This window comes from Marinobacterium sedimentorum, assembly GCF_024267675.1.
Lineage (GTDB): Bacteria > Pseudomonadota > Gammaproteobacteria > Pseudomonadales > Balneatricaceae > Marinobacterium_A > Marinobacterium_A sedimentorum.
This window is the reverse complement of sequence record NZ_JALDYX010000002.1, coordinates 403,701-445,740: the sequence shown is the minus strand read 5'-3', so window position 1 is coordinate 445,740 and position 42,040 is coordinate 403,701. Positions and strand designations below refer to the sequence as shown.

At 59.5% G+C, this 42,040-nt stretch carries 37 protein-coding genes (1 of these 37 running past the window's edge); 17 read left to right on the top strand and 20 right to left on the bottom strand.

Annotated features, from left to right (window positions below):
* Positions 1 to 1,679 (bottom strand): glutamine--tRNA ligase/YqeY domain fusion protein (locus MRS74_RS04305; protein WP_254579044.1); only part of this gene is annotated, 1,679 nt, incomplete at its 3' end.
* Positions 1,680 to 2,190: 511 nt separating this feature from the next.
* Here MRS74_RS04305 and MRS74_RS04300 point away from each other — a divergent pair.
* Together MRS74_RS04300 and MRS74_RS04295 are read left to right on the top strand one after the other, a co-directional pair.
* A complete protein-coding gene (locus MRS74_RS04300; protein WP_254579043.1) occupies positions 2,191 to 2,685 on the top strand; it encodes a peptidylprolyl isomerase in 495 nt (164 codons plus the stop codon).
* A 9-nt stretch (positions 2,686 to 2,694) separates the two neighbouring features.
* Positions 2,695 to 3,429 carry a UDP-2,3-diacylglucosamine diphosphatase gene (locus MRS74_RS04295; protein WP_254579042.1) on the top strand — a complete coding sequence of 245 codons (735 nt, stop codon included), beginning with the start codon at positions 2,695 to 2,697 and terminating at the stop codon, positions 3,427 to 3,429.
* A gap of 197 nt (positions 3,430 to 3,626) precedes the next feature.
* Here MRS74_RS04295 and MRS74_RS04290 read toward each other — a convergent pair whose 3' ends face one another.
* The 3 genes from MRS74_RS04290 to MRS74_RS04280 all read right to left on the bottom strand — a co-directional run bounded on the left by MRS74_RS04290 (position 3,627) and on the right by MRS74_RS04280 (position 5,673).
* The gene (locus tag MRS74_RS04290; RefSeq protein ID WP_254579041.1) at positions 3,627 to 4,256 is read right to left on the bottom strand and encodes a MiaE family protein; all 630 of its coding nucleotides are present in this window, start codon (positions 4,254 to 4,256) and stop codon (positions 3,627 to 3,629) included.
* Between the two features lie 193 nt (positions 4,257 to 4,449).
* Entirely contained in the window at positions 4,450 to 5,058 is a 609-nt protein-coding gene (locus MRS74_RS04285) for a hypothetical protein (RefSeq protein ID WP_254579040.1), read from the bottom strand.
* Positions 5,059 to 5,673 carry a DNA adenine methylase gene (locus MRS74_RS04280; RefSeq protein WP_256557771.1) on the bottom strand — a complete coding sequence of 205 codons (615 nt, stop codon included), beginning with the start codon at positions 5,671 to 5,673 and terminating at the stop codon, positions 5,059 to 5,061. It abuts the gene before it with no gap.
* A gap of 514 nt (positions 5,674 to 6,187) precedes the next feature.
* Between MRS74_RS04280 and MRS74_RS04275 the strand changes: the two genes are divergently transcribed.
* Positions 6,188 to 6,865 carry an SOS response-associated peptidase gene (locus MRS74_RS04275; RefSeq protein WP_254579038.1) on the top strand — a complete coding sequence of 226 codons (678 nt, stop codon included), beginning with the start codon at positions 6,188 to 6,190 and terminating at the stop codon, positions 6,863 to 6,865.
* 423 nt (positions 6,866 to 7,288) lie between these two features.
* Positions 7,289 to 8,125 (top strand): bifunctional allantoicase/(S)-ureidoglycine aminohydrolase, encoded by an 837-nt coding sequence (locus MRS74_RS04270; protein WP_254579037.1) that lies wholly within the window; start codon positions 7,289 to 7,291, stop codon positions 8,123 to 8,125.
* 587 nt (positions 8,126 to 8,712) lie between these two features.
* On the opposite strand, the gene MRS74_RS04265 is transcribed toward MRS74_RS04270, so the two are convergent.
* From MRS74_RS04265 to MRS74_RS04255, 3 genes are all read right to left on the bottom strand, one after another.
* Positions 8,713 to 10,197: an aldehyde dehydrogenase gene (locus MRS74_RS04265; protein WP_254579036.1), complete on the bottom strand. Its 1,485-nt coding sequence runs from the start codon at positions 10,195 to 10,197 to the stop codon at positions 8,713 to 8,715.
* 16 nt (positions 10,198 to 10,213) lie between these two features.
* A complete protein-coding gene (aspA, locus tag MRS74_RS04260; protein WP_254579035.1) occupies positions 10,214 to 11,785 on the bottom strand; it encodes an aspartate ammonia-lyase in 1,572 nt (523 codons plus the stop codon).
* A 185-nt stretch (positions 11,786 to 11,970) separates the two neighbouring features.
* Complete coding sequence (locus MRS74_RS04255) at positions 11,971 to 12,948, bottom strand: LysR family transcriptional regulator (RefSeq protein ID WP_254579034.1); 978 nt, start codon at positions 12,946 to 12,948, stop codon at positions 11,971 to 11,973.
* A gap of 138 nt (positions 12,949 to 13,086) precedes the next feature.
* Here MRS74_RS04255 and MRS74_RS04250 point away from each other — a divergent pair, with 138 nt between their 5' ends.
* The 5 genes from MRS74_RS04250 to MRS74_RS04230 all read left to right on the top strand — a co-directional run bounded on the left by MRS74_RS04250 (position 13,087) and on the right by MRS74_RS04230 (position 18,395).
* Positions 13,087 to 14,364, top strand: coding sequence for a flavin-containing monooxygenase (locus tag MRS74_RS04250; RefSeq protein WP_254579033.1), 1,278 nt, complete (start codon positions 13,087 to 13,089; stop codon positions 14,362 to 14,364).
* 63 nt (positions 14,365 to 14,427) lie between these two features.
* Positions 14,428 to 14,850 carry a RidA family protein gene (locus tag MRS74_RS04245; RefSeq protein WP_254579032.1) on the top strand — a complete coding sequence of 141 codons (423 nt, stop codon included), beginning with the start codon at positions 14,428 to 14,430 and terminating at the stop codon, positions 14,848 to 14,850.
* The gene (locus MRS74_RS04240) at positions 14,847 to 15,518 is read left to right on the top strand and encodes a DUF1028 domain-containing protein (protein WP_254579031.1); all 672 of its coding nucleotides are present in this window, start codon (positions 14,847 to 14,849) and stop codon (positions 15,516 to 15,518) included. Before MRS74_RS04245 ends, MRS74_RS04240 begins: the two co-directional genes overlap by 4 nt.
* 44 nt (positions 15,519 to 15,562) lie before the next feature.
* On the top strand, positions 15,563 to 16,762 hold the full coding sequence (argE, locus tag MRS74_RS04235) for an acetylornithine deacetylase (protein ID WP_254579030.1): 1,200 nt from the start codon (positions 15,563 to 15,565) through the stop codon (positions 16,760 to 16,762).
* 205 nt (positions 16,763 to 16,967) lie between these two features.
* The gene (locus MRS74_RS04230; protein ID WP_254579029.1) at positions 16,968 to 18,395 is read left to right on the top strand and encodes an APC family permease; all 1,428 of its coding nucleotides are present in this window, start codon (positions 16,968 to 16,970) and stop codon (positions 18,393 to 18,395) included.
* A gap of 259 nt (positions 18,396 to 18,654) precedes the next feature.
* Here the strand turns inward: MRS74_RS04230 and MRS74_RS04225 are convergent, their stop codons facing one another.
* Positions 18,655 to 19,854 carry an MFS transporter gene (locus MRS74_RS04225; RefSeq protein ID WP_254579028.1) on the bottom strand — a complete coding sequence of 400 codons (1,200 nt, stop codon included), beginning with the start codon at positions 19,852 to 19,854 and terminating at the stop codon, positions 18,655 to 18,657.
* A gap of 696 nt (positions 19,855 to 20,550) precedes the next feature.
* Between MRS74_RS04225 and MRS74_RS04220 the strand changes: the two genes are divergently transcribed.
* A complete protein-coding gene (locus MRS74_RS04220; protein WP_254579027.1) occupies positions 20,551 to 21,945 on the top strand; it encodes an aminotransferase in 1,395 nt (464 codons plus the stop codon).
* Positions 21,946 to 22,236: 291 nt separating this feature from the next.
* Here the strand turns inward: MRS74_RS04220 and MRS74_RS04215 are convergent, their stop codons facing one another.
* Positions 22,237 to 23,163, bottom strand: a complete 927-nt coding sequence (locus tag MRS74_RS04215; protein WP_254579026.1) for a phosphotransferase — start codon at positions 23,161 to 23,163, stop codon at positions 22,237 to 22,239.
* 108 nt (positions 23,164 to 23,271) lie between these two features.
* Between MRS74_RS04215 and thiB the strand changes: the two genes are divergently transcribed.
* The 3 genes from thiB to MRS74_RS04200 are packed head-to-tail and all read left to right on the top strand — an operon-like array spanning position 23,272 to position 26,421.
* Positions 23,272 to 24,255, top strand: coding sequence for a thiamine ABC transporter substrate binding subunit (gene thiB / locus MRS74_RS04210; protein ID WP_254579025.1), 984 nt, complete (start codon positions 23,272 to 23,274; stop codon positions 24,253 to 24,255).
* On the top strand, positions 24,231 to 25,820 hold the full coding sequence (locus MRS74_RS04205) for an ABC transporter permease subunit (RefSeq protein WP_254579024.1): 1,590 nt from the start codon (positions 24,231 to 24,233) through the stop codon (positions 25,818 to 25,820). Before thiB ends, MRS74_RS04205 begins: the two co-directional genes overlap by 25 nt.
* On the top strand, positions 25,813 to 26,421 hold the full coding sequence (locus MRS74_RS04200; RefSeq protein ID WP_254579023.1) for an ATP-binding cassette domain-containing protein: 609 nt from the start codon (positions 25,813 to 25,815) through the stop codon (positions 26,419 to 26,421). Before MRS74_RS04205 ends, MRS74_RS04200 begins: the two co-directional genes overlap by 8 nt.
* 491 nt (positions 26,422 to 26,912) lie before the next feature.
* On the opposite strand, the gene arfB is transcribed toward MRS74_RS04200, so the two are convergent.
* A complete protein-coding gene (arfB, locus tag MRS74_RS04195) occupies positions 26,913 to 27,326 on the bottom strand; it encodes an alternative ribosome rescue aminoacyl-tRNA hydrolase ArfB (protein WP_254579022.1) in 414 nt (137 codons plus the stop codon).
* 245 nt (positions 27,327 to 27,571) lie between these two features.
* Between arfB and MRS74_RS04190 the strand changes: the two genes are divergently transcribed.
* Positions 27,572 to 28,078, top strand: coding sequence for a CHRD domain-containing protein (locus MRS74_RS04190; protein WP_254579021.1), 507 nt, complete (start codon positions 27,572 to 27,574; stop codon positions 28,076 to 28,078).
* Positions 28,079 to 28,250: 172 nt separating this feature from the next.
* Here the strand turns inward: MRS74_RS04190 and MRS74_RS04185 are convergent, their stop codons facing one another.
* The 4 genes from MRS74_RS04185 to MRS74_RS04170 form a co-directional block, all read right to left on the bottom strand.
* Positions 28,251 to 30,887: a cation-translocating P-type ATPase gene (locus MRS74_RS04185; RefSeq protein WP_254579020.1), complete on the bottom strand. Its 2,637-nt coding sequence runs from the start codon at positions 30,885 to 30,887 to the stop codon at positions 28,251 to 28,253.
* A 1-nt stretch (position 30,888) separates the two neighbouring features.
* The gene (locus tag MRS74_RS04180; RefSeq protein WP_254579019.1) at positions 30,889 to 31,470 is read right to left on the bottom strand and encodes a VIT1/CCC1 transporter family protein; all 582 of its coding nucleotides are present in this window, start codon (positions 31,468 to 31,470) and stop codon (positions 30,889 to 30,891) included.
* 6 nt (positions 31,471 to 31,476) lie between these two features.
* Entirely contained in the window at positions 31,477 to 31,752 is a 276-nt protein-coding gene (locus tag MRS74_RS04175) for a DUF211 domain-containing protein (RefSeq protein WP_254579018.1), read from the bottom strand.
* Positions 31,753 to 31,954: 202 nt separating this feature from the next.
* Complete coding sequence (locus MRS74_RS04170; protein ID WP_254579017.1) at positions 31,955 to 33,040, bottom strand: hypothetical protein; 1,086 nt, start codon at positions 33,038 to 33,040, stop codon at positions 31,955 to 31,957.
* A 333-nt stretch (positions 33,041 to 33,373) separates the two neighbouring features.
* On the opposite strand from MRS74_RS04170, the gene MRS74_RS04165 reads away from it, so the two are divergent.
* Complete coding sequence (locus MRS74_RS04165) at positions 33,374 to 34,333, top strand: Gfo/Idh/MocA family protein (protein WP_254579016.1); 960 nt, start codon at positions 33,374 to 33,376, stop codon at positions 34,331 to 34,333.
* A 54-nt stretch (positions 34,334 to 34,387) separates the two neighbouring features.
* On the opposite strand, the gene MRS74_RS04160 is transcribed toward MRS74_RS04165, so the two are convergent.
* From MRS74_RS04160 to MRS74_RS04145, 4 genes are read right to left on the bottom strand one after another with little or no spacing between them, the layout of a single operon-like run.
* Positions 34,388 to 35,563 carry an aldose 1-epimerase family protein gene (locus tag MRS74_RS04160; protein WP_254579015.1) on the bottom strand — a complete coding sequence of 392 codons (1,176 nt, stop codon included), beginning with the start codon at positions 35,561 to 35,563 and terminating at the stop codon, positions 34,388 to 34,390.
* Positions 35,560 to 36,012, bottom strand: a complete 453-nt coding sequence (gene gloA2 / locus MRS74_RS04155; RefSeq protein ID WP_254579014.1) for an SMU1112c/YaeR family gloxylase I-like metalloprotein — start codon at positions 36,010 to 36,012, stop codon at positions 35,560 to 35,562. The genes MRS74_RS04160 and gloA2 overlap by 4 nt, the downstream gene beginning before the upstream one ends.
* A gap of 52 nt (positions 36,013 to 36,064) precedes the next feature.
* The gene (locus MRS74_RS04150) at positions 36,065 to 36,793 is read right to left on the bottom strand and encodes a metal-dependent hydrolase (RefSeq protein ID WP_254579013.1); all 729 of its coding nucleotides are present in this window, start codon (positions 36,791 to 36,793) and stop codon (positions 36,065 to 36,067) included.
* 57 nt (positions 36,794 to 36,850) lie between these two features.
* Positions 36,851 to 37,198 (bottom strand): DUF4144 family protein, encoded by a 348-nt coding sequence (locus tag MRS74_RS04145; protein WP_254579012.1) that lies wholly within the window; start codon positions 37,196 to 37,198, stop codon positions 36,851 to 36,853.
* Between the two features lie 213 nt (positions 37,199 to 37,411).
* Between MRS74_RS04145 and fucP the strand changes: the two genes are divergently transcribed.
* The gene (fucP, locus tag MRS74_RS04140) at positions 37,412 to 38,731 is read left to right on the top strand and encodes an L-fucose:H+ symporter permease (protein WP_254579011.1); all 1,320 of its coding nucleotides are present in this window, start codon (positions 37,412 to 37,414) and stop codon (positions 38,729 to 38,731) included.
* A gap of 234 nt (positions 38,732 to 38,965) precedes the next feature.
* Positions 38,966 to 39,754 (top strand): hypothetical protein, encoded by a 789-nt coding sequence (locus MRS74_RS04135; protein ID WP_254579010.1) that lies wholly within the window; start codon positions 38,966 to 38,968, stop codon positions 39,752 to 39,754.
* Positions 39,755 to 39,925: 171 nt separating this feature from the next.
* Here the strand turns inward: MRS74_RS04135 and mgrA are convergent, their stop codons facing one another.
* Entirely contained in the window at positions 39,926 to 40,954 is a 1,029-nt protein-coding gene (gene mgrA, locus MRS74_RS04130) for an L-glyceraldehyde 3-phosphate reductase (protein ID WP_254579009.1), read from the bottom strand.
* A 201-nt stretch (positions 40,955 to 41,155) separates the two neighbouring features.
* Positions 41,156 to 42,040: the 3' portion of an ABC transporter ATP-binding protein gene (locus MRS74_RS04125; protein WP_254579008.1), read on the bottom strand. Its footprint extends 234 nt past the window's final position; 885 of the gene's 1,119 nt are visible here — the last part of the coding sequence; the start codon falls outside the window, past its right edge — the gene reads right to left on this strand; it ends in the stop codon at positions 41,156 to 41,158.

The following is a 42,040-nucleotide window of genomic DNA, read 5'->3' as shown; positions in this document are numbered from 1 at the left end:
TTGGCCTGAATCTTCACCCAGGAATCGCGCAGCGTTACGGTGCGGTTAAACACCAGGCGGCTCTCGTCGGAATCCTTGTCCACCGAGAAATACCCCAGACGCTCAAACTGATAGTGGGCTTCGGCCACCGCATGCTTGAGGCCGATCTCAACGCGGCTGTCGGTCAGTATTTCCAGCGACCCAGGGTTAAGGTGGGTCTGGAAATCCACCGCCTTGTCAGCTTCCGGGTTGGCCTCGGTAAAGAGGCGATCATACAGGCGCACTTCGCAGGGCACGGAATTATCGGCATTGACCCAGTGAATCACGCCATTGGGCTTGTAGCCCGTGGGGTTTTCACCCTTGGTGGCTGGATCATAGCTGCAGATCAGCTCAACCACATTGCCGTCGGCGTCCTTGACCACCTCGTTGCAGGTGATGACGTAGGCGCCACGCAGCCGCACCGCATCGCCCGGTGCCAGGCGCTTCCACTTGCGTGGCTTCTCTTCTTCAAAGTCTTCCTGTTCGATCAGCAGGTTGCGACCAAAGGACACCTTGCGCAGCCCCATGGACTCATCCTTGGGATGCGCCGGCAGCTCGAACCACTCTTCCTCGCCTTCGGCGAAGTTGCTGATGGTGACCTTGAGCGGGCGCGTGACACACATGGCGCGCGGTGCATTGGCATCCAGATCATCACGTACGGCCGATTCCAGCATGCCCATGTCGACCACGCCGTTGGAGCGGGTCACACCGATCATGTCGCAAAAATTGCGAATGGACGCCGGTGTAAAGCCACGACGACGCAGGCCGGAAATGGTCGGCATGCGCGGGTCATCCCAGCCCACCACGTGCTTTTCATCCACCAGCAGCTTGAGCTTGCGCTTGCTGGTGATGGTGTAGTTCAGGTTCAGGCGGGCAAATTCGTACTGGCGCGGCTGGGCCGGCACCGGCAGATTGGCGATGAACCAGTCGTACAACGGGCGGTGATCTTCAAATTCCAGCGTGCAGATGGAATGGGTCACCCCTTCCAGCGCATCGGACTGGCCGTGGGCATAGTCGTAAGACGGGTAGATGCACCACTTGTCGCCGGTCTGGTGATGGTGCGCCTTGCGGATACGGTAAATCACCGGATCGCGCAGGTTCATGTTGGGCGCCGCCATATCAATCTTGACGCGCAGTGCACAGTCGCCCTCATCGAACTCGCCGTTGCGCATGCGCTCAAACAGTTCAAGGTTCTCTGCCACGCTGCGATCACGGTAGGGGCTGTTCTTGCCGGGTTCTGTGAGGTTGCCACGGAACTCGCGCATTTCGTGGGCGCTCAGGCTGTCGACATAGGCCTTGCCGTTGGCGATCAGGTACAGAGCCCACTGGTACAGCTGTTCGAAATAGTCGGAGGTGTAACGGATATCGCCGTCCCACTTGAAGCCCAGCCAGCGAACATCTTCGCCGATGGCGTCGATGTATTCCTGGCTCTCCTTTTCGGGGTTGGTATCGTCAAAACGCAGGTTGCACTGGCCCTGATACTTGGCAGCAGTGCCAAAGTTCAGACAGATCGACTTGGCATGACCGATATGCAGATAACCGTTGGGCTCTGGCGGGAAGCGTGTCACGACCTGACCACCGGCGACCTTTTCGTCCGCGATGTCGCTCTCGATGATCTGATGGATAAAGTTCGTCGGCTTGACGTTATCTTGCTTGCTCATAGTCGGCTTGGTGTCCAGTCTGTCCTGACGGCATGAAAAGTCGCAGCATTATAAACGTATCGGGCCGCTGATCACACTAACCCGCAGCGATACAGGCCCCTAGTGTACTGTTGCACGCTATATGAAGATTATAACGGCCCCTTTTCCCGCCATCCTGCGTTGTTCGTTGTCGCCGTAGCCCCACTATGACTCCGTCTCACGCCTTGGCTGGCGAAAAAATGAGCGCGTTCTAAAGCACCACCAAGCGTGCACCAGAACACTCGTGATGCGAATCCGGCGCACTTGTAGGCTGTCCGATAATGCAGGCCGTAGCGAGAGCTAACTGGTTTGAGCTGATTTTAGGGATGTTTTAAGGCGAATAGTGGTTCTATTTAACGAAAAACAGCATAAAAAAAGCCAAACTCAGGTAGTTCGCAGTAGGTTGAGTATTGTCGGAAAGCCTCCTTGGGTATAATGCCGGATTATTCGAGATCCCCGATCACGTAAAATCGAAACCCCAGGAATTAAAGCAATGATTATTCTCTCGACCAACCACGGCGACATCTCCATCGAACTCGATTACGACAAGGCGCCCAAAACCGCCGCCAACTTCGAGCAGTACGTGCGCGATGGCTTCTACGATGGCGTAATCTTCCACCGCGTGATCGACGGTTTCATGCTGCAGGGCGGCGGTTTCACCCCCGGCATGAAACAGAAGGAAACCCGCGCCAACATCGAGAACGAAGCCAACAACGGCCTGAAGAACCTCACCGGCACCCTGTCCATGGCCCGCACCATGGACCCGCACTCCGCCTCTGCCCAGTTCTTTATCAACGTCAAGGACAACGCCTTCCTGGATCACACCGCTGAAACCACCCAGGGCTGGGGCTACGCTGTCTTCGCCAAGGTTGTCGATGGCATGGACGTGGTCAACAAGATCAAGGGTGTTAAAACCACCTCCCGCGGCGGTCATCAGGACGTGCCGGCTGAAGACGTGATCATCGAATCTGCCCGCATCGCCGACTAAGAGCTGACCATGACGCTGCTGTTTGTCGCCGATCTGCACCTGCGCCCCGAACGCCCGGACCTGAGCCAGGCCTTTCTTGCGTTTCTGCAACAGGACGCACCGGGCGCGGACGCGCTCTACCTGCTGGGCGATATCTTTGAAGCCTGGATCGGGGACGATGCGCCCATGCCCGGGCTGGATGCAATCTACGACGAGCTGGCAGCCTTGTCGGCCCGCGGTACCGCGCTCTATTTTCAGCACGGTAACCGCGACTTTCTGGTGGGGCAGGCGTTTCTCGACACCTTGGGGGCCAGCGCCCTGCCCGATCAGCAGCTTATCGACGTGCCCGGCGGCCAGGCGCTGCTGATGCACGGCGATCAGCTCTGTACCGACGACACCGAATACCAGGCCTTTCGTACCCAGGTACGCAACCCCGCCTGGCAGCAACAGTTCCTGTCTCAAACCGTGGAGGAGCGTCTGGCCATTGCCCGACAGCTGCGTGCGGCCAGCAAGGCCCGTGGTGCCGAGAAATCCGCCGATATCATGGATGTAAATCCACAAGCGGTCTCAAGTGCGCTGACGGAGGCCGGCGTCAGCCTGCTGATCCACGGCCATACCCACCGCCCCGCCATCCACCAGCATCAGATCATTTCCAATGATGGCGAACACTCAGGAACCCGTATCGTGCTGGGTGACTGGGACAGCCACGGCTGGTATCTGCAGATCGATGACAACGGCTATCAGCTGATCGACTTTCCGATTTAAGAACCAGGCGCGAGGCAGTTTGTAGCCTGGAATGAGCCTGCGAATTCCGGGAAACAGGGTAAAACCTGCGGCGTTCGAGCAGGTGATCTAGGTGCCTGTCCATCTTTATGGAGTCACATCATAGCAGGACAGCCTGCACCGATTAACCTGAAGCTGCACACCAGTACCGGCCCTACGCTGTCGTATTGAACAGCCTATTAAACGCCGATAGTGGTATCGCAGTTCGCCGACGGCACACCGCTGTGAAAACGGAACTCATCGTCACTCGACAGGATCAGCTCGTTTTCAATCTTGCGGAAAAATGCAACGCGCTCGTCAATGGGCTCTCCAGCCGCATCTTGGGCCAGCGTCAGGTAATCCTGGTAGTGACGCCCTTCTGATTTCAGCAGTGAGCGATAAAACTTCGCCAGCTCCGCATCCAGCAAAGGCCCGATTTTGGCAAAGCGCTCGCAGGAACGTGCCTCGATAAAGGCCCCCACGATCAGCACATCAATCAGCCGCTGCGGCTCATGGTTGCGCACCGCCGCCCGCATTCCGCCGGCATAGCGCGCCGACTGCAGATGCTGATACTCAATACCGCGGGACTCGATAATGGCCAGCACCTGCTCGAAGTGAATCAGCTCTTCCCGCGCCAGGCGCGACATCTTGTTCAGCAGCGCCATGCGATCCACGTAGCGGAACATCAGCGTCATGGCCGTGGACGCGGCCTTCTTCTCGCAATGGGCATGATCAATCAGCAGCAGCGCCTGATTCTGCAACGCCAGATCAACCCAGGCATCGGGCGTCTCGCAACCGAGAAAGGTTTTGATTTCGTCGAGGATTTCCATAACTTCACCGCCACTAAAAACGGCCGGCATTATACAGCGCAGTGACGGGAAAGCCCAAGCTAGCCAGTCCCACTGAGCGTATACGACAAAAACATGCCCAATAGATGTAGCCCGCCTCACAGTTTGTAAATTTTCTCCGCATGGTTTGCAAACATACACTCGGTCATTTTTTTGCAATCTACCCGGTGAAAATTTACAAACCACCTGAAAAAAAGTCGATATACACAAGACCCGTAGCACCTGCCGCCATGCCCAACAGTGCAGGCACGTATTTATCGGCGAAACTTGGGTGTCTCAGACACCAGCGTGCCAACGTCCTCATCTTCCAGCCAAGTAACTTAGAACGTGGTACCTGCATGTCGAGGCTGCTTATACCTCCGGTAGTCTTATCTTGCTCGTTTCTGGAAAACTTCCAGTCCAAAATACCATCCACTTGGACCAACGTTACACCACGCTCACGCTCCTCCCCCAGCCTCCAGTAGTCCTCGGAGACTCCAAGCCTCATACAGATTCGGTCGTAAAATTCCGAGTGCTGAAGATTTTGGCCAGCGAGGGCCCACACATCATGCTTGAGCGAAAAATGATTGGCGGCGATAAAACGCCAGAAATACCACAGCCAAGCCCCACCCAAGGCGTATTCGACAACGTCTGGATTGTGAAGCGTCAAACCAATGACCGTAACCGACAGATTCGGACTGATTTCGCCTTGCCCTATCACATACACCAAGATGATCAGCGAAGTCGTCACCAATCCGCGTTGGTAAGGCACCTTGCCTGTGCCCTCTACATCGTCCTGTCCCATTCAAAATAATCCCTGTTGTCCACGTGGTTTGGACTTTTCTTTCCAGTTACCGAAGACCAATTCGACGCAGTCGGTGGGCTTGCCGTTACCGCCTACGGTGTACTGGTAGTCTATTTCGATAACTTGCAGCTTGGAGAATACCGCACGGATGTCGGGGTGCTCATTGATGCTGATGATCATTTGGCCTTTTATCGTTGATGCCAGCCCGGCCATGGCTTTGTAGTGGTCAAAGCCGAACGAGACGCCGTAGCCTTCGGTTTGCCAGTACGGCGGATCGCAGTAGAACAGCGAGTGGGGCCGGTCGTACTTCCTGATGATTTTCTGCCAGTCCAGGCGTTCGATGGTGGTTCCTGCCAGGCGGTAGTGGGCATCGGCCAGATCCTGTTCCAGAGTGAAGATATTGAAGCGCGGGCGGCTGGTGGTGGTTGTGCCGAAGCTCTGGCCTTCCACCTTGCCACCGAAGGCCTGCTTCTGCAGGTGCATAAACCGCGCCGCGCGCTGGATGTCGGTGAGCGTTTCAGGCGCTGTGGCCTGCAAGGCGGATTCGCGACGAGGCGCCGCTCCTACGAAAGCCGGCGGCCTGCAACTACGCAGCCCTATGAGGCTCTGCAGCATATCGCGGTAGGTGTCGTCATCCAGCCCCAGCTACTTTTTGCCAATATGGATCTTCGCCAGTGCCGTTTTGCAGTTGTCTTTCTGCGGGTGTTTCATGTCGGTTTAAACCTCGGTGTACGCCTTGCATTGCAACCGAAAGCGCATTGCAGGAATTCGCCGTCGCGTTGCATTTTTAGGACTTTATCCTAAGGGCAGATCAGCGCCGGCCTGCTTTACTGCATATCAGACGCTCCTAGCGTCCCAATGGAATGCAGGCAGGCTTAGGATGGCCCGAAACATTCCACGCCGCGCCCGGATTAAACCTCCAGGGCGCGGTGACTTGGCTCACCAATCCCAATCCCTGATAGCCATTATTGCAACCAAAAGCGGGCATATTCCATTTAAAATAGACCTCTGATTCGTTTAATGGCGTTGGCCTGCCACCACACGCATTGACTGGCCCCCTCTTGCATTAGTGAGCCCAATCTCCTTTGCTATCTTGTTATAGACGGATTGTTTACGTGGGTATTGAGAAATGTGCGGACGCTACAACGTGATTGACGACCCTTTCACCCAGGGGCTGCTCGATGAGCTGGGTATCGCTAAGCGGATACACACGCGCTATAACCTGGCGCCCACCGAGCAGGTGCCGGTGATACGCCAGCTGGACAAACAGAACGAACTTATCGACATGCGCTGGTGGCTGATTCCGCACTGGGCGCATGTTCCTGACACACGTTATTCGATGTTCAATGCCAAGGCCGAAACGCTGGCCACCAGCAAGGCATTTAGCGGCCCGCTCAAGCACCAGCGCTGCATTATTCCGGCGTCATCCTTCATCGAGTGGCGTACCGAAGAGGGTCACAAGCAGCCCTATGCCATCCAGCCGGTTTCTGGCGTGTTTGCCCTCGCAGGCCTGTGGGAGCAATGGGGGCATGGCGCTGAGGCCATTCACAGCTGCACCATTATCACCACAGTGGCGGCTCCCGGCATGGAGCAGATACACCACCGCCAGCCGGTAATGCTGCCGGCGGATTTGCGGGCGCGCTGGCTGGATCCGACCATCGATGGACACCACCTGATGCCGCTGCTGATGCCCAGCCTTCCCTGCGCGCTGGAAGTCGTGCCCATCGATCCTGTGATCAATAACAGTCACCACAAGCAGGCGCCCACTACTCTAGGGCCTGCGCTGTTTCGACTGGATGCCAATTAAGCACCAGGAAATATCGAATTAAATGCTTCGAATTCGTCATTGAGCAGCATTAGCTCGATTGAATAATTTCCAGAGACAGTTATGCACCTGCCAGGTGCAGCGCCTGCATTCATGCTGCATTTTGCAGGCGAAGCCCTAAGCAGACTTGGCATTTTCTATTTACCCGTAACGCTCCCAGGAGAGTGTCGGTTAATTATTCGGAAATCGAATAGCATCCATCCAAATATTTAATTTGTGAATACATCTATTGATTCTATAGAGTGTGACCACATACCCATCTCAGCGAGTGGCGCCCAAGCGCGCACCTTACAGGCATTAGCCACTGTGACCGATCCCGGCCCCCTTACCCGGCTCTTCCAGTGAGGGCATTTCTGGTTCAGGACACGCGATCGCGGATCAAGACCACCAACCAAAGAGGCATTCATGTCTAAGACCAGCTATTACGCCCCCCAGGGCGGGCATCCGAGCCAACACGAACTGCTGACCGACCGCGCGATGTTCACCGAAGCCTACGCCGTTATTCCCAAGGGTGTAATGCGGGACATCGTCACCAGCCACTTGCCCTTCTGGGACAACACCCGGCTTTGGGTTCTGGCGCGACCGCTGTCCGGTTTCGCCGAAACCTTCTCCCAGTACATCGTCGAAGTCAGCCCCGGCGGCGGCAGCGACAAGCCGGAGCAGGACCCGAACGCAGAAGCAGTCCTCTTCGTAGTCGAGGGCGAAGTCGAGCTGACGCTGCAAGGCAAGGACCATCGCCTGCAACCGGGCGGTTATGCCTTCATCCCGCCGGCAGCCGACTGGCGTCTGCGCAATAACAGCGATCATGCGGTACGCTTCCACTGGATCCGCAAGTACTACCAGGCGGTCGAAGGCGTGCCTCATCCCGAAGCCTTCGTCACCAACGAACAGGATATCGAGCCAATCGCGATGCCCGACACCGACGGTCGCTGGGTCACCTCCCGCTTCGTCGACATGAACGACATGCGCCATGACATGCATGTGAATATCGTCACCTTTGAGCCTGGGTGCATTATCCCGTTTGCCGAAACCCACGTCATGGAGCACGGTCTCTATGTACTGGAAGGCAAAGCGGTATATCGTCTGAATCAGGACTGGGTCGAGGTCGAGGCCGGTGACTTCATGTGGCTGCGCGCGTTCTGCCCCCAGGCCTGTTACGCCGGCGGTCCGGGCCGCTTCCGCTACCTGCTGTACAAAGACGTCAACCGACACATGAACCTGCGCCTCAACGCGCCACGTTAAGCGGTCTGTCGCTAAAGCCCGCCAGCACTGCCGGCGGGCCATTTAGGATGCGACGCGCTCAGGCGGGTAAGTGCGCGGTCTATGCTGAGTTCCCGTGCAGCCCGTACCCAGGCAAGGTCGGGCCGGGGCATTGCCGGCCAGCACTCATGAGCACAGGCTCTCTTCAACTTGGAGGAAACCGACCTTCCACCAAAAAACATCAATTTCTAGTCAGGCACGCTTACTGGCAGCGACACCCTTGAGCTCGGCGAGGAAGCGATGCGCCTGCGCCGTCTTCTTGAGCACGGCACGGGTTTACAGCGCAGCAATGTTCGCAAGAGGCAGATTCGTTATCCGAGTGAGCATTCGCTGTTCCAATCCTTTGTTCAGAATTCTGCCTTAACTACACATAAGCCGAACTACATGTATAGGTTTTGCATAAATCTGTACATGTAGTGCGATACGCATATAAATTTATCGGATTTCTATACAGCACAAAGGCCAGCTTGCGTCTGAACAGACACCGTGCTGGCCTTCGTAAGTTGCGCTCCTGAAACATGCGCCCCAAACCGGCCGTTGAAAAACCACCTGCTAGAGGCGCGGCTGAATTAGCCGATCTTGATCCAGGTGGTTTTCAGCTGGGTGAACTTGTCCAGTGCGTGCAGCGACAGGTCGCGGCCAAAGCCCGACTGCTTGTAGCCGCCGAAGGGCGTGCTGAAGTCCAGTGCATCCATGGTGTTGACCGAGACGGTGCCGGCACGCAGCTTGCGGGCGACCCGGTGGGCGCGGTTGAGGTTTGTGGTCCATACCGAGGCGGCCAGGCCATAGATGGAATCATTGGCGATCTGCAGTGCCTGGGCTTCATCATCGAAGACGATCACGGCGGCAACCGGACCAAAGACCTCATCCCGGGCTATGGACATATCCGTTGTCACGCCATCAAAGATGGTCGGTGCAACCTGGTTGCTGTCAGGATCACCCGCTCCGCCTGTCAGCAAACGCGCGCCCTGCTGCTCGGCCTTTTCGATATGCTGGCGCACATGACCTGCGTGATTGCTGTCGATCAGGGCGCCCACACGGGTATCACTGTCCAGCGGATCACCCACCTTGAGGGCGCGGGCGCAGGCAACGAACTTCTCGATAAAGGCGGCGTGGATGCTGCGCTCCACCAGGATGCGGGAGTTGGCCGAGCAGACTTCACCCTGGTTGAAGAAGATGCCATTGGCGGCGTTTTCCACCGCCGCATCCAGATCACAGTCGGCAAAGATGAGGTTCGGGCTCTTTCCGCCGGTTTCCGGCCACACCTGCTTCATGTTGGATTGCGCCGCATAGCCCATAAACAGCTTGCCGACGGCGGTGGAGCCGGTAAAGGCCAGGCAGTCGACATCCATGTGCAGCCCCAGCGCCTTGCCGACCACGTCACCCAGCCCTGTCACCACGTTGAGGACGCCATCCGGCAGGCCGGCTTCTTTTGCAAGTTCAGCCAGGCGCAGGGCGGTTAGTGGCGACTGTTCAGCAGGTTTAAGCACCACCGAGTTGCCGCTGATCAGCGCGGGCGCCAGCTTCCAGGCGGCGATATCCAGCGGGAAGTTCCAGGGCACCACCGCCGCCACCACACCAACGGGTTCGCGGGTAATGGTGGCGATATTATTGCCATCGGTGGGTGCCACTTCGCCGTAGAGCTTGTCGGCGGCTTCTGCATACCACTCGAAGCAGCCGGCCGCGCCCTGGATATCGATATTCAGCGATTCCTGCACCGGCTTGCCGACATTGAGGGTTTCGAGCAGCGCCAGCTCATCGGCGTTTTCCCGAATCAGCGCCGCCAGGCGTTTGATGACCGCCTTGCGCTGCGCCGGTGCTGCATCGCACCAGACACCCGCCTCAAAGCTGCGTCTTCCCGCCCGCACCGCCCTGTCGACATCCTCTGCCGTGCAGGCGCTCATGTGCGCGAGCAGCGCACCGGTGGCGGGATTGCGGGTGTCATAGCGCTGGCCATCGCTGGCCGGCACGAAGCGGCCGTCGATCCAGGCCTGGGTGCGAAGTTCGGTCCTGGCCTGCAGGCCAAGCCAGTAATCCTTGTTCTTGTCCGTCATGGGTGTCTCCTTGGGGTCAGGCAACGGTTTTGATTTGAGTGTTTTTTTTCAGGCGCCGCGGCTGGGTCATGTTTTCCGCACTGAGAATGTCATCCAGCTCCAGCGCGTTTAAGAGTCCTTCACTGAGTACAATGTCGCGCACGCTCTGGCCGCTCGCCACCGCCTGTTTGGCGATACGGCTGGCGTTTTCATAACCGATGTAGGGGTTCAGGGCCGTGATGATGCCGATGCTGTTGTTCACCGTATCGCGACAGTGCTCACGGTTGGCGCTGATACCTCGGATACATTTCTCCGCCAGGGCGCGGATGGCGCGAATCTGAAGCTGCAGCGACTGCAGTACATTGAAGGCGATCACCGGTTCCATGACATTGAGCTGCAACTGGCCGGCTTCCGCCGCCATGGTCACGGTAATGTCGTTACCGATAATCTGGTAGGCCACCTGATTCACCATTTCCGGAATCACCGGATTCACCTTGCCCGGCATGATGGAACTGCCCGGCTGCATGGACGGCAGGTTGATTTCCTGCAAGCCTGCCCGTGGGCCGCTGGAAAGCAGGCGCAGGTCATTACACACCTTGGACAGCTTGATGGCGTTGCGTTTAAGCACACTGGAAAAGGTAACAAAGGCGCCCATGTCGGAGGTGGCTTCAATCAGGTTGCGTGCCGGCACCAGCGACTTGCCGGAAATCCGGCACAGCTCCTCGATCACCAGGCTGGAATAGTCCGGGTCCGTGTTGATGCCGGTACCTATGGCGGTGGCGCCCATGTTGATCTCGCGGAAATACTCCACCACGTCCCGCATTTCCTCGATATCTTCCTTGAGCGTGGCGTACCAGCCGCCAAACTCCTGCCCCAGGGTAATGGGCACGGCATCCTGCAACTGGGTGCGGCCCATCTTGATGACATCGGAAAACTCCACCGACTTGTGTTTCAGCTCGTAGCACAGATCCCCCAGAGCCTGGGTATAGCCCTCGTAACTGAGCAGGATACAGAGCCGGATGGCGCTGGGGTAAACATCATTGGTGGACTGGGACAGGTTGACGTGATTGTTGGGGTGCAGTTGCTGGTAGTCGCCCCGGGCATGCCCCATCAGTTCCAGCGCCCGGTTGGCAATGACTTCATTGGCGTTCATGTTGGTCGAGGTGCCGGCACCGCCCTGAATCACATCAACGACGAAGTGCTCATGCCAGCGTCCGGCGATGATTTCATCACAGGCCTGGCAGATGACCGTGCTGCGCGACTCATCCAGCTGCCCAAGCCTGCGATTGGCCAGGGCCGCGGCCTTTTTCACCATCGCCAGGGCGATCACCAGCTTGGGAAAGTGCCTCAGCGTAATACCGGTCACGGCAAAATTCTCCACCGCCCGCAGGGTCTGCACGCCGTAATAGGCGCTCTGCGGCAGATCGCGTTCGCCCAGCAGGTCTTGCTCGCGCCTTGTTGGCTCTGCTCGCGGCGCTGTAACAGCTGGGCTCTCGCACAGGGCCGAGGGCGTTGCGGTCTTGCGGTCAGACAGGGCGGCGATTGGGGGTTGGCTGGCTGTCGCCTGCGGCGGTGCGTTTTTGATCGGCTTCTTGCTGATGGCGTTCATGGGCTACTCCGATGCGGTCTCTACATCGTTGGCTGGTCTTGGGATGGAAACTCGAACAAGGCGTTCGATGTTTCACCCCACCAGCCTAAAAAGCGCATCAGTATTTGTAAAATATCTTAATTATTAGAATTGCATTTGTTTTTCATATGCTGGTGATTCGACGCCTCTGTGAGCTGCCAGGGGCATTAGTCAGTCAGCAGCCGGTAAAAACGCTTATCCTCGAACACGCTGCTCGACAGCTCCCGTACCTGGTCTTCCAGATGCTTGATAAAGGCGCCCGCCGCAGGCGTGAGGCGATACTGCCGCAGACGCGCGACCCCCATGCGCAGCGGGAGCAGCTTTTCCGTCAGCGGTATGGCCACCAGCTCGGTACCGTCAAAGGCCAGGTTGCAGGCCATAGGGCTGTTGAACAGCGTATAGCCAAAACCATTGCCCACCAGACCGCGCACCATGCCCAGGGATTCGGCCGGATAGGCGAAATCTGGCTCCAGTTCAAGGCTCAGAAACAGCGAATAGAAGTACTCCCGGCTCATGGGCCAGTCCAGCAACACCATGGGCAGCGGCGCCAGTTCGTGCAGCGAGACTTCCTTGCGATCCGCCAGCGGATGATTCCTGCCCACCACCGCATAGGGTGGAAACTCCATCAGCGGTTCGAACTCAATATCCGCCGGAATCTGCATATCGTAGGTCAGGGCAAGCTCGTACCGACCATCATGCAGACTCTGGATAATGTCCTTCTGATGTTTTTCATCGCAGTGCACCTTGACCGCCGGATAGGCATCGACGAAACGCTTGATGAGCCCCGGCACCAGTATGGGTGTGAAGGTCGGAAAACCAACGATGCGCAAGGACCCCGCCACATCACTGCCCAGGGTACTGGCGTAGTGCACCAGGCCATCAGCCTCGGCCAGCAGCTGCTTGGCCTTGCGGATGAATTGCCTGCCCGAGGGCGTGAGTGACAATCCCTGGGCGTGGTGACGCACAAACAGCTGCAGGCCGGTGACGTCCTCCAGATGCAGGATGGCCGATGAGATCGAGGGCTGGGAGACATGCAGACTTTCGGCAGCCCGGGTGACGCTGCTCATCTCGCCCGCCACCACAAAGTACCGCAGGTGCTTGAGGGTAAAGCGCATGGTGTTGCTCTCCTGACATAGTGCTGCCATCACTGTATCAATAATTCATATCCATATCTTAAGTTAATAATATTTTAACTATCCAACGCCGCGTCATAGTCTGTTTCCAAACCCAGAAGGCAAGTCATGACCGCCCTGAATCAAACCGCCATCCAGAAGGACACAGACATGACAGTTGAAAAAATAGAAATAGATACGCTTGTTGTGGGCGCCGGTCAGGCCGGCGTGGCCATGAGTGAGCACCTTGGCAAGCTCGGCGTTCCCCATCTGGTGCTGGAGCGCAATCGTATCGCCGAAAAATGGCGCACCGGACGCTGGGATTCCCTGGTTGCCAATGGACCGGCCTGGCACGACCGCTTTCCGGGCCTGGACTTTGACGATGTCGACCCCGACGCCTTTGCCCCCAAGGAGCGGGTGGCGGACTATTTCGAAGCCTATGCCAAACACATCAACGCCCCTATCCGCACCGGCGTGGAAGTGAAGTCGGTTAACCGCAATACCGGCCGACCGGGATTCACCATCGAAACCTCCGAAGGCGTGATTGAGGCCAACCGCGTGGTGGCCGCAACCGGCCCCTTCCAGCACCCGGTGATCCCGCCGATCGCCCCCAGCGATACGAACATCACGCAGATGCATTCCGCTGAATACCGCAACCCTGAGCTGCTGCCAGAGGGTGCCGTGCTGGTGGTGGGCGCCGGTTCATCAGGCGTGCAGATTGCGGATGAACTGCAGCGTGCCGGCAAGCAGGTTTACCTCTCTGTCGGTGCCCACGATCGTCCGCCGCGGGCCTATCGCAAGCGTGATTTCTGCTGGTGGCTGGGCGTTCTGGGCGGCTGGGATGCCGAGGGCCTTGCGCCTGGCACCGAGCACGTCACCATTGCCGTGAGCGGCGCCCGTGGCGGCCATACCGTGGATTTCCGCGGCCTTGCCCATCAGGGGGTGACCCTGGTTGGCCTGACTAAATCCTTCAACGGGAATCTCGTGAGCTTCCAGGAAGACCTTGCGAGCAACCTTGCACGCGGCGATGAGAACTACCTGGGGTTGCTGGATGCCGCCGATGCCTATATTGCCCGCAATGGGCTCGACCTGCCGCCGGAGCCGCAAGCCCGTAACCGCTTGCCGGATCCGGACTGCGTAACCCACCCCATTCTTGAGCTGGATCTGGCGCAAGCCGGCATCAGCACGATCATCTGGGCCACCGGCTTTGCAACCGACTACAGCTGGCTCAACGTCAATGCGTTTGACGACAACGGCAAGCCGCAGCATCAGCGCGGTGTCTCCTGCGAGCCTGGCATCTATTTCGTGGGCCTGCCCTGGCTGTCACGTCGTGGCTCCTCCTTTATCTGGGGCGTATGGCACGACGCCAAGCATATTGCCGGTCATATCGCCACGCAGCGCTCCTACCTGGCCTACCGCGATGCCACGCAGCGCCAGACAGAAAGCTGATCACAACGACAAACCAGCCGGCATTTTGAACATTCCATCTATCACCATCACGGGAGCACCTTGATGCCCACGCACACTCGCATCCGCATGTTCAACACCAGGGAAACCTATCCGAACCAGACCCTGGACAACGATCTGTGCCAGGCCGTCCGGGCCGGCAACACCGTCTATGTCCGCGGTCAGGTCGGCACCGATTTCAACGGCACGCTGGTGGGCCTGGGCGACCCGCGCGCCCAGTCCGAGCAGGCGATGAAAAACGTCAGGCAGTTGCTCGAAGAAGCCGGCTCCGACATGAGTCATATCGTCAAAACCACCACCTACATCACCGATCCGCGTTTTCGCGAGCCCGTTTACCGCGAGGTCGGGCGTTGGCTCAAGGGCGTCTATCCGATTTCAACCGGCCTTGTTGTCGCAGGGCTGGCACAGCCGGAATGGCTGATGGAGATCGATGTCATCGCGGTGATTCCCGATTCGGAGGCGCTATGACCTTCTCCGTCGCAGGATTCTGCCCCGACACCGGCATGCTGGGCTGTGCCATTACATCGTCCAGCATCGGCGTTGCCAGCCGCTGCGCCTGGGTCGACAGCGGCACCGGCGTGGCCCTGACGCAGAACGTCACCAATCCGGCGCTGGGCTCGCTCGGCCTCAAGCTGCTGCGCGAGGGCCTGGCCCCCGCGCAGGTTCTGAAGGCCCAGGCCTGCGCCGATACCGACGTGCAATGGCGCCAGCTTGGCCTAGTCAACGCCCGCGGTGAGACCGCCACCTTCAGCGGCACCCGGGCGCTTGGCATCCACGCCACCGCGGAGGGCAGACACTGTCTGGCCATGGGCAACCTGCTGGCCAACGCAGCGGTGCCCCAGGCCATGATCGGGGCCTTCGAAAGCAGCCGTGGCCACCTGGCAGACCGCCTGCTGCAAGCACTGGAGGCGGGCCTGGCGGCGGGCGGCGAAATGGGCCCGGTGTACTCCGCAGGTCTGAAAATATGTGCTGAGCCCAGCTGGCCGGTAGTGGACCTGCGGGTCGACTGGCGCGAGCAGCCAATCCTTGAGTTGCGCAGCCTCTGGACGCGCTACGCACCACAGATGCAGGCCTACATCACCCGCGCCAGCACGCCATCGGATGCCGAATCCTTCGGTGTGCCGGGGGATGAGTAGTCTGGATTCAATATTGCAGCGCCGCGATGCGGCCCGGAGATCCCGTGCATAACGCCATGAACCATTGCCTAAAGGGTGCCTCGTCCCTCGACATTCTGCGCCAGCTGATTGGTTTTGATACCACCAGCGCCCGCTCCAACCTGGCACTGATGGCCTGGGTGCAGGGCTATCTCTCCCGACACGGCGTCAAGAGCGAGCTGATCTTCAACGAAGACGAAACCAAGGCCAACCTCTATGCAACCATCGGCCCTGCCGGCCGTGCCGGTGTCATGCTCTCGGGCCATACCGATACGGTGCCGGTCACCGGCCAGCACTGGACCCGGCCACCCCATAGCCTGAGCGAAGACAACGGCCGGCTCTACGGCCGTGGTAGCGCCGACATGAAGGGCTTTATCGCCGTGGCGCTGGCCGCCGTGCCCGCCATGCAGGCGGCCCCGCTGCACACACCTATCCATCTGGCGTTGTCCTATGACGAGGAAATCGGCTGTGTCGGCGTGCGCCGGCTGATCGAGAGCCTGCGCCAGCAGCCGATCAAGCCTGGGCTCTGCATTATCGGCGAGCCTACCCGCATGCAGGTGGTCAACAAGCACAAGGGCAAGCTTGCGGCACGCGTGACGGTGCGGGGCAAGGCCTGCCACTCCGGCATGGCGCCAGAGGGTGTCAATGCCGTCAACCATGCCGCCCGGCTGATCGTCTGGCTCGAACAGCAGGCAAAAAAACGCCAGCAGCAGGGCCCCTTCGAGGCCGGCTATGACATTCCCTTCAGCAGCATCCACACCGGCACCGTTCAGGGTGGCACGGCACTGAATATAGTGCCGGATCACTGCAGCTTTGTGTTCGAGATGCGCAATATCGCCGCCGAGGATCCCCGCGATCTGCTGGCCGAATTACGCACCCAGGCGGATGTACAGCTCAGGGAAATGCACCAGCTGGATGACAGCTGCGGCATTGATATCGACATCACCAGCGAGTACCCGGGGCTCAGCACGGCTGAAGACAGCGAAGCCATTGCCTTCGTGTCGCAGCTCACAGGCCGCCCGGCCCCTGGCGATGCCCGCCTGGGGAATATCAACTTCGGCACCGAAGGCGGCCTCTTCAGCCAGGCGCTGCAGATTCCAACCCTGGTATGTGGCCCCGGCAGCATGGATCAGGGCCACAAGCCGGATGAATTTATCGAGCAGTGTCAGATCGAGCAGTGCCAGGCCTTCATGGGCCGGCTGATCGAACGACTCAGCATCCCATAACCTCGCAGCACAAGGAGCCCTTGCAGCCAATATCCGACCAGCATTCTGCACAACCTATGTGATGACACCCGGTTCCCGTGTCAGGGGCCAATCCGGCGATGAATCAGATTTCAGAATCTGCACCACGCCAGGGGCAAACCGCAAAACCCCATGATTGACAGCCAACCGGGACAGGACAACTATAAAAAATACTCAGGAGCTAACAATGTCCGAACACACTGCTTATGCCGCCGGCGATCATACAGCCAGCCGACCGGCCGAAAAAACAGGTTTCAAGCGCATACTGGGACTTGGCTCCTTGCTCGCCGTCGCGGTCGGGCTCGTCGTCTCCCAGGGCGTCATGGTACTGATGCTTCAGGGCACCGGCATCGCGGGCCTTGGCTTTATCATTCCACTGGCACTGGGCTATATCCTGGCCCTGACCTACGTCTATTCCTTCTCCGAACTGTCGCTGATGATCCCCCGCGCTGGCAGCCTGAGCAGCTATACGGAGGTGGCGATCGGTCAGTTTCCCGCCATTCTCGCGGTCTTCTCGGGCTATGTGGTGGTTGCCATGTTCGCGCTTTCCGCCGAGCTGCTGCTGGTCGATTTCATTCTTGAAAAAATCTATCCCGGCGTTTTCCCGCCCATGACCGTCGGCTTTGGACTGCTGGCCATCTTTACGGTGCTGAACCTGCTGGGCATTGATCTGTTTGCCAAACTCCAGTCCGTGCTGGCGTTCATTATGGTACTGGTGCTGCTGATGCTGGGGCTGAGCGCCCTGTTCGGCATCGCAACCCCCCATACCGAAGGTATTTCTCTCACGGCAAGCTGGAACCCCATGGGCTCAGGCGTCATCACCCTGGTCGCACTGGCGATCTGGGGCTACGTGGGTGCCGAGTTCGTTTGTCCGCTGGTTGAAGAGGCAAAGAATCCGACGCGGGATATTCCCCGCTCCATGCTGCTGGGCGTGACCATTATCTTTGTGACCATCACCATCTACTGTCTGGGTGCGCTCTTTTACATCCCGGCCGATGATCTGGCGGCCTCACCCCTGCCCCATTACGACTACGCCAAGGCCGTGTTTGGCGATATTGGCCTGACCTTCCTGGCCATTGCCGCGGTAACGGCCACCTGCAGTACCCTCAATACCTCGCTGGCTGCCATTCCCCGCATGCTCTACGGCATGGCGCAGAACGGCCAGGCATTTCCGCAACTGAAAAAACTCACACCGGGCACCAACACGCCCTGGGTTGCGGTCCTCTTTGTCGCCGCCGTGACCGGGCTGCCCATGGTGCTGATGGGAGCTAACCCCGATGCGATCGGCCTGCTGCTGATCTCCGCCGCCATCGCCTGGCTGCTGGCGTACATCATCACCCACGTCAATGTTATAGCGCTGCGCCGTCGCTACCCGAACCTGGAAAGGCCCTACAAGACGCCCTTCTACCCGCTGCCCCAGATCGTCGGTATCGGCGGCATGATCTACGCCATCTATTACGCCTCTCCGGCGCCTGAACTGAGCGGCCAGATCTTCGGGGCCGCGGGCATGGTGCTGGGCGTGGTATCGGTCATCGCCGTTGCCTGGATCAAGCTGGTAATGAAAAAGCCGCTGTTCCAGCCAGAACCCATCGAGAAAGCCCTCAAGGCCAAATAGCCTCCCCGGGGCCCTCTGTGCTTAAAGTTCGCAGCACTGCACAGACGGGCCCTCTTTTCTCCTTGATAGCTTTCTGTTGGAGTTCTATCCCGGCCGCTGCACTCAAACATCTCCATTCCAGCCGCTCCACTTCAGCAGTCCTATTCCCGGGCTTTATCAGCCGGTTTTAGGGCGCCACAGCGTGCAGTAATGACAGATGAGGTTGTCGCGACCTGCCCGCTTTCGCCGGATAAATTCTGCCACCCCCTTACGCTTTCACTTACTGCAGAACTGGCTTCCATATCAAGCCCATGAGCGTAATCACGCAGAAAGCCGCCCCGACGTAGAATGTGACCGATGCACCGAGACCGTCCCACAGTAACCCGGCTATGACACTGGCCAGCAGCATGGCTATACCGCAGATGAGATTAAAGAAACCAAAAGCAGTACCGCGCAGATTGGAAGGTGCAGTATCAGCCACCATTGTTGCAAGCAGTCCCTGGGTGATGCCCATGTGCAAGCCCCAGAGGGATACGCCGACCAAAACAACAGCCCAGTGATCATCGATAGCGAGCACCAAGTCGGCGGCGATCAGCACTAGTAGACCAATGGCCAGCAGTTTGCGGTGGCTCATCCTGTCGGACAACTTGCCGAATGGGTATGCCGAAAGAGAGTAGACCAAGCTCATGACAACCATCACCAGTGGTACGAACGCTACAGGTATACCCCCCTGCAGTGCCCGCAATACCAGAAAGGCCTCGCTGAAACGGGCCAAGGTAAAGACCGCACCAACCGCCACCACCCACCAATAGGATTTACTGAGTTGCCGAAGGCTTTCTCGGCGAATCGGATTGGCACGCGGTGTACTCTGGGAGGGTGCGGGTTCGTGTAAACCGAAGATCAGCAGGCCAACAGCCGCGAAGGCTGGAATCGTGGCGACCCAGAACACCGCTCGGAAGTCATTGGCCCACAACAGCATTAGACCCACCGCGAGTAACGGCCCGAGGAAGGCCCCAACAGTATCGAGTGACTGGCGCAAGCCGAAGGCGGCTCCACGCAAGTGCGATGGAGCTATATCAGCGACCAGAGCGTCACGCGGCGCACCACGAATACCCTTGCCTACCCGATCCAGGATGCGCGCCGATACTAAAGTCCCGATCGCTGGCGCGACAGCAAACAGGGGCTTCGATAGCGCGCCCAAGCCGTAGCCGAGTACCGCAAGCCCCTTGCGCCTGCCCAGATAATCACTCAGGGGACCAGAGAATATCTTGACGATCAGGGCCGTGGATTCGGCCAGGCCTTCGATTAGACCCACAGCGAAAGCGCTGGCCCCCAAGGTTGTGACCATGAACATCGGCAACAGGCTATGGATCATCTCGGAGGAAATGTCCATCAACATACTGACGAAGCCCAGTATCCAGATACCAACCGGAATCTGTCTCAGTGCCGAGCTTCTGGCCTCTGTGTTCGTACTTCCCATTCTGCCTGACCTTATTACTGTTACTGTCGATATATGGTTTTTGTGAATGGACTAGCGACGAACCCAGCCCGCTGCAATCGGGCGTGCCAAGAGCTTTTGGTACAACGGCTCAGCCTGCTGTACGAGACTCTCGCCCCATCTGCACCCAAACGGCGCGGTGACGACATACCTAGTCGCGGCTACTGCCACGGCGCCGACCATGTCCAGGGGATAGTGGACGCCCAGGCAACCGCAACACCGAATAATGTGCAGTCAAGTCGTGCAGTACGACAATGGCGATAACGACGATCAGCCATGCAACGATGTCCTGGCAACGGAATGCTCCAGAATACGCGCGGTGCGGGATAGGCACTCCTCCGGATCACCGGCGTGCATCGATCCGCTCCTCGAGTATGTCGATCTGAAGCTGCTGAAGCTCAGTAAGCCCCACTATGACTCCGCTTCACGCCTTGGCTGGCGAAAAAATGAGCCTGTGCTAAAGCACCACCAAGAGTGCACCAGTACACTAGTTTTTGTCCGTATTCTTCCCGCCCCCTTTTGGACCCTCCGCAAGCGCTCGAATCATTTCGTATGCGCCTGATCCACGCTGAATAGTTTTTTATGATCCAGGTGAGCTAAAAAAGATATTTTACCAATGCTAGCGCACCCATTAACCTTGCCCTGTATCCAAAATTAAAAACCAGGAGCAGTGTTGAAATGTCCGAACAACAGAAGATCGACATGCAAACCGTGTGGCAACAGGACAAAGACCACTACATCCATCCATGGACCGATTTTTCCACCTTCAAGGAAACCGGTTCCCTGGTCCTGGCCGACAGCGAAGGTGTTTATGTCAAGGACGGCGACGGCCGTGAATATCTGGATGGCATCGGCGGTCTCTGGTGCGTCAATATCGGTTACGCCCGCGAAGAAATGGCCCAGGCCATTGCGGATCAGATCCGCCAGATTCCCTACTACTCCTGTTTCGGTCACCACACTACTGTGCCGGCGGCGCAGCTGGCGGCGAAGCTGGCAGAACTGGCCCCCGGCAACCTGAACCATGTGTTCTACGGCTGCGGCGGCTCGGTCGCCAATGACACCGCCGTGCGCATCATCCACTTCTATTTCAACCAGCTTGGCCAGAAGACCAAGAAAAAGATCATTTCGCGCATCGACGGCTACCACGGCAGCACCTATATGGCCATGTCGATCACCGGGGTGAAGTTCGACCATATCGGCTTTGATATCGATGAGCAGCTGGTACACCATATTTCCTGCCCCAATCCCTACCGCCGCCCGGCCGAGCAGAGCCTTGCCGACTTCTGTGACGAAAAAGTGCAGGAACTGGAAGACAAGATTCTGGCACTGGGGCCGGACAATGTCGCCGCCTTCTTCGCTGAACCCATCATGGGCGCCGGCGGCGTTATAGTGCCGCCAGAGGGCTACCATAAGAAAACCCTGGATGTGTGCCGTAAGTACGGCGTGCTCTATGTGTCCGACGAAGTGGTAACCGCCTTCGGACGTCTGGGCCACATGTTCGCCTCGGAAGACGAATTCGGCATAGTGCCGGACATCATCACCTGCGCCAAGGGTCTGACCTCGGGCTACCTGCCACTGGGTGCGACCATCCTGTCCTCGGATATCTACGAGGTTATCAGCAAGCCCCAGGCCGATGGCGCTATCTTCACCCACGGTTTCACCTATTCCGGCCACCCGGTCAGCTGTGCCGCCGGCGTGAAGAATATCGAGATCATGGAGCGGGAAAACCTCTGCGGCCATGCCCAGGAAATGGGGGCCTATTTTGAACAGCAGCTCAAGACCCTGGCGGACCTGCCGATCGTCGGTGATGTACGCGGGCGCAAGTTCATGATGTGCATCGAGAACGTGGCGAACAAGGACACCAAGGAACTGATCAACCCCGAGGCCAAGGTGGGTAACCGCATCGCCGATCACTGCCAGGCCCGCGGCCTGATCGTACGTCCGCTGGCGCACATGAACGTGCTGTCGCCGCCACTGATCCTGACCCGCGAGCATGTCGATTTCATGGTGGCCACGCTGCGCGAAAGTATCGAAGCTGCCATGGCGGACATGAAGCAGGAGGGGTTCATCTAGCCCATCGGCACAACGCCCGAATCCGGTGGTTCAATGCACCCTGATACGCGCCGCCCGCCGCTCACCCTGTAAATCCTTAACAGCTGTTTCAGGTCACACAGCATCCGCTGGCGGCTGCCCGACGTTCCGCACCCATGGGTGCCCGCCACTCCGCTGTGCTTTTGGCGAAGTCTCCCTTGCAGAGGCTTCGCTTTTTTACGCCCCCGGGCTCAGCTCCAAGGCCAGCAAGATCCCGTTCCTCAAACCCGCTCCTTGCCTGAAAGGCCGTACACGAGGGCGAGCGACCGGCATTCAGCCTGCCGCCGCTGCTTCCGGCTGTTTGAGCAGCCGCAGGGTGTCACGCATCAGATCCGCCATCTTGCGGTCGGTGCCGCCGAGACCCCGGGCCCAGTACCAGAGACATTCCAGCGCATCACAGAGCCAGCCGGCGCGGGCCAACCCCTGAGCCAGAGCCTTGGCATCGAGGTTGGCAAAGGCTGGCAATACCCCGATCTGTGCGGCATCCAAACCGCAGCGCTGTACCAGGGCAGCGGCATCGAACCAGGCAGAGCCAAGAGCCGCATATTCCCAGTCCACAACCACCAGCGCGCCTTCGCTCAGGCACAGATTGCCGGGGTGCAGGTCATGGTGCGTCAATACCCGTGGTATTTCAGGTAGTAGAGCCAGTTCCCGTGCAGCCCGGACCACCAGCTGCTGCAGGGCGCGCTCCATCGGCAGGCCCGCGAGCATAGCGCCGTAGCCCGCCAGCAAGGCGTCGTAATCCATTTCCAGGCTCATTTCCTGGCTCTGCACATCCAGTTCAAGTGCCTGCCAGGCGGCCACGGCATCAAGCAGCTGAGCGCGCTGCGCGGCGGTCAGCCCATCCGCCGGGCTATCGCCATGCCAGCGGGTCAGCAGCCAGCCGTGATCGCCTTCTGCGCTGGGCTGCACGGCACAGTGCAGCACCCAGGGCGCCCAGGGCTGCCCCTGCAACTGAGTCAGGACATCGGCCTCGCGCCTGCGATCAACGCCCGGAACCTGCTCGGGCGCGGCATTCACCCGCAGTACCAGCGAGTCGGCGACTGAGCTATAGAGCCGGTTGCTGCTGCCACCGGCCATGGGCTGCCACTGTGGCGATACCGAGGCCAGCTCAGGGTGTTGTTGCGCATATAACTGAAAAGCAGACTGAATCGCAGACTGAACGGCGGACTCCAGGGCGGAAAAGGGCGCTGCTTGCATGACTGAAACTACCGGCTGCGTTAGAATCCGGGCCCATTACAGACCCACGGTCGGCGCAGTGTACCTGCCATGATGTCCGGCGTCTGCCACCGGCATTGAAGGATTAGCATGAAAACGATTATCGGCCTCTGCTCGGCACTGGCGCTTGGAATCAGTCAGGCCAGCCAGGCAGCAGATCTGCGCGTCTATACCTATGACTCTTTTGTATCCGAATGGGGCCCGGGCCCGCAGCTGGAACAGGCTTTTGAAGCGCGCTGCGGCTGTGATCTGGAATACGTGGCGGTGGAAGACGGCGTCAGCATCCTCAACCGGCTGCGTATCGAGGGCACGAACAACAAGGCCGACGTGATTCTGGGGATCGACGATGGTCTGATGGTCGACACCCGTGCCACCGGGCTTATTGAGCCCCACGGGCTCGACATTGGCCCGCTGCGCCAGGAGCTGGCCTGGCAGGACGACAGCTTCGTACCCTTTGATTTTGGCTACTTTGCCTTTATCTATGACAGCAGCAAGATCAGCCAGCCGGTAAGGTCCCTGCGGGCGCTGATCGACTCCAATGCCAGCGTGATCTACCAGGACCCGCGTACCAGCACCCCGGGCCAGGGCCTGATGATGTGGGTCAAGTCGGTCTACGGCGATGAGGCACCGGCGGCCTGGCAGGCACTAGCCAGCCATACCGTTACGGTGACCAAAGGCTGGTGGGAAGCCTATAGTCTGTTTCTGGCGGGCGATGCCGACTATGTGCTCAGCTACAACAGCTCGCCGGCCTACCATCTGGTCGCCGAAAACAAGACACAGTACCGCGCAGCCCTGTTCAGCGAAGGTCATGTGGCGCAGGTTGAGCTTGCCGCCATCACCCGCACCAGCCAGAACAAGGCGCTGGGGCGCGAGTTTCTGCAGTTTCTGGTATCGCCCGAAGCCCAGGCCATTATCCCCGTCACCAACTGGATGCTGCCGGTGATAGACAACGTGGAGCTGCCGCCGGTGTTCGGCGAACTGATCAGCCCCCGGCGTATTGGTTTCAGCGCCGAAGAGGCCGGTGCCTCGCGTCAGCAATGGCTGCGTGAATGGCGCAGCAGCGCCGCACAGTAGCCGCTGTTATGGTTGCTGCCGGCCTGCTGGCCCTGGCGTTCAGCCTGGCCGTCACCGTACTGGCGTTCTGCGGCCTGATCGGGTTCGATAACGCCAGGCTGGATACCCGCCTGCTCTCGGACGGCTATTTTCACAGCGTTGTCTGGTTCTCCATCAAGCAGGCAGGATTGAGCGCCCTGCTGGCGCTCATTCTCGCCTGGCCCGTGGCGCGGGCGCTCTATTACAGCCCTGGGCTCTGGTTGCGTCAGAGCTTTCTGAGCCTGTGCGTGCTCAGTTTCGTGATGCCGACACTTATCCTGATCACCGGGCTGGTGGCGCTGCTCGGCCGCCAGGGACTCATCAGCCCCTGGCTTGGGCCCGACTGGAACCTCTACGGCCTGCCGGGCATCCTTATCGCCCATGTCTACCTGAACCTGCCCTTTGCCGTGCGGGTACAGCTGTTGCAACTGCAGCACATTCCCGACAGCAGCTGGAAACTGGCGGCACAGCTCAAGCTCGGTGCCTGGCAGCGCCTGCGCCTGATCGAATGGCCGGCCCTGCGCGCCGGCATGCTGCCGCTGTTCGGCTTTGTGTTTGTGCTCTGTTTTAACAGCTTTGCCGTGGTGCTTGCCCTTGGTGGCGGGCCTAGAGCCACCACGCTGGAGGTGGCAATCTATCAGTCCCTCAAGTACGACTTCAATATTCCTGAAGCCCTGACCCTCGCCTGGACGCAGCTTCTGATTGCCGGCAGCCTATTCCTGTTACTGAACCGCCTCGGTGGCAGCCAGTGGCTTGGGGTCGACAGTACCCGACAGCACTGGAAACCCAGACCCGGTGCAGCCATGCAGCGCCTGCACCGGCTGGTATACGCCAGTACCGCGCTGGCGCTGCTGTTGCCATTGCTGGCCCTGGTGCCAGGCATACTGCAGGTGGATCTGGCACGCTTTGACTGGCGCGCCATCGCAGGACCTGCGCTCACAAGCCTGCTCATCGCAGCCATTGCCGGCACTGGCGCCCTGTTGCTGGCCTACGCCATGCTGCTGCCGCTGCGCTTTGCCCGCACTGAAGGCCGCACCACCCTGGCGTTACTGTTTGACTGGCTCAGTACCCAGGCCCTGGTGGCACCGGCCATGGTAGTGTCGGTCGGGCTCTACATTCTGCTGCTGCCGCAGCTGGATCTGGATTACTGGGGCATGCTGTTTGTGGTGCTGCTCAATATGCTGTTGATCGTGCCCTATGCCGTGCAGCAACTGCGTCCACGACTGCTGCAGTTCGACCGTCAGTACGAACGTCTGGTGCGCTCGTTGAAGCTGGGCCTGCGCGCGCGCCTGCGCGTCGAATGGCCCTATATGCGCCGCGCCTGCATCACCAGCTTTGCGCTTATGCTGCTGCTTGCCATGGGGGATGTGGCGATCTTTTCGATCTTCGGCACCAGCAACTGGACTACCCTTCCCTGGCTGATTTACGGCTACGCCGGTACCTACCGCATGGGCGAAGCCTCAGTGGCTTCCCTGCTGTTGCTGCTGATCTGCGCGCTGATGGTCTGGCTGTTTCAGCACTTCGAGAAAGGACAACAGGATGCTTGATATAGAGGACCTGCAGGTGCTGCGTGATCGGCAGCCGCTGCGGTATTCGCTGCAGGTTCATCGCGGCGAGATTCTGGCCATACAGGGGCGCAGCGGTGTCGGTAAAACCACCCTGCTGGATTGCATCGCGGGCTTTGCCACTGCCACGGCTGGCCGGCTCGACTGGCAGGGCCACTCACTGCTCGGGCTAAGTGCTGCGCAGCGACCGGTGAGCATGCTGTTTCAGGATCACAACCTGTTCGAGCACCTGAGTGTTGCCGACAATCTGCAACTGGGTCTCAGTGTCACGCTGCCACAGGACAGGCTGCAGGAGGCGCTCGATTCGCTGGAAGTCGCCGGGCTTCTGACACGCAGGCCGACTGAATTATCTGGCGGACAGCGCCAGCGCATTGCGCTGATTCGCACCCTGCTGCGCCCCGAACCCATAGTGCTGCTGGACGAGCCCTTCGCCGAGCTCGACCCCCACAGCCGCCAGTGTGCCACCGACTGGACAAGACGCACCGCCAAGGCCGCTCAGAAGACACTGCTGATGGTCACGCATCAGGATGAGGATGTGCAGCAGGTGGCCGACCGCGCCATAGTGCTGCAACGCCCGGCCTAAGTCAGGCGGCTCGAGCATTTTCACGAAACACTTATCTGTCGATCGAGGTTGTTTTGGGTGCTTCCTTTCTTCGAGGTGGCCGGATATGGGTCGAGGCCACCGAAACATCAGAGCGGCTCTTGTTCCCCCTCAGCAGCCGAGGAGCACCGGGATTATGTTCCGACCAGACCCGAAGGGGCGAGACAGGGACTGTCGAGCCGCCGATTGGGGGCATGGATGCCCCCTTAGCGGCGTCCGGAGCATGATTCTGGCGCGCACTGCAGCCGTAGGCCGGCTGATGGGGGCGTGCTTTCTTTGGTTACTTTATTTGCACGAGCAAAGAAAGTAACGCACCAGCAAGGCGCAACATGAACCATCAAACCGCTCCGGTACCCCAGCCTGCACAGGCTCCAACACAGCCACCTAAATCTCGTCTCAACCATCACAATGGGTCGATGTAAGATGAAAATACTCTAGCAGCCTGTCGGACTTGGCCGATCGTAGCCGGGCGCCTAGTGATCAACCCTGCCGCGCAGCGCCTTGGTTTTGCCCTGGCGGGTTTTGCTGTCGAGCCTGCGCACCTTCGAGCCCTTGGTCGGCTTGGTGGGGCGACGGCTTTTCTGTACCACCATGGCGCCGAGAATCAGATCCCGCAGGCGGTTAAGCGCATCTTCGCGGTTGCGCTCCTGGGTACGGTGCTGCTGCGCCTTGAGCACCACCACCCCCTCCTTGGTGATGCGCGAGTCTTTCAGCTCCAGCAACCGCTCCTTGTAGGCTTCTGGCAGCGATGAAGCCCGGATATCAAAGCGCAGGTGCATGGCGCTGGATACCTTGTTGACGTTCTGCCCACCGGCGCCCTGAGCCCGTATGGCATTCAGCTCGATTTCGTCGTCGGGTATGGACACATGGTTGGAGAGTTTCAGCATGGATAAGGCTTAATTCCGGCGTTGGCGATAATACTCAACACAATACCGATTGACCGCCGTACTGTCAGCCTCGGCAGCGCTCTGGCGCCTGCGCAAAACATCTGTTTACGCGTTAATTACACGTTAATCGCGCTTTTTCCTACATCAACACATCCAAAACCTGCCCGGCGACGTAATGCTGGTGAGGGAGGTCAGCGATGGACGACGGCCACCCGGTCATTTTCAGGATCTAAAAGGAACTCAGCATGAAACTGCAAAATAATTACGTCGCCGCCGCTGTTCGCACCAGCCTGTTCGGCCTGCTGATCGCCGGCGCACCGCTGGCTTTGGCCGGCCACACCAACACCCTGCTGACCGCAACCCTCTCGGGGGACGAAGAAATCGGCGCCATGGGTGCAAGCGATGGCAAGGGACACGCCCTGGTATTTGGCGTCGATGGCGACGACATGACCCTCTGTTATGCGCTGCAGGTTTCGGGCATTGAAATGGTCCCGGTGGGTTCCGGCATGGCGGCCCATATCCATCATGGCAAGAAAGGCAGCAACGGCCCCGTTGTGGCTGCCCTGGCAGGGCCGGAAGACGGTGATGCCGCCGACTGCGTCAGCGAATACGAGAAAGGCAAGTTCCCGACCCACGAAGCCGGCATGGTGAAGCGCATCCTGGCGAACCCCAGCGACTACTACATCAACGTGCACAACCCCTCACATCCGGGCGGCGCCATCCGCGGCCAGCTGCAACACGTCGGCATGTAACCGGCTGCGTGGGCAACATCCATTTGCGGACGCCTTACCCCTCTCTGGCAGGCTGTTGACAGACAACTTGCCTCGCTAAGGCTTTTGAAACAACCTGCCAAGTCGGATTTGCGCCAACGCCGCACTGCTGCAGAGCCTCGATACACGAAGGCACTGCAGTTGTGCGGCCTGCTCAGGCGGTGTCCGAGCGGTAGATATAACCCCGGCGGATCAGCCATTTCTCGGCTTCCGTCGCCGGCACCACCAGCGCCGCCAACAGTAAGCCCACCAGCAGGTCCAGCAATGGCAACGGCTGGGTACTAAAGATGTCATTGCACACGGGCAGGTAGATAACCAGCAGCTGCAGCCCAAAGGTCAGCACCACGACGACCAGCATCGGCAGGTTACTCAACAAACCGATTTTCCATAGTGACGCCTTTTCGCTGCGTACCGCCAGCGCATTGAACAGCTGTGCCAGGGTCAGTACCGTAAAGACCAGCGTCTGCCAGTGTTCAACGCCACGGCTGTACGCCCAGGCCTGACTGGCCAGCGACAGACCGGCGATCAGCAGACCCACCCAGAGAATATGCTGCCACATGCCACGGGCAAAAATGTTCTCGTTCGGCGGGCGCGGGGGCCTCTGCATACTGCCAGGCTCTGCCGGTTCCACCGCAAATGCCAGTCCCGGCAGACCGTCGGTTACCAGGTTGATCCACAGAATGTGGATCGGCAGCAAGGGTAGCGGCAATCCCAGAAAGGGCGCCAGAAACAGGGTCAGCACTTCGCCGGCATTGGAGGTCATGGTGTACTGGATAAACTTGCGGATATTGTCAAAGATCCGGCGACCCTCGCGCACCGCACTGACAATGGTGGCGAAGTTATCATCCAGCAACACCATATCAGCGGCCTCACGCGCCACATCGGTGCCTTTGAGCCCCATGGCAATGCCGATCCCGGCACGTTTGAGCGCTGGCGCATCGTTGATGCCATCACCGGTCATGGCGACAAACTCGCCCCGGGCCTGCAGCGCCTTGACGATGCGTATCTTCTGCGCAGGGCTCACCCGTGCATAGACCCGTAATCCGGCGACCTGTCTGGCCAGCGCCTCGTCGGACAACTCGGCCAGCATGGGACCGGTCATCACAGGACTCTGCGGGCTGCATATTCCCAGGCGCTGGGCAATCGCTCGCGCCGTGGCCGGATGGTCCCCGGTGATCATGACCGGCGTAATACCGGCACTCAGGCAGTCGGCCACCGCCTGGGGTACCTCGGGCCTGGGCGGATCGATCAGTGCCACCAGCCCCAGAAAACAGAGTTCCTGTTCAATCTGCCCGCCTTCGACGTCAGCCGGTACCCGCTCGAAGTGGCGCAGCGCCAGGGCCAGCACCCGGTAGCCCTTTGCGGCCAGTTCCTGAGCCTCGGCGAGCCTCGCATCGGCAGAAAAAGCCTGTTCATCGGCACCGCACTCATGCCGGCATTGTGCGATCACCCGCTCGGGCGATCCCTTGATATAGGCGATACATCCGTCCGACTGGCGGTGCAGCGTGGTCATCAGCTGGCGCTCGCTGGTAAACGGGATCTCGCCGATGCGAGGCATCGACGTTTCCAGCTGAGCCTTGTCGAAACCGTCTCGTTCCGCGGCCTCCAGTAATGCGAGCTCCGTTGGCTCCCCCTGTTTCTGCCCGGCATCCCGGGTGACATCATTATTAAGCGTCAGGGCCTGACCCAGCTCGCACCAGACCCCGTTCGCCTGCGGACCCGGCAAGCTGTCTCGCAACTCCCCCGCCACCATGAAATGCTCAGCCGTCATGCGATTCTGGGTCAGGGTGCCCGTCTTGTCGGTGCAGATATAGGTAACGGCCCCCAGCGTTTCCACGGCCGGCAGTTTGCGCACCAGTGCATGGTGCCGGCTGAGCTTGCGTGCCCCAAAGGTCAGTGAGAGTGTCACCACGGCCGGCAATGCCTCCGGAATTGCCGCAACCGCCAGGCTCACCGCGGTGAGAAACATCAGCAGGACAGGTTCGCCACGCAGCAGGCCGGTGACGAAGATCAGGCTGCATATGGCCAGCACCACCATCGCCAGATAGCGTCCGAAACGGCTCATGCGCTGCTGCAACGGTGTTTTGACGCGCTCTTCGGTCTCCAGCAGCCGCGCAATATGGCCAATTTCAGTATCCATGCCGGTGGCTATCACGAGTCCGCGGCCGCGGCCGCGGCTGACAGTACTGCTCTTGAACAGCAGATTGTGCCGATCTCCCAGCGTCAGTGCCTGATCCGTCAGTACTTCCGTCGTCTTGACCACCGCCAGAGACTCGCCCGTCATGGCAGACTCGTCGGCTTCCAGGCCTTGCACGTCAATCAGGCGAAGATCCGCCGGTACCTGGTTCCCGGCCTCCACCAGCACCAGATCACCGGGTACCAGCGCGCTTGCATCAACCGTCTGCAGGCGGCCATCACGCAGCACCTGAGCCCGGGGCGCCGCCTCCTTGCGCAGCGCCGCCATCGCCCGCTCGGCGCGAAACTCCTGTATGGCGCCGATCAAACCGTTGAGCAGCACAATCACCAGAATGGCGATGGTATCCTGAGGTTCACCGACCATGCCGGAGATAACCGCCGCGGCCAGTAGCACCAGAATCATCAGGTCGGAAAACTGCCCGGCGAAAACCGCCAGCACCGAACGCTGGTGCCCATGGGGCAGCCGGTTGGGTCCCTGAGTGGCAAGGCGTCGCTGCGCCTCCTCGGCCGTCAAGCCCTCAACCGAGGTTGTCAGCCGCTTCAGGGTCTCGTCACAACTCAGACTGTGCCAGGCACGAAAGGATTCAGAAGGCATATCAGGTACCCAGAAGAAGAATAAGGCCGACGGTCACCAGCGCCACCAGCAGGGTCTGCAAGCCGCTGCGCCACCAGGAGTTGCCGGCTACGTGGCCAAGAAAGACGCCCAGCAAAAAGATAATCAGCAGTGCGACGACCATCGCCATGTGCAGGGCTGGCAAAGGTAATGGGATGCCGGCATCGGCCAGCCAGAGCGGAGTAAGGATCAGTAGCGAGATCAGCAGCGGAGCCGAACCATTGACCAGTGCGATCAACAGCGGCACCCAGCGTGCGGCCTGTGCGTGGGCACTGCCCTGCAAACTATTGGCCATCGCCTCCTCAAGATCGGACAGCGCCCGCTGGCGCTCGGCCGTCTCGCTAAGATAGGCGCTGCTAACACCGCTGACACCCAATGCGATGGTAGCTCCGAGGCAGGCGCCTATCACCACCGGCAGCGGAACCCGGTCAGTGACGATAAAACCCAGAATCAACCCCAGCATGGTCAGAGCGCCATCAAAGCCGTTGACCACGAAATACCGCCGCATAATGCCGTGGGAGTGGCTGATACGCAGCAAAAAACCAAGCTCGCGCAGCAGATTCAACCGCTATTACTCCGCATCCGGTGCCAAGGTGACACCGCTGACATCGACTTCATCCACGCTGTGCAGCGCCGCGCCAAGATCCCGGATCACCGTCTGGATCGCCTCGAAATCGACATCCGCGCCTGCCACTTCTATTTCCAGCGTCTCCGTTTTCTTGTCCATTTCAAGAACCCGTACACGCACACGGTAATCACCCAGGTTTCCCAGTGCGCACGCCAGATCAAGCACACTGGGATCATGGGGCTTGAGCACATCCAGCAGGACTCGCGTTACAACCGACATATCAGCTCCTTTGTGTCCGTGCCCCGAGCTTGTGTGTGATGCCCCAGACAACCTCAAGCATAGAGCCATTTGCCCCATCCGCGTCCGCGTTCAATCACCTGCTGGCAAGCCGGCGCTTGAGCACACCTCACCGGATCGCACCTCACACAGACCCGGTGGGAACAGGTAGCACTCCGTTAAAAAGCCTCCTAAGGATAGCCCGTCAGATTTTTACCAGCAGTGCCACCCCCTGGCGATACCCCAGGCCACCATTTCCGTGCACCAGGCCAATATGTTCATCACCCTCCAGCAGGCGGTGATGCATGCTGATCAGGCCATTCAGCGCAGGGTTGTTCCAGGCACCGCGCGCCAGGTTCATGCCGCCGGTAATGGTTACACTGTGACGGGCAAGGAAATCCGGCATTTCATCGAGCACATCGATCAGGCCGCTGACCTGCAAAAATGCCATGGGAACAACCGGAAAGCAGGTATAGGTTTCCAGCAATGCATCACCTGCGCGAAAGCGCTGGGCAAAATCGATACCGGCCATGGTGCAGCACTGGTTGTAGGCGCTGCGAAGATGATCGTAACCGGCGATCTCATCTATATGCTCACGACCATCCCCCGCCAGACGCCGCAGCCCCACACCCTTGATTTCGATACACTGGTCCCGCGGTACGTTCAGCTCATTGACCAACGCTTCGCTGCAGATCAGCAGGCGGCCGCTGAAGTCCACCATCGGGTTGGCGCAATCCACACCGCGAAACAGCGCGGTAACCGGTTCAAACCAGGCAGCCCCCGGCATCTCGGGCCTGTTGCCCGCGGTATCGGCGCCACTGTGTCCATCGAGAGGGCGACTGTCGAGATAGGTTGCGCTGTAGTTCTCGAACAGGCACTGGGCGAGCTCGCGAAAGCGCTCTGCATCCAGGTTCTGGCGCGCCAGATAATTCTCGGCCAGGTCCGTGTAGGCCTGGGTCAGCGGATAATCGGCACCATAGACCGCCATCAGCCGGTGCCGTTCTTCACGGCTATAACCGCTCTTGATAAGATCTTCGCCACGGATCAGTACCGCCTGCGCGCCCTGGACAATCAACGCCTGAGCCCTGGCCAGCGCCTCGATGGGTGCACAACCGCTGCGAAAATGATCCTCGGGTTCCGGGCTGTGCCAGTCGGTACTCAGCGGCTCAATTACAAGTTCATGGATAGCCAAACCCCGGGCGCGGATACGGGCTTCCAGATCCAGACAATGCTGTTGCGACCCTATCTTATCCAGGGTGCGAACAGCGGCGACAATCAGGGCTCGGGTCATGCGGTTATCCCCTTGAAAACGAGCACCGAGCATAGCACCCTTTACGCTAACGTCAACTTGCTGACTGACAGCCCCTGCGGCTCTCACCAACAGGCGGTCAAGCCTTGACTTGATGGCTAGCCAGGCGGAAAGTCCTAGCGGCCTGTCGGACTTGACCGGTCGTAACGAGGAAATAGCCGTTTTGAGTCAGTTTTTGGGCTCTTTTAAGGCGAATAGTGGTTCTATTTAACGAAAAAGAGTACGAAAAGTGGCCAAAATCGGCGTTTCCGCAGTAGATCAGTGTTAAGCCCGACAGGCTGCTAGCGGCCTACATCAGCCAGGGAGTGAAAATCTGTGATCCGATTCGGAATTATGGGCAGTGCCAAAATTGCCCGCACCCAGGTGGCACCGGCCATACTGGAAGCCGGTTATCCCATTCAGGCGGTGGCATCACGCTCGCTTGACCAGGCCCGGGCCTTCGCCCAGAGCCTGGGGGCACCCAGCAGCTACGACAGTTACGAGGCGCTGCTGGCCGATGACCAGGTGGATGCGGTCTATATTCCGCTGCCCAATCACCTGCATGTTCCCTGGGCCATAAAGGCCATGGCGGCAGGCAAGCACGTTCTGTGTGAAAAGCCCATTGCTCTGAATACCGAGGACCTGCAACCCCTGCTCGCGGCCGCGGCGAACTTCGACGGCACCCTGATGGAAGCCTTCATGGTATGCCATCACGCCCAGTGGGCCGCCATCCACCAGCGCCTGCTGCCGGCCATCGGCGAGCTGCGGGCGCTGCACGCGGTCTTCAGCTACGGCCTGGCGGACGACAAGAACGTACGCAATGTGCCCGAATGGGGCGGTGGCGGCCTGCTGGACATCGGCTGCTATGCGGTTCTGGCCGGACGCTGGTGCTTCGAGGCTGAACCTGTCAGCGTCCAGAGCACCATCGACCTGGACCCGCAGTTCGGCATCGACCGCCAGACCAGTGCCCTGCTCGATTACGGCCAGGGGCGAACCCTCAGCCTGACGGTCTGCACCCAGGCGGCCCGTTATCAGCGCCTGCTGCTACTGGGCAGCAAAGGCTGGGCGGAACTGGAAATCCCGTTTAATGCGCCGAACGAAGGCGTGCGGATTCGCCTGGCGCCCGAAGGCGGCATCGGTGGCGGCGAAGTCATCGATATAGCACCGCAGAACCAGTACGCCTCCATGATCAGTGCCTTCGTGCAGCATATCGAATCCGGCAAGGCCTGGAACAATCTGGAGCAGTCCAGCGCCGTTATCCAGGTGCTGGACCGCATCCGCGCCGCTGCAAAATGAATATAAATGGGGCCCTGCGTCGACTGCAGCGCCCCATCACACGGTCCCTTGCCGTCAGCCTGGAAGCCTAACCAGCGGCTGCGGCTTGACCACCGGTTGGGTGTCCCCTTGCAGGGTCTGAATCCGTTGCAGCGAGGCTGACACCGTTTCCGGCGTCGTCAAAAAACCAAAACGCAGCGAGAACTGAACGGTTTCACCCGGCTGGATGCTGGGAACCAGTCCCAGCGGACGCTGGTAACGGCGGTTGTATGCGAAGCTGGTACCCGGCTCGATACCCATGACGTAGCCCTGCCCCGGCAGATCGGTATTTTTCCAGATGGTCAGCACCGGCAGGGTGTCGGCCTGGTACGCCACTTCGATACCCAGGCTGGCATCGGCGTTGTGCAGCAGTGACCGGGTCTCGCCCTTTTCATCACTGAGCGGGCGCACGTTGAACACCCTTTCATCGAAATCGCGGCTTGGCGCAGGAATCTGATTCCAGTCGCTCAACCCTTTTGCGGCGTAGTCATTGAAGGGTGACAACTCGGCGACAGGCACATGCAGCTGGCCACCGGCTTCGAGCACCGGCGCACCGAAGTTGTTGTGGTAGATCACCTGATATTCGCGTGCATAGACGCCCTTGTTGGTGAGGCTGTCCTGCACGCTGAGGTAGGGTTCGCCGGGCACGATGAACAGGTGCATCCAGACTTCAAAATTGGTGAACTTGAAGCGTTTTTCGTCCACGCGGCCGGACAGGGTCACGCGATAGGGGGCGTCGCGTTCGATGCGCAGCATGACCCGCGACGCCGGGGTATTCTGGATACGCCCGTGCAGGGTCAGGAACTCGTCACCGTCCTGGCCAGGATGCCCGGCCCACTGGTAGCCGCAGCGCACCAGCATTTCGTTAAAACCATCGAGCCAGCCAAGGCCACCCGAGGCTTCCTGGTTGATAAACGCCGGATTCACGACTTCCCTGACCGGGGAGTCCCAGCCAAAGCGGGTATCACCCTGCATGACATCCAGCACCGCCATACCGCGACAGGGCACCACACGCACTGTCATGTCACCCACCGACAGCGTAATCAGCCTGACACCCTGCTGCTTGCCCCCTGCCAAGGTGGTTTGCTCGATGCGAATAGGCACCTTGCTGTCTATCGCCAGCGCTTGCGATGTGATGCAGAAATCACCGGCATCAAATGCGGTATCGCTGTCCAGAATGGGCCATTCAAGGACAGGGGACGAGGTCGTCATGGGCGTTGGTTCCTCTGATTGTCGACCAGACCGGGTTCTGCCGGAACTTCGTACAGTTCCAGCGGCAGTCCGTCCGGGTCTTTGAAAAAGGTGAAGCGCTGGCCGGTGAACTCGTCTACCCGTACGGGCTCCACCGCCACGCCACAGGATTCCAGGTAAACGACGGCGCAGTCCATATCTGTAACGGCGAAGGCCAGGTGGCGCAGTCCCTGCGCCTCCGGGGTACAGGGACGGGCAGGTGGTGCGGGAAACGAAAACAGCTCAATCTGGGCGCCCGAGGGCAGGCGCAGATCAAGTTTGTAGGAAGCGCGCTGCGCGCGGTAGTTCTCCGCAATGACCTCCAACCCCAGCACATCCACATAGAAGGCCCGCGAGCGCGGGTAATCGGCACAGATGATGGCCACGTGGTGTATGCCCTGCAGCTGCAGTGGCTTGATCGCGTCGGTCATGGGTGAACTCCCTGGTAGATCAGTAATAAGTCACAGGTTGCCAGGTCGAACATCAGGCCTGGTACAGGCTGACCACGCTCTGGTACAGCCAGCCAATAACTTGATGAACGGACAGCCATGGCGGCACCTCAATGCCCAGGCTCTGCTGCCAGGACGCCGCACTTGGGCTGAGCCAGAACCCGCCCACGCAGGCGCTGAGCATCAGTGCCGAGAGCAGCGGCTGCGTCCAGTCGGTGAGCTTCAGCGCCGTGCCAAAAGAGCGCTTGATGCGCATGCCGGACAAATCCACGCTGTAAATTTCATCCAGCAACAGATGCACCGTGGCGCCCATGACAACAAAAGCGCCTATTCCCCAGGCCAGCCGTACGTCCAGCGCAAAAAGGTGGTAGGACAGCAAGATGGCGATAACGCCAAACAACAGATTGGCCAGCAGGCTGTGCAGCATGCCGCGGTGAACCGTGATGCGGGCAAACAGCTCCAGCAGCACAAAACGCACCAGCAGATAGCCAGTAGCGGCCAGCAGCACGACCTGCCAGGCCGGCAGCGTCGTCATCCAGTAAAACGCCAGCAAGCCCGCTACCAGGGCACCGAAGAGCCGAAAGACGATGCGCAGCGCCAGGGATTCATCGGAATCAATATCAGGCAACAACCCCCCCAGGGTACCCGCCAACCAGTAGCAAAACGCCTGCGAAGGTGTTGCCATGCCGGTTGCCAGCGCCGCGATACCGAGCCCGCCGCTGATAACGGTGGCCACGAGTGTATGGGTTTTAAAGTCAGCCATGATGTCCTGTACGAATGCTTTGAGTCAGACAAAGTGTGTTACAGGAATCATTTTTTATCAATCAGTTAAGTGCGCTACAAGATGTATCGCTTCACTTAAATCCCGAGCCCCGAGCTTGCCGGCACAGCAACTGTTCTGCAGCGCCGCATGGCCGCGCACCAGCGCCAGCACCTGGGGCAACGACAACAGCTCATCACTTTGCTCAGCCCTCACCACAGCGCCTGCGCAACAGAGCCAGAAAACGCGCCCCTGGCTGTCAATCAGCCGATCACCGGGCTGAACGCCGCGGTAAAAATGAGGCTCCAGCGCGCGTCTGGCCCAATCGTCCGGGGTTGCGATAAAGCTCAATTCTGCATCATCCTGATGCTGCACCAGAGCGGGAAAAAGAATGTTGTCCACTGTCATGGCGTGCCTCCCTGAATGCCAGAGCGCTCATATTAGCAGGCCAGCCGAAATCTGCCTGCTGTTGTGGCTGCCATCCTGCCCTGATGACACAGCAGCCAGATTACAAAAATTACAAAGTCCGGCCGTGCCGTTCATTTTAGGTTGACCTTGGCGTGGCCAAATGCCGCCTGAAACCAACAACCGTCCTGCGGACGCTTTAGTGACAAGGCGCTTATGAACAAGAAAACACCGCTGGTCTTTCGGGACATGATTCTGCCCTTTATTCTGCTCACCACCTGCTTTGCCGCCTGGGGCGTAGCCGCCAACATGACGGACCCGCTGGTCAAGGTGTTCAGCAAGATATTCACCATGAGCTCGCTGCAGTCCGCCCTGGTGCAGTTCGCCTACTACGGTGCCTACTTCTGCCTGGCGCTGCCGGCGGCCTTTATCAACCGCCGTTATTCGTACAAGGTCGGCGTACTCACGGGCCTCGGCTTCGCAGCCCTCGGTGCCTTCATGTTCTACCCGGCGAGCCAGACGCTGAGCTACGGCTTCTTCCTCGCTGCCTTGTTCATACTCGCTGCAGGCCTGTCGATACTCGAAACCTCGGCCAATCCCTTCGTGATCGCCATGGGCCCCTCGGGCAATGCCACCAAGCGCCTGAATCTGGCCCAGGCCTTCAACCCGGTCGGCTGCAATCTGGGGGTCTTTCTTGGCGCCTCGCTGATCCTGACGCAGCTCAATCCCGCCACGGCGCTGGAGCGCGCAGCCATGCCGGCTGAGCAGCTCGTTGCCATTCAGAGCGCCGAGCTTGATGCCGTGATGCTGCCCTACGTCGGCATGGCCTGCGTGCTGCTGCTGATCTGGTTTCTGGTGGCTCGCATGTCGATGCCCGGCGCCGATGAAGCTCGCTCTGGCAACACTCAGGACAGACAGAGCGCCAAGATCGAGTTTCGTGCCACCCTCAAACGCCTGTTCCGCAATCGCCACTACCGCTTTGGGGTCGTCGCTCAGTTCTTTAATGTCGGCGCCCAAACCTGTGTCTGGACCTTTACCATCCAGTACGTCATGGATGCACTGTCGGTTGACGAAGTACGCGGCGGTGATTTCCTGCAGTACAGCCTGATTCTGTTTCTGCTGGCCCGCTTCGCCATGACCTGGCTCATGGGCTATGTCCGCGCCAGCGCCCTGCTGGCCGGTCTGTCGGTGCTGGCCTGCGTGCTCTGCCTGATCATGATCGCCAGCCCCGATATGCTGGGTGTCTGGGCACTGGTGGCCATTTCCGGCTGCCTGTCGCTGATGTTCCCCACCATTTACGGCGTCGCCCTTGAGGGGCTGGGGGACGACACCAAATTCGGCGCCGCCGGCCTGGTGATGGCCATCCTCGGCGGTGCCATTCTACCGCTGGCCCAGGGCGCCATGATCGATAGCTACGGCAGCGCCCTGTCCTTTATCGTACCGGCACTGTGCTTCCTGGTTGTCGGCCGCTACGGCCTGTTCGATCTAAAATCCAGCGAGCGTAAAGCTGGCGCAACAGCCGTAGCTGCGGTCTGAATCCGGCCCAAAGTAACGCCGATCAATTGCAACGCAAAATCAACAGAACACCCGGCCCCGCGCCGGGTGTTGCTGTTTTGTGAAGCCAAACTGATACAGGAGTGTTACAGGCTGTGTGTATCAGCCAGGGCACAGCGTCTACACTTCATTTACAGACGTTGCGCTGAGGCGCCCGGCGATTCGTCTGATCCTGCTCAGGTGCCCTGCTCTCCTAATGTGCTGGAGGTACCGCTGATGAACACCCAGGAAAAGACAATCCCTGCCCACTGCTCCACCCCAGATCACCTTGCACTAGCGCTGACAGACCAAAGCTCGACGCGCCTGCGACTGCTATTACTCATGCTTTGCATTGCGGCTCTGCTCAGCGCTTGTGGCATTAACCAGAACTACTCATCCGCGCAGCACAATGCCATATCGCTCACGGCCGATGATTTGCGAACGCAGGGCGTCGCCTTTATCAGCCCCTCCACCATTACCGGCCAGGAGGAAGACAAGCAGGTGCTGGCCTTCGTGTTCGCCAATACGCTGGCGCGGGAGCGCCCGGACATTTCCGTGAAGCCCCTGCCTGAGACTCTGGGGGCAATAAACAGGGCAGGACTGGCCTCGGAATATAACCGCATGTTCCAGGATTACCGGGAAACCGGCATATTCAACCGCTCAAGCCTCAGTCGGGTCGGCGCCGCCGCCCAGGCGCGCTATCTGGTGCAGCTGAACCTGGCCAACTTTCGCCAGGACTCCCGTGGCCGCTTCAGCATGCTGGGCTTCCATGTCTATCAGACCAGCCACGCCAATATCCGTCTGTTCATCCAGATCTGGGACAGCGCCGACGGCAGTATTGTCTGGGAGGGTGTGGAAGAACTGAACCTGGCGCAGGAGACCAGCAAGGAAAAGACCATCACCTTTACCTCGGTGGTCGAAGCCTCGGCCCATAACCTCATAGCCCTGCTGCCAAAGGCCAATCTAGCCAGCACCCTGCCAGCAGCCAAGGCGTCTGACACGCCCATAGAACTGAGCAAGCATTAACCACGATATTGCAGCAAAAACTTTGCAGAAAAAAATGCGGGGCCCGAAAACCCCGCATCGCCCCGTTCTCACTCAATCAATCTGACCAGGTCAACCTTGCAACCTGCGGCTGCAGTGCCGCTGTTCTCTTCTGATTCTCGCCCAGCGGGTACAGGTCAGCTGCGCAAGCGCTTAATCCCTGGACGACTGCGCCCACAGATTAATGTCTGCCTCGGTTGCAAACTGGTCGATTTCGGCCAGTTCACCAGCCGTAAAATCAGGCTTTTCAAGCGCTGCCACGCTGTCGATCACCTGTTCCGGCCGGCTCGCGCCAATCAGCGCCGAGGTCACACGACCGTTACGCAGCACCCAGGCAATGGCCATCTGCGCCAGCGTCTGGCCACGGCGCAGGGCAATGGCGTTGAGGCCGCGAATGCGGGTCAGGTTCTCATCGGACAAAAACGCCTGGCTGAGCGAACCCTGCTGGGTGGCGCGGCTGTCGGCCGGCACGCCCTTGAGGTACTTGTCGGTCAGCATGCCCTGGGCCAGGGGTGAAAAGACAATGGAGCCTGCGCCCACATCATCGAGCGTATCGAGCAGGCTGTCGTCCTCGATCCAGCGATTGAGCATCGAATAGCTCGGCTGGTGAATCAGACAGGGAGTACCCAGTTCGCGCAGTATTGCCGCCGCTTCCCGGGTACGCGCTGCACTGTAGGACGAAATCCCCGCATAGAGCGCCTTGCCCTGGCGCACCGCGCTGTCCAGCGCACCCATGGTTTCTTCCAGCGGCGTTTCGGGATCGAAGCGATGCGAGTAGAAGATATCGACATAGTCGGTGCCAAGGCGTTTCAGGCTTTGATCCAGACTGGCCAGCAGGTATTTACGGCTGCCAAATTCACCATAGGGGCCCGGCCACATGCGATAACCCGCCTTGGTCGAAATGATCAGCTCATCGCGGTAGCCGGCAAAGTCGGTGTTCAGCAGTCGACCGAAGAATGCCTCGGCAGAGCCCGGCGGTGGGCCATAGTTGTTGGCCAGGTCGAAATGGGTGATGCCCAGATCAAAGGCCGTATGGCAGATCGCCCGTGCAGTGTCGATGCGCGCATCTTCGCCGAAATTCTGCCACAACCCGAGGGACAGGGCCGGCAACTTCAGGCCACTGCGCCCGGTGCGGTTGTACTTCATCTGCGCATAGCGCTCGCTGGAGGGCGTGTAACTCATCGGTATCGATCCCTTTGACTGGTTTACTTCAACAGGCTGTACAGAAGCAGATGTCGCCCAAGTGCCACCGCCTCCGACGACAAACTCAGGCAACACAATACAATGTTAGCGATAACCCATCGATTAAACAGGCTGTATCTACCGCAAGCAAGTGCGCAGCCATAAGGCTGCGCACTCTGTTGAACCTGTAACGAGGCTTGTTTAGGCCCGGTCGATCCGCTCTTCGGTGGTCGGATCGAAGAACACCACCTTGCTCATGTCGAACATCAGCGGCACCACCTGACCCACCGGCGTGCTGTAGCCAGGATTGATGCGGCAGTTGATTTCAACGCCGTTCACTTCGGCCACCAGCATGGTATCGGCCCCCGTGGGTTCGGTGACCAGCACCTTCATCGGTACCTCGCACACCATCGCCTCGCCAGCCTTGTGGGGTACAGGATCCGTGATCATCTCTGGCCGCACTCCCAGGATCACCTGCTTGCCGATATAACCGCCAAGGCGTTCGGCGTTGGGCACCGGCAGCCAGGACGGGTTACCGGCACCGTCGGTAATCTCGACGCCCAGGCCCCTGTCACTGGCCACCAGGGTGCAGGGAACAAAGTTCATGGCTGGCGAGCCCATGAAGCCTGCGACAAACTTGTTCACCGGATTGTCATAGATCTCCTGGGGCGTGCCCAGCTGCAGCAGCTCACCACCACGCATCACGGCGATGCGATCCGCCAGGGTCATGGCCTCGATCTGATCGTGGGTCACGTAAACAATGGTGGTACCCAGACGCTGGTGCAGTTTCTTGATTTCGGTGCGCATTTCAACGCGCAGTTTGGCGTCGAGGTTGGACAGCGGCTCATCGAACAGATAGAGCTTGGGACGGCGCGCCAGCGCCCGTCCCATGGCCACGCGCTGACGCTGTCCCCCGGACAGCTGGCCGGGCTTGCGATCCAGCAGCGGCTCGATCTGCAACAGGCTGGCCACCCGCTGTACTTCCTGCTCGCGCTCGACCTTGGGCACCTTGCGGATCTCCAGCCCAAAGGCGATGTTTTCACGTACCGACATGTTGGGGTACAGCGCGTAGGACTGGAACACCAT

Bases quoted from the DNA above. Each gene is read 5' to 3' on its own strand.
- MRS74_RS04300 (WP_254579043.1), top strand. From the start codon at position 2,191: ATGATTATTCTCTCGACCAACCACGGCGACATCTCCATCGAACTCGAT.
- MRS74_RS04295 (WP_254579042.1), top strand. From the start codon at position 2,695: ATGACGCTGCTGTTTGTCGCCGATCTGCACCTGCGCCCCGAACGCCCG.
- MRS74_RS04290 (WP_254579041.1), bottom strand. From the start codon at position 4,256: ATGGAAATCCTCGACGAAATCAAAACCTTTCTCGGTTGCGAGACGCCC.
- MRS74_RS04285 (WP_254579040.1), bottom strand. From the start codon at position 5,058: ATGGGACAGGACGATGTAGAGGGCACAGGCAAGGTGCCTTACCAACGC.
- MRS74_RS04280 (WP_256557771.1), bottom strand. From the start codon at position 5,673: ATGCTGCAGAGCCTCATAGGGCTGCGTAGTTGCAGGCCGCCGGCTTTC.
- MRS74_RS04275 (WP_254579038.1), top strand. From the start codon at position 6,188: ATGTGCGGACGCTACAACGTGATTGACGACCCTTTCACCCAGGGGCTG.
- MRS74_RS04270 (WP_254579037.1), top strand. From the start codon at position 7,289: ATGTCTAAGACCAGCTATTACGCCCCCCAGGGCGGGCATCCGAGCCAA.
- MRS74_RS04265 (WP_254579036.1), bottom strand. From the start codon at position 10,197: ATGACGGACAAGAACAAGGATTACTGGCTTGGCCTGCAGGCCAGGACC.
- aspA (WP_254579035.1), bottom strand. From the start codon at position 11,785: ATGAACGCCATCAGCAAGAAGCCGATCAAAAACGCACCGCCGCAGGCG.
- MRS74_RS04255 (WP_254579034.1), bottom strand. From the start codon at position 12,948: ATGGCAGCACTATGTCAGGAGAGCAACACCATGCGCTTTACCCTCAAG.
- MRS74_RS04250 (WP_254579033.1), top strand. From the start codon at position 13,087: ATGACAGTTGAAAAAATAGAAATAGATACGCTTGTTGTGGGCGCCGGT.
- MRS74_RS04245 (WP_254579032.1), top strand. From the start codon at position 14,428: ATGCCCACGCACACTCGCATCCGCATGTTCAACACCAGGGAAACCTAT.
- MRS74_RS04240 (WP_254579031.1), top strand. From the start codon at position 14,847: ATGACCTTCTCCGTCGCAGGATTCTGCCCCGACACCGGCATGCTGGGC.
- MRS74_RS04230 (WP_254579029.1), top strand. From the start codon at position 16,968: ATGTCCGAACACACTGCTTATGCCGCCGGCGATCATACAGCCAGCCGA.
- MRS74_RS04225 (WP_254579028.1), bottom strand. From the start codon at position 19,854: ATGGGAAGTACGAACACAGAGGCCAGAAGCTCGGCACTGAGACAGATT.
- MRS74_RS04220 (WP_254579027.1), top strand. From the start codon at position 20,551: ATGTCCGAACAACAGAAGATCGACATGCAAACCGTGTGGCAACAGGAC.
- MRS74_RS04215 (WP_254579026.1), bottom strand. From the start codon at position 23,163: ATGCAAGCAGCGCCCTTTTCCGCCCTGGAGTCCGCCGTTCAGTCTGCG.
- thiB (WP_254579025.1), top strand. From the start codon at position 23,272: ATGAAAACGATTATCGGCCTCTGCTCGGCACTGGCGCTTGGAATCAGT.
- MRS74_RS04205 (WP_254579024.1), top strand. From the start codon at position 24,231: ATGGCGCAGCAGCGCCGCACAGTAGCCGCTGTTATGGTTGCTGCCGGC.
- MRS74_RS04200 (WP_254579023.1), top strand. From the start codon at position 25,813: ATGCTTGATATAGAGGACCTGCAGGTGCTGCGTGATCGGCAGCCGCTG.
- arfB (WP_254579022.1), bottom strand. From the start codon at position 27,326: ATGCTGAAACTCTCCAACCATGTGTCCATACCCGACGACGAAATCGAG.
- MRS74_RS04190 (WP_254579021.1), top strand. From the start codon at position 27,572: ATGAAACTGCAAAATAATTACGTCGCCGCCGCTGTTCGCACCAGCCTG.
- MRS74_RS04185 (WP_254579020.1), bottom strand. From the start codon at position 30,887: ATGCCTTCTGAATCCTTTCGTGCCTGGCACAGTCTGAGTTGTGACGAG.
- MRS74_RS04175 (WP_254579018.1), bottom strand. From the start codon at position 31,752: ATGTCGGTTGTAACGCGAGTCCTGCTGGATGTGCTCAAGCCCCATGAT.
- MRS74_RS04170 (WP_254579017.1), bottom strand. From the start codon at position 33,040: ATGACCCGAGCCCTGATTGTCGCCGCTGTTCGCACCCTGGATAAGATA.
- MRS74_RS04160 (WP_254579015.1), bottom strand. From the start codon at position 35,563: ATGACGACCTCGTCCCCTGTCCTTGAATGGCCCATTCTGGACAGCGAT.
- gloA2 (WP_254579014.1), bottom strand. From the start codon at position 36,012: ATGACCGACGCGATCAAGCCACTGCAGCTGCAGGGCATACACCACGTG.
- MRS74_RS04150 (WP_254579013.1), bottom strand. From the start codon at position 36,793: ATGGCTGACTTTAAAACCCATACACTCGTGGCCACCGTTATCAGCGGC.
- MRS74_RS04145 (WP_254579012.1), bottom strand. From the start codon at position 37,198: ATGACAGTGGACAACATTCTTTTTCCCGCTCTGGTGCAGCATCAGGAT.
- fucP (WP_254579011.1), top strand. From the start codon at position 37,412: ATGAACAAGAAAACACCGCTGGTCTTTCGGGACATGATTCTGCCCTTT.
- MRS74_RS04135 (WP_254579010.1), top strand. From the start codon at position 38,966: ATGAACACCCAGGAAAAGACAATCCCTGCCCACTGCTCCACCCCAGAT.
- mgrA (WP_254579009.1), bottom strand. From the start codon at position 40,954: ATGAGTTACACGCCCTCCAGCGAGCGCTATGCGCAGATGAAGTACAAC.